Genomic DNA, 54873 nt, shown 5'->3' on the forward strand with positions numbered 1-54873 from the left:
CAACTGAGTTGCCGCGGTTTTCGAGGTTTGCGTGGCCAGCCACGCGACGTGTGAATCGAAGTGGCGGGTGTGGCCGGCCTGGTGCCTGGCCCATGGCACCGCAGCCACGATCACACCGTGCTCCCGGCACGACACCCGCGGGGCATCCGCCTCCAAAAAGACCCGGGTCGAGCCGAAATCCAATCCCCGCCACCGGCGGCGGCCTGCACCTTCGTCGTAGCGCGGGCAGCGCTTCTGGCAGCTCCCGCACCGGTTCCGCATCGACCTGGTCAGTCGCACCGACGCAACAAAAACGCCCGCTACCAGGTCGAGATCAACGTCCTCGACCACTGTCTTGTCGACACCGAGCAAAGTCCGCCATATTGTTAGAGACCGCACGCCGTTTTCCCGCCTATAAAGTTTCTTTCCTTTGACAGTCAGAAACNCGAAATGGCCGGTTTCGGGTTCAAAACCTGGTTCTGGAGCAAAATCTCCGTCGAATTCGCATGGCGAACCGGGCCGACCACGCACCGGCACGGGACGGGGTCAGGCGAGCGCGACGGGGAGGGAGACGCGGAAGCACGTGAAACCGGGGCGGCTCTCGACCTCGATCTCGCCCTGGTGCGCGGCCACGACCGCGTGGGCGATGGCCAGGCCGAGGCCCGTGCTGCCCGTTCCCCGGTAGCGCGTGCTGTCGCCGCGGGCGAAACGCTCGAACAGTGTGGCCCGGAGGTTCTCGGGGATGCCGGGGCCGTCATCCGTCACTGTCACGATGACGCGGTCGTTCTGGCGAGCGAGGGCCACGTCGACCGTGGTCTCGGGGGGCGTGTGGATACGCGCGTTGGCGAGCAGGTTGGCGAACACCTGGTGCAGCCGCGCGGCATCACCGACGATTTCCACCGGCTCGTCGGGCAGCTCCAGGCCCAGCACCCGTCCCGGGCCGGCGGCGTGGGCGTCGCTGACGACGTCCACGATCAGGCTGGTCAGGTCGACCGGTCCGCTGACCAGCTCCCGGCCTTCGTCGAGACGGGCGAGGAGCAGCAGGTCTTCGACCAGGCCGGTCATCCGCACCGATTCCGACTCGATCCGCCCCAGGGAATGCAGCGCGTCCGGCGGCAGTTCCTGGTCGGAGCGGCGGGTGAGTTCGGCGTAGCCGCGGATCGACGCCAGCGGCGTGCGCAGCTCGTGGCTGGCGTCGGCGACGAACTGGCGCACCTTGCGCTCACTGGCCTGACGTGTTTCGAGCGCCACGTCCACGTGGTCGAGCATGCGGTTCAGCGCCGATCCCACCCGGCCGACCTCGGTGCGGGGGTCGGTGTCGGCGGCCGGTACCCGGTCGACGAGCGAGACCTCCCCACGGTCCAGGGGGAGCTCGGACACCCGCGCCGCCGTCTCGGTCACGCGCACCAACGGGCGCAGGGCGAGCCGCACGATCCAGGTGGCCAGAATCACGACGATGAGGATGCCGACCAGGGAGACCACCGCAATGATGATGCCCAGCTGGGTGACCGTGTTCTGCACCCCGGAGAGCGGCAGGCCCACCAGGTAGAGGGTGCCGTTGCGGGTTGTGTCGGCCCTGACCCGGTAGCTGCCGGTGTCTTCGCCGAGGTGCACCGTCACCGCGGTCGATTCCCGCATCTGTTCGGCCAGCAACTGCACCTGCTCACCGGTCAGCTTGGCGATCTCCCCGCTCTCCTCCTCCGTGTAGCCGGCCGTGACGGTCGAGCCGTCGTAGACCAGGGCCAGCGTTCCGGGCTGCTGGGCCGGACCGGACAGAATCATCTGCGCCGTCGGTGTGAAGAATGCCCCGTTGCCGCCCTCGTCGTCCGCATCCCGGCGCACGTCGATCACGGCGCCTGACCGGTCCGACGCGCTTTGCAGCTGCTGGTCGAGGCCGTCGATCAGGGAGGCACGGAGAATGGCGACGCTGACCATCCCGATACCGATGCTGATCAGGGCGAGGAGGCCGACGACGGCGAGCACCAGCCGCCGACGCAGGGTCCACGGCGCGCGTGGCCGGCGAGCGCCCGGCTCGCGGGGAGAATTCGGGGTCACGAAGCGGTCTTCAACATATAGCCGGCGCCGCGCACCGTGTGGATCATCGGCACGCGGCCGGCGTCGACCTTCTTGCGCAGATAGGAGATGTAGATCTCGACGACGGAGGACTTGCCGCCGAAGTCATAGCTCCACACCCGGTCGAGGATCTGGGCCTTGCTGAGCACCCGCCGGGGGTTGCGCATCAGGAAGCGCAACAGTTCGAATTCGGTGGCGGTCAGCTCGATCGCGTCTCCCCCGCGGAACACCTCGTAGCTGTCCTCGTCGAGGGTGAGGTCGCCGACCGAAATGCGGGGATCCAGGGAGTCGGCCATGGTGAGGGTGGACCGGCGGATGAGCCCGCGGAGCCGGGCGACGACCTCTTCAAGGCTGAACGGTTTGGTGACGTAGTCGTCGCCGCCAGCCGTCAGCCCCTTGAGCCGGGCGTCGAGGGAGTCCTTGGCCGTGAGGAAGAGCACGGGCGTCTCGTGGCCGTCCGACCGCACGCGTTGCAACACCTGCAGGCCGTCGATGTCGGGCAGCATGATGTCGAGCACGATCGCATCCGGCCGGAATTCGCGGGCGATCGTGAGCGCCTGACGCCCCCCGCCGGCCGTGCGCACCTCCCAGCCCTCATAGCGCAGCGCCATCTGGAGCAGATCGGTCAGCGTGGGTTCGTCGTCGACCACGAGCACCCGGATGGCGCTGCCGTCCGCCCTGGTCAGGCGCGGTGCGCGGACCGCTCGCTCGTTCTCGCTAGTGCTCATGATTACCAGTATCCGAGTGTTGGCTATGAATCGGCTATGCGCAGTCTTGGTCTCTGCTGTGACGCGAAACCGTCATCCGTCCGCCGTCGCCCCGCAGCCATAGCGCGACGGCTGATGCCGCCCGGCGTGGGCAGGCCCGGCGAACAGGCACAATGGAACAGTGACGAACCAGCTGCTCTCCCTGTTCGATGAGGAGGTGCATCCGTCGCCCGTCGACGCCCGGCCGGTGGCGCCCCTGGTCGCCGCGGCGCACCTCCGGCGCATCGTTGCCGATTCCACCGACCGGGTGACCTGGCTGCGGGCCCGCGCCCAGGGGATCACGGCCACGGATGTCGCCAAGCTCGCCACCCCGAAATCGCTGCAGACCGCCGTCTACGACAAGCTCAACGGCAGCAGCTTCAACGGCAACAGCTTCACGGACCACGGGCGCGCCCGGGAGCCCGAGATCGCGGCCTGGGTGCTCGGCCGCTACGGCATCGAGCCCAGCACGGCCCTGTTCCACGCGGCCCACCACCGGCGGCACCTGGCCACCCCCGACGGCGTCGGCACCGGTTCAGGCCAGGGTGCCGGCGGCCTTGAACTGGCCGAGATCAAGACGACGAGCAAGGCCTGGCGCAGCATCCCGCGCTCGTACCTGCGTCAGGTGTGGTGGCAGCAGTACGTGCTCGGCGCCGAACGCACCCTGCTCGTCTGGGAACAGCACCAGGACTTCGTCCCCGTGAATGCCGAGCCCGAGTGCCGGTGGATCGACCGTGACGAAGACCAGATCGCGATCCTGGTGGGGTACGCCAACAACCTGATCGCCTTGCTCAACCAGCAGACCACCTCGGGTCCACCGCCCGCGCAGGCCTGACCGGTCGTCCACGGGTCGTCCACCGGTGTCGCAGCGCGCGGATGCCCGCGGGAAAGCCGCTTGCCGGGTGACGCAGGCGGCTTTCCCCTCGGCGTCACGCCACTACTGATCGAGCAAGTTCGCGCCGCTTCGGGTGCGGTACGACTTTTTCAGATGAGCCGGGCGGAGTGCTGAGTACTGGCTCGGTGGGGGGATGAACCGAACCCAAGAGAGACCGGATGCGGGAAACCAGGGACTCTTCCACACACCGGGGTCGGTCCCCCTTTATGTGGACAGACTATGCGCCTGGCCCCCCTTCCAGCCAGACCTCGCCGCCACCAGATTCGGCCTCTTGCACCCCCAATTCGAGGCACACCGGGATGTGCCGGTTTGTCCCGGTTGTGCCCCGGCGACGCGCAACCCACGAGAGAATGGGCAGATGGGAAACGCCACGAATCACTCACCGACCATGCGCGCCCTCGTGATCGACCGCCCCGGCCCGGCCGACGAGCTGCACCTGGCCGAGGTGGACGCCCCGATCGCGATTTTCGATGAACTCCTGGTGCGGGTCGTCGCCGCCGGAGTCAACCCGATCGATGCCAAAACCAGGGCCGGCGGCGGCGTCACGAAGGCCATCCCCGCCTACCCGGCCGTGCTCGGACTCGATTTCAGCGGCGTCGTGGTCAGCGCGCCCTACGAGGCGTTCCCGCTGCAGCCCGGCGACGCGGTCTTCGGCATCGCCCGCGTGCCCCGCACCCCCGGCAGCTACGCCGAGCTGGTGACCGTCTCCAGCCTGAACGTCACCCGCAAGCCCGTGCGACTCAGCCACGTCGAGGCGGCCGCCGTACCGGTGGCGGCACTCACCGCGTGGGGCATGGTCGTGGACCTGGCCGCGGCGGCTCCCGGGCAACGGATGCTCATCCACGCCGGCAGCGGTGGGGTCGGCCATTTCGCCGTTCAGTTTGCCAAGGCCTTCGGCGCCCACGTGACCGCGACCGGGTCGACCCGCAATCTTGATTTCCTACGAGAGCTCGGCGCCGACGCCGTCATCGACCACACCCAGACCCGGTTCGACGAGGTGCTCTCCGGGCTGGACGCGGTGATCGACCTGGTCGGTAATGTTCACGACAACACCGGCACTCGGTCGCTCGGCGTGCTGCGCCCCGGCGGAATCCTGGTGAACGCGCCGACCGGAAGCTGGCCGACCATGGCGGAGGAGGCCGCGGCCGCGGGCATCCGTGCCACCGGATTCAAGGTGGCGCCCTCCGGGCACACCCTCGACGTCATCACCGAACTCATCGACGACGGCGCCGTGCGGGTGCACGTGGACCGGGTGTTCCCCCTCGCAGACGGCGCGGCGGCGCACCGCCTGATCGAGGAGGGACACACACGCGGCAAGATCGTGCTGCGGGTGACGGATGACCCGACCGGCTCCTCTGCGGACTCCGCCTCTGCCTCGACCTCGACCTCTGCCTCTGCCTCTGCCTGGACCGCTGCCGGCTCCGACTCTGCCGGGCCTCGCTCGTGAGCGGCGACGGCCCGTCCCTCGTCTGGTTCCGCGACGACCTGCGCCTCGCGGACAACCCGGCCCTGCAGGCCGCGCTCGAACGCGGCAAGCCGATCGTGGCCGTGTACGTGCTGGACGAGGAGTCCCCTGCGGTCCGGCCGCTCGGTGGCGCGGCCCGGTGGTGGCTTCACGGGAGCGTGACAGCGCTGGCCGACTCGCTGGAACGCCTGGGCGGCCGGTTGACGTTGCGCCGGGGGCCGGCCGAGGACATGATCATGGCGCTCGCGGCATCCGTCGGCGCCGACGCCGTATTCTGGAACCGTCGCTACGGCGCCGCCGAGCGCGAGGTGGACACCCGGATCAAGTCGGGCCTCACCGCGGCCGGAACGGAGGCCCGCAGCTTTGCCGGAGCGCTCCTGTTCGAGCCGTGGACGATCCAGACCGGCCAGGGGGGCACCTACTCGGTGTTCACCCCCTTCTGGCGGGCGTGCACGGCCGGCCCACCGCCGCGCGCACCCTACCCCGCACCCGAGTCGATCCCCGGCTTCCCCGGAGAGATCCCCTCCGACGCGCTCGACGACTGGGGCCTCCTGCCGACCCGGCCCGACTGGGCGGCCGGACTGCGGGGCGCCTGGCAGCCCGGCGAGGACTCCGCCCACCGCCTGCTCGAGACCTTCTTGAGCGAGTCCCTCACCCGGTACGGCGACGAGCGCGACGAGCCGGCCCAGGCGGTCACCTCGCGTCTGTCGCCGCACCTGCGCTGGGGCGAGATCAGTCCATTCCAGATCTGGCATGCAACCGAGCGGGCCCGGATCGGCCTCACCGGGCCCGCCCAGGCCAGTGCGACCCGATTCCTCACCGAGATCGGCTGGCGGGAGTTCAGCTACCACGTGCTGTTCACCAACCCCACCCTCGCCACCGTCAACCTGCGGCCCGAATTCGACGCTTTCCCCTGGCCGAAACTTGACCAGCGCGTGCTCGAAGCCTGGCAGCGCGGCCGCACCGGGATCTCGCTCGTCGACGCCGGCATGCGCGAACTCTGGCGCACCGGCAGCATGCACAACCGAGTGCGCATGGTGACGGCATCATTCCTGATCAAGAACCTGCTGATCGACTGGCGGCTCGGAGAGCAGTGGTTCTGGGACACCCTCGTCGACGCCGACGCCGCGAGCAACCCGTTCGGCTGGCAGTGGGTGGCCGGGTCCGGCGCCGACGCCGCCCCCTTCTTCCGGGTCTTCAACCCGGAGCTGCAGGCGAAGAAGTTCGATCCAAACGCGGAGTACATCCGTCAGAACGTGCCGGAATACGGCACGGATGCCTACCCGGCCCCGATCGTCGACCTCGGCGAGACGAGACGGGCGGCCCTCGCCGCCTACGAACAGATCAAGGGGATGAAGGAGCAGTCGATCGCGGCCCGCGCGGCCGGGGCGGAGGGCACCGGTTAGAGCGCCCGCTCCAGCACGAAGTCGTCCTCGTACCGTTCGCCCACCAGGAAGCGCTTCTCGCCGACCGTGACGAACCCGTTCTTCTCGTAGAAGCGAATGGCCCGCGCGTTCTCCTGGTTCACGCCCAGCCAGCTGCCGGCCGCTCCCCGCGCCCGGGCGGCGTCCAGGGTCGCGTTTATCAAGGCCGCCGCCACCCCGCGGCCGTGCGTCTCGGCGCGCAGGTAGCACTTGCTCAGTTCCGCCGTGGGTCGGATCGTGGCCGCCGCCCGCGCATCGTCATCTGCCGGCTCGGCGAATACGAGCATCGTGTAGCCGAGCATGACCCCGGCCTCCCCGGCCACTTCGGCCACCTCGGCCACTTCGGCATCCACGTCCTCCTCGGCCACTTCGGCCACGAGAATCAGCCGGTCCGGGTCGGCCAGGTAGGCGTCGAAGTTGCCCTCCGCGAGCACGTCACGCAGGAACGCGGCGATGGCCTCGGCCGAGGTGTGTGGCGGGCAGGCGAGCGCGAAGGTGGCGACGGCCAGCTCGGCCAGCGCCGCGGCATCCGTCGCCGTCGCCGTGCGAATCTCGATCACTGATCCAGCTTATCGACGCCCCCACCAGCCCACCACTGCACGCGAGAGCGCGCACGATGCCCCATCAGTAGTGCTGAACGGGCTGAGTGCGCGCTTTCGCGGCCAGGGGCTACAGGTAACGGGCGTACGCTCCCACGGTCAGAAACGTCGGGAACTCGGGCTCGAGCGCGCATGCCCGGAACACCTCGAGTGCGTCGTCGAACCGGTCTCCGGGCGTGCGCTCGAGTGCCTCGTACACGTCGACGAGCTGTTCCTCGACCCAGGTTCCGTCGATCCGGATGCCCTCGGCGGTGATCGAGCCCAGGTGGATCCACTGCCAGATCTGTGAGCGGGAGATTTCCGCGGTCGCGGCGTCCTCCATCAGGTTGTCGATGGCCGCCGCGCCGACGCCGCGCAGCCAGGACTCGATGTAGCGCAACCCGATCGTGAGGTTGTCGTGAACGCCGGCCTCGGTGATCTGCCCGCCGACGGACTCCACGTCGAGCAGCTGGGCGGCCGTGACGCTCACCTCGGCGCGGGTGCGGTGCAGCTGGTTCGGCTGGTCGCCGAGCACGCGGTCGAACTCGGCCTGGGCCGTCGGGATGAGGCCCGGGTGCGCCACCCAGGTGCCGTCGAAGCCGTCGGTGGCCTCGCGCTTCTTATCGGCGGCCACCGCCTCGAGGGCACGCCGGGTCACCTCCGGGTCGCGCCGGTTCGGGATGAACGCGCTCATTCCGCCGACGGCATACGCACCGCGCCGGTGGCAGGTCGACACCAGCAGCTCGGTGTAGGCGCGCATGAAGGGCACGGTCATCGTGATCTGCTTGCGGTCGGGGAAGACGAACCGGCTCCCGCGGGTGCGGAACGTCTTGATGATGCTGAAGATGTAGTCCCAACGTCCGGCGTTCAGGCCTGCGCAATGGTCACGCAGCTCGTAGAGGATCTCCTCCATCTCGAAGGCGGCCTGGATCGTCTCGATCAGCACGGTGGCACGGATGGTGCCGTACTCGATGCCGAGGCGGTCCTCCGAGTGACTGAAGATATCGTCCCAGAGACGGGCCTCGACGTGGCTCTCGAGCTTCGGCAGGTAGAAGTACGGTCCGCTGCCGCCCTCGATCAGGTGCTGCGCGTTGTGGAAGAAGTACAGCCCGAAGTCGACGAGGCTGCCGGACGCGTTCGTCCGGCGGTTCGCGCGGTCGACGAACGTCAGGTTCTTCTCCACCAGCTGCCAGCCGCGCGGGCGCATCACGATGGTGGGCGTGGCGCCGGTGGCGTCGCCGGTGACGGCGTATTGCTTGCCCTCCGGGCTGGTGAAGCTCAGCTGACCGCGCACCTGGTCGAACAGGGTCAGCTGGCCCTCGACGACGTTCGCCCAGGTGGGGCTGGTGGCGTCTTCCTGGTCGGCCAGCCAGACCTTCGCGCCCGAGTTCAGCGCGTTGATGGCCATCTTGCGGTCGGTCGGCCCGGTGATCTCCACCCGGCGGTCCACCAGCCCGGGACCCGCGCCGGCAGCCGTCCAGGTGAGGTCACGACGGATGTGCGCGGTCTCGGTGAGGAATCCCGGGTCGCGCCCGTTGGAGGCATCCACGCGCTTGCGCAGTCGAGTCGCCAGCAAGTCCTGCCGCGTACCGGCGAACCGGTCATGCAGCTCGGCCAGGAATACCAGCGCCTCCGGCGTGAGGATCTCCTCGTAGCGCGGACCGAGATCGCCGGTGATCTCGAGGTGCGGTTCGATGGTGGCAAAACTGCCGGTGTTCGTGGTCAGACTGGCGGCCTGGACCTGGTCGGATGTCGCCAGGGGCGGGGTGTTCATGGGCTGAGCTCCTTCGGAAGTTGAACGGGGAGTGCTGCGTGACTGGCGCCGCCTGGGGAGAGCGCCATTGCTTGCCTGATTCCCACTGTGGACCAGGGGACCCGGTCACGCCGTCGCCGGCATAACAGAAGAACAGCATTTCTTCTGGCTACGAGAAGTTATCCCCGGAGTATGTGAGCATGGGGCATGGTCACCGTCGATCCCGCCTTCCGCTCCTCCCTGTCCGCGGCTCCTCCCGAGGAGGCAGGGCTCGATGCGCTCACCCTGGGGCGGCGCATCCGTGAACTGCGCACGAACCGGCGCATGACTCTTGACGCCCTTGCGGCCGCCATCGACCGGGCACCCTCTCAGGTGTCGATGATCGAGAACGGCAAGCGCGAGCCGCGCCTGTCGATGCTGCGCACCATCGCGACCGCGCTCGGCACCACGGTCGACGACCTGTTGAAAACGGATGCCCCGTCCGAGCGGGCGGCGCTGGAAATCGCCGTGGAGCGCGCTCAGCGGGGCCCCGTGTTCACCGCCCTCGGACTGCCGCATATCCGCGTTGGCCGGGGAACGAGCGACGAAACATTGCAGACACTGCTCAGCCTGCACAACGAGATCCTGCGCCTGCACCGGGAGCGGGCGGCGACCCCGGAAGAGGCCCGGCGAGCGAACGTGGAGCTGCGAGCCACCATGCGGGCCCGGGACAATTACTTCCCCGAGCTCGAGGCACAGGCGCAGCGCCTGCTCGCCGCGGTCGGCCACACCGGCGGGCCGGTTTCCCACCAGGTGGTGGCCGACATGGCGACCCATCTCGGCTACTCGCTGCACTACGTGGGCGACCTTCCGAACTCGACCCGCTCGGTGACGGACAAGCGCAACCGGCGCATCTACCTGCCCACCGAGCAGTCGGCGTCCCGCGACTCCCGCTCCCCCATTCTGCAAGCGTTCGCCACCCTGCTCTGCGAACACGAGGAGCCCGGAAACTATGCGGAATTTCTGTCTCAGCGAGTGGAGACCAACTATCTGACCGCGGCCATCCTGCTGCCCGAAAAAGACACCGTGAAACTCCTCACCGAGGCGAAGAACCTGCGACGTATCTCGATGGAGGATCTGCGGGACGCCTTCGCGGTGTCCTATGAGACGGCGGCGCACCGGTTCACGAACCTCGCCACCGCGCGGCTCGACATCCCGGTGCACTTCATGAAGGTGCACGAGTCCGGCACCATGATCAAGGCGTACGAAAACGATTCGGTGCGCTTCCCGAGCGACGCGCTCGGCGCGGTCGAGGGCTCGACGGTCTGCCGCAACTGGACCGCGCGCACCGTCTTCCACGTCGCCGACCGGTTCAGCCCCTGGTACCAGTACACCGACACCCCGAGCGGTACCTTCTGGTGCACCTCGCGCATCGAGAAGGCCAAAGAGGGCGACTACTCCGTCAGTGTGGGCGTGCCGTTCACGCACGTGAAGTGGTTCCGCGGCCGCGAAACCAACAACCGGGCCGTGTCCACCTGTCCCGACGAGTCGTGCTGCCGCCGCGCGCCCGAGGAGCTCTCGGAGCGCTGGTCCGGGCAGTCCTGGCCGGCCGCGCGCACGCCCACCAGCCTGCTCGCGGCCCTGCCCACGGGCACCTTTCCCGGCGTCGACCAGACCGAGGTGTTCCAGTTCCTGGAGTCGCACGCGCCGGTGAGATGAGAGCGGGGCGGGCGCATGGCCGACGGGGACCGCGCCTGAGATGATGAACGAGTAGCAGAGCCGCGCCGAACAAAGGACGATCCGTGGGCACGACCATTTTCGAGCGGGCCAGGCCCGCCGCATCCGTCATCGCGGGCGCCCTCGCCGACACCCGCTCCGCGCCGTTCTGGCTGGACGACGTGTCTCCGCAGACCGGCTACCCGACCCTCACGGCCGACCTCGACTGTGATCTCGCCATCGTCGGCGGCGGCTACCTCGGACTCTGGACCGCCGTGCTCGCTCAGCAGGAGAACCCGGGCGCTCGCGTGGTGCTGCTCGAGGCGCGCACGATCGGCTGGGCTGCGTCGGGCCGCAACGGCGGTTTCTGCGAGGCCAGCCTGACCCACGGCGAGGAGAACGGCCGACGCCGCTGGCGGACGGAGATCGACCGGCTCACCGAACTCGGCCTCAAGAACCTCGACGAGATCGAGCGGGCCGTCACCGAGCTCGGGCTGAACTGCGACTTCGAGCGCACCGGCGCCATCGACCTGGCCGTCGAGGAGCACCAGGTCGACTGGCTGCGCGAGGAACCGACCGGAACCGACAGCGTGTTCCTGGATGCCGCGGCCCTGCGCGCCGAGGTCGGCTCGCCCACGTACCTGGCCGGCATCTGGCACAAGCGAAGCAACGCGCTCGTGCACCCGGGTAAGCTGGCCACCGAGCTCGCCCGGGTCGCCACCGAACTCGGGGTCGAGATCTTCGAACACACCCCGGTGAAGAACCTGGACACGCAGGGACTCACGCCGGCGCAGGGCACCCGGCTCCGCACCGAGTCGGGTGTGGTGCGGGCGACGAAGACCGCGCTGGCGACCAACGTGTTCCCTTCGCTGCTGGCCCGCAACCGCCTGTCCACGGTGCCGGTCTACGATTACGTGCTGATGACCGAGCCGCTGTCGCCCGATCAGCTCACCGCCATCGGCTGGCAGAAGCGGCAGGGGCTGAGCGATCTGGCCAACCAGTTCCACTACTACCGGTTGAGCGCCGACAACCGCATTCTCTTCGGCGGCTACGACGCGATCTACCACTACGGAGCCCGGGTGCGGAGCGGCTACGAGAACCGGCCGGAAAGCTTCCAACGACTGGCCGGCCACTTCTTCACCACATTTCCGCAGCTGGCCGGGCTGCGCTTCAGCCACCAGTGGGCCGGCGCCATCGACACGTCGACCCAGTTCTGCGCGTTCTATGGCACGGCCCGCGGCGGACGGATCAGCTACGCCGCCGGGTTCACCGGCCTGGGCGTGGCCGCGACGCACTTCGCGGCGAAGGTCATGCTCGACCAACTGGCGGAGCGCAGGACCGAGCGAACGCAGCTGGAGATGGTGCGCGGGCGGCCACTCCCGTTCCCACCGGAGCCCCTCGCTTCGATGGGCATCCAGACCACGCGTTGGTCACTCGACCGCGCCGACCACAACCGAGGCCGCCGCAACATCATCCTGAAGACGCTCGACGCGCTGGGCCTCGGCTTCGACTCGTAGGGCTCGATAGCGCTCGGCGCGCTCGGGGCGCTCGGCGGCCCGAACGAATTCGACGGAGATTTTGCTCAAAACGGTTTAAACCACGCTGGGAAAGCGCTCCATCCTCAAAATCTCCGTCGAATTGGTTCGACGGGCGGGGTGGGTGAGCCGCGGCATCCGTGGGCCCGAGGCAACGGATGCCGCGGCGCGGCTCAGGCCTCCCGGGTGATCTCCATCGTGACGAAGAGGTCGTTCCGCCCGCGAGATGAACAAGGCCACCGACCGCGGAAACAGCCAGCCTCGTAGGCCCCCGACGGAGCGCCGGATGGTCGTCCCCGAAAGCCCGCTGGCCTCGGTCAACGACCGGGTTGGCCAGCAACCGTGCGGTCATGTCCCCCTGCTCCAGGCTGCGGCCCAGGTTGCAGAAGTGCCACGCCTCGTCGCGGCTGACGCCGGACTCGACCGTGGGCCGCTCCTCCTGCTCGATCACGCGGGGCACCGCGGCCAACGGGACGGGCCGTGAGCGAGGTGAGCTCGGGGAACACCTCATCCCCGGCGCGGGGCGCGCCCCGTCCAGCGCGTCCAGCTGCTCAGCCCGCAAGACTGTGGTCCGCCATAGCCCTCGACGAGGTCAACCATGCTGGGCTCGTAGCGGCCCGGTGTTGCCGGAATTTTTTCCCCACAAGACACCACGGTTGTATGCAACAGTGCCCCCCGATTCAGGGTTCAACTCAGAGGAATATGGCATACTGAGCACCGGGATCCGAGGAGATTGCATACAGTAAAACCCACTGGATCGAGTTCGGAACGGAGGGATGAGTCGTGAAGACCTTCCTCCCCTCCTGGCAATCCCCCGGCAAACCTCATTGCTCTCCCGCCCCGTCGGCCCCGGCGTCGGCCGACGATGAGCCCGTTCCCTCCGACGGATTCCGCGCCACGGCCCTGCTCGACGCGCGCGGTCTGCAGATTACCGAGAGCACCCAGACGGGTGCCCCGGTGCTGGCCACGGGCATCTCCCTCTCGGTGGCGCGGGGTGAGGTCATCGGACTGGTCGGTGTCACCGGTTCCGGGGCACGCGAGATCGCTCTGGCCATCGCGGGCCGGCTGCCCGAACCGGCGGTGGTCGCGGCCGGCTCCATCCTGATCGACGGCATCGAGCTCGTCGGGGCATCGCGGCGCGCCCTCAACCGGCTGCGCGACACGAAAATCTCTCTCATTTCCCCTGCCGCGCCGACGGGCCTGGCCCCGGACCAGGTCATCGGCCGCCAGCTCGCCCGAACCCTGCGCCGGACAGGGGGTCTGTTCCGAACGGATGCCGCCCGGCGTGCGTTGGAACTCCTCGAGAAGGTCGGGCTGCCGGATCCGCAGGCGACGTCGCTGGTGGTTCCGACCCAGCTCGAACCGACCGCGCTGCTCCAGGTGACGATCGCGGCCGCGCTCTCACAGCACCCGGACATCCTGATCCTGGACGAGCCGACGCGCGCCGTCGAGGCTGCGGGCGAGCCCTCCGCACTGGAGCTCTGCCGCGGGTTCCTCCAGGAGTTCGGACTGTCGATCATCGTGGTCTCCCGGAACCTCGGCCTGGCGGCCGCCACCTGCGACCGAGTGACGGTCGTGGAAGCGGGACGGGTCGTCGAGCAGGCTTCGGCGGCCGAGATCCTCGCTTCACCGCGGCATCCGCACACCCACAGTCTGCTCGAGGCGGCCCGCTCCGCGCGCGGCTGACCGGTTCCGGTTAGGCCGGTTCCGTCCCCGATCCGGACCGACCTGGCGACACCGCGTTGCGCGCTGCGAGGATGTGCGAGCGCATGGCGACCTCGGCCCAGAGTGCGTCTCCCGACCATAGCGCCGTGAGGATGTCGCGGTGGTGGTGGTTGCTGCCGGCCCGGAAGGCGGCGGCGTCGCGGCGGAAGAGCGAGGCCATCATCGGGGCGCGGCCGACGGACGCGGCCAGGGCCATCAGCTGAGTGACGCCCGACGCGGCCACGATGATGCGGTGGAATTCGGCGTTGAGCACGCCCAGCCGGCCGATGCCCTCGGCGTCGGTTGCGCGCACGAACTCCTCCATGGCGTCAATCAGGATGGCCAGCCGGTCGAGGTCGGCCGGCTCGATCCGCGCCGCCGCGAGGCCCGCCGCCCTGCTTTCGAGAGCCGCGCGAAGAAAATACGTCTCGCAGATCTGCTCGGTGGTCCATTCCACGACCGTGGCGCCCCGGTTCGGCACGAACTCCACCAGGCCGGCCTCGTCGAGCCGGCGCAGCGCCTCGCGCACGGGGGTGCGGCTGACGCCGAGTTCCTGGGCCAGCGCCGTCTCCCGCAGCGTGGCCCTGGCGGGCAATTCCCCCGAGAGGATGCGCGCACGCAGGTTCGCGAACACGGTCTGTCCCCCCGTCACCCTCACTGTGCCCCTCCCCCATCGATCGGCCCGACGGCCAATCTGCTTGACACTATGTCACATCGCGGCCTCAGGAGAACGCGTTCAGGCCGGTCAGGGCCCGCCCGAGCACGAGCTGGTGGATTTCGTCGGTGCCCTCATAGGTGCGCACCGATTCCAGGTTCGCCAGGTGGCGCATCACCGGGAATTCGCTGGTAATGCCGTCGCCGCCGAGGATGACGCGGGCCTCGCGGGCGATCTGGATCGCCTCGCGCACGCTGTTGAGCTTGCCGATGCTGATCTGGGTGGGGGTCAGCGTGCCGCGCTCCTTGAGCCGACCGAGGTGCAGGGCCAGCAGCACCCCCTTCTCGTATTCCACGAGCATGTCGGCGAGCTTGGCCTGGATCAACTGGGTGGCCCCGATCGGTTTGCCGAACACCTCACGGGTCTTCGCGCGCAGGATGGCGGCGTCGAGGCAGCTGCGGGCGGCGCCCATGGCCCCCCAGACGATGCCGAAGCGCGCCTCGTTGAGGCAGCCGAACGGCCCGGACAGCCCAGCGGCGCCGGGCAGGATCGCATCGAATGGCACCTGCACGGCGTCCAGGTGCACATCGCACTGGATCGACGCACGCATCGAAAGCTTCTTGCCGATGGGGGTGGCGGTGAAACCGATACTGTCGGTCGGAACCAGGAAGCCGCGCACACCGGCATCCGTTTGGGCCCAGACGATCGCGACGTCGGCGATGCTGGCCAGGCCGATCCAGCGTTTGGCACCCTCGATCACCCAGCCGTCGGCGCCCCGGGTGGCGGTGGTCGCCATCGCGGCCGGGTCGCTGCCGCCGGTCGGTTCGGTCAACGCGAAGCAGCCCACGAGCTGGCCGGCGGCCATGCCCGGCAGCCAGCGCTGCTTCTGCTCCGCAGACCCATACTTGTGGATGGCCGACATCGCCAGCGAGCCCTGCACCGAGACGAAGGTGCGCCAGCCGCTGTCAGCGGCCTCCAGCTCGAGGCAGACCAGCCCGTAGCTCACCGCCCCCGCGCCGGCGCAGCCGTACCCGGTGAGGTGCATGCCGAGGAACCCGGCCGCCCCGAGTTCAGGGATCAGCTCGGCCCGGAAGTGCTTCTCCTCGAAGTCGTCCTCGATGGTCGGCAGGATGCGGTTGGTCGCGAAAGCGCGCGCCGCGCGCGCCCAGACGATCTCCTCCGGCTCGAGCAGGGCATCGAGGTCGAAGACGGTGTCGACCAGCGGGCTGGGCACAAGCGGGGTGGGGCGGCCTGCGGCGGTCACGAGAGTCCTTCGGGGGTCGGCGGAACACGAGCGAGATCTGTGGCTGGTACGGGGGCTCGCCCTGGGGCAGCGGTCGGGGACGGGGCGAGCCAGTCGGCGCCCTCGTGCTCGCCCAGCCGCGGCGGGAACAGGCGGTAGGCGGCCGGGCGGCCGGCGAGGTGGATGGGGTTGGCAACCTGGCGGCTGGTGCGGCCGGCCGCACCCAGTTCCACCACCGGGTCGAGCCCCAGCGCGGCGGCGAAGGCGAACGCCTCGTCGAGGGTGTTGACCTGGCCGGCCGGCACGCCGGCATCCGTCAGAACGCCCACCCAGTGCGCCGCGGGCTCGGGCCGGAGCCGGTCCTCAAGCAACTTTTTCAGGACCGTGCGGTGCCGCACCCGGTCGGCGTTACCGCGGAACCGGTCGTCGTCGGCCAGGGCGGGAGCCCCGAGCAGTCGCACCAGGGTGCGGAACTGGCGGTCGTTGCCCACCGCGATCACCAGCGGCCGGTCGGCGGCGTCGAACAGCTCGTACGGCGCGATGCTCGGGTGCGCATTGCCCATCCGGGTCGGTGACTGCCCGGTCGCGAGGGTGCCCGCGGCCTGGTTGGTCAGCGCGGAGAGCAGGGTGGTCAGCAGATCCACCTCCACCCGGTGGCCGGCGGTCCCGCTCGCGTCGGTCGCGTCACGCGCACGCAGGGCGAGTAGGATTCCGCTGACCGCGTTGAGCCCGGAGAGCACGTCCACGAGGGCCACCCCCACCTTGCTCGGCTCTTCGTCTGGGCGACCGGTGACGCTCATCAGCCCGCCGACAGCCTGTACGAGCAGGTCGTAGCCGGGCAGGCGGGCGCCGGCCCCCGCGCCGAAGCCCGTGATCGAGCAGTAGACCAGGCTCGGATTGACGGCCCGCAGCTGCTCGAAGCCCAGAGCAAACCGGTCCATCACGCCGGGCCGGAAGTTCTCCACCACGACGTCGGCGGTCTCGGCGAGTCGCCGGGCCACGGCCAGTCCCGCATCGGTGCCGAGGTCGCAGATGACGCTGCGCTTGTTGCGGTTCACCGACCCGAAGTAGGTGGAGTCCCCCTGCGCGTCGACCGGCGGCAGCCACTGCCGGGTGTCGTCGCCGGCCGGGCTCTCGATCTTGATCACGTCAGCGCCGAAGTCGGCCAGCATCATGGTGGCGTAGGGGCCGGCCAGTACCCGGGAGAAATCCGCGACCCGAAGGCCCGCCAACGGCTGCCCGGTTGCGTCCTGCGGCACGACCCACCTCTGTCCCCGTCGACTCGGACCACGGGACTCCGCCAGTGGCCGCTCTGACTCCGATCCTACCGGGCCGGTCGTGACCCCGAGGCAGGAACTGCGAACGGGAACTCTCGGTGAAAGTTGGATCCATCGGTTCCGTGCGTTTGCTCGCGCACAGCACTATGGTGAGCACATTCTCGCTCTCCGGCTCGATCGGAAAGGTTCCCATGTCATCACACGCGTCATCCCAGAGGAAAGGGCTCGGCGACGCCGAGCACCTCGAGGCCCTCGGCTACGAAGACACCTTCCATCGTTCGATGTCGCTCTGGGGCAATTTCGCCCTTGGCTTCACCTACCTCTCGCCACTCGTCGGCGTCTACTCGCTGTTCGCCCTGGCCCTGAGCACGGGCGGGCCACCCTCGATCTTCTGGCTGGTGATCGTGGGCACCGGCCAGCTGCTGGTGGCACTGGTCTTCGGCGAGGTGGTGTCCCAGTACCCGATCGCGGGCGGTATCTACCCGTGGACACGTCGTCTCTGGGGCAAGAGGTACGCATGGATGACCGCCTGGGTCTACGTCTGGGCGATGCTCGTCACAATCACCGCCGTCGCGGAATTCGGCAGCGGGTTCCTCGCCAGCCTGATCAACGCGCCCGTCACCAAAGAGGTCACGCTCGGGCTCTCGGTGCTCTTTCTCGTCGTGGCCTTCGCGTTCAACTTCTCCGGCACGAAGATGCTGGCCCGCGCGGCCCGGATCGGACTCGCTGCCGAATTGATCGGCGTGATCGGTCTCGGCCTCTACCTACTCCTTTTCCAGCGCAAGCAGGAGTTCAGCGTCTTCTTCGACACCCTGGGCGTCGAGGGTGACGGCAGTTACGCCGCCGCGTTCCTCGGGGCCGCGCTTGCCGGACTGTTCCTGTTCTACGGCTTCGAAGCCTGCGGCGACGTGGCCGAGGAGGTGCCCGACCCGGCCAGAGGTATCCCCCGGGCCATGATACTCACCATCCTGGTCGGCGGCGTCTCCGCCCTGTTCTCGTTCGGCGGGTACGTCCTGGCCGCACCGGACCTGCAGGCCGTGGTCGACGGGACAGACATCGACCCGATCCCCGCGATCCTGGACGCGACCCTCGGCACGGTCGGTGCCACGCTGTTCCTCATAGTGGCGATCACGGCCTTCCTGTCCTGCGTGCTCAGCCTGCAGGCCGCGGCCAGCCGCCTGATCTTCTCTTTCGCACGAGACGGGATGGTCCCCGGCAAGACCTGGCTGGGCCAGGTGTCCCCGCGCACGGCAGTGCCGGTCAACGCACTGATCGTCGCGTCCACGATCCCGCTGTTGCTCTGCGTTCTGATCTACCTGGGCGGCAGCACGATCCTGACCCAGATCACGGCCTTCGCGGTGCTCGGCATCTATGTCGCGTTCCAGGCCGTGGTTCTGGCCGCGCTCCGCCAGCGGTTCAAGGGGTGGCGTCCGGCCGGGCCGTTCAGCCTGGGACCTCTCGGGTTCATCGTGAACATCTTTGCCCTGGCCTACGGGATCTCCGCCATGATCCTGCTGGCGCGCCCGGGCACGACCGGGGTGTTCCTCGACGACTGGATCGTGCTGATCGGTTTGGCTGTAGTGATGGGCAGCGGCCTGCTCTACCTCTTCATCGCGAAGCCGCACACCACCTCGCACCAGCCGGAGGGCGACGCGATCGCGGTCGCCGCGATGCTTCGCGCGCACCCGCAGAACACCGATCGGGACGACCCCGCACGCAGAGACGCACGCCCCACGATGGCCAGCGAGTGAGCATCCGTTAACGAGGGAAGGGCCCAGTCTTTCGACGGGCCCTTCCTGGTGCAGCCGGGCTGCGGTGGAACTGACTAGATGCTGTTCACATCGAGAGCGATGCCGGGGCCGAACGTGGTCGAAACGGCACCCTTCATGATGTAGCGGCCCTTGGAGGAGCTGGGCTTGAGGCGAACGATCTCCTCGAGAGCGGCGCTGATATTCTCATTCAGCTGCTCGGCGGTGAAGGACACCTTGCCGACGACGAACTGCACGTTGGCGTGCTTGTCGACGCGGAACGCGATCTTTCCGCCCTTGATGTCGGACACGGCGCGCGCGACGTCAGGCGTCACGGTTCCGGTCTTCGGATTCGGCATGAGGCCGCGCGGGCCGAGAACCTTACCGAGACGACCGACCTTGCCCATGAGCTCCGGGGTCGAGACGGCGGAGTCGAACGAGGTGTAGCCGGCGGCCACCTTCTCGATGAGCTCGTCGCCACCGACCTCGTCGGCACCGGCCGCGATTGCCGCTTCGGCCGCGGGGCCCGTTGCGAAGACGATGACGCGGGCGGTGCGACCGGTGCCGTGAGGAAGAATCACGGTACCGCGAACCATCTGGTCAGCCTTGCGAGGGTCGACGCCGAGCTTGAGGGCGACCTCGACGGTCGAGTTGAAGTTCGAGGAGCCGGTCTCCCGGGCCAGGGTGACGGCCTCGGACGGGGTGTAGAGCTTGTCTGCGTCGATCTTCTCGGCCGCGGCCCGGTAGGCCTTTGACTTCTGTGCCATGTTGAATCTCCTGTAAAACGAAATTGAGAGTGTGGTGCGAGCCTGGCTGGCTCTTCCACGTACTGCTTGTGGCGGGATGCCTGGGGGAGGTGTTTAGGCCTCGACCGTGATGCCCATGGAGCGGGCGGTGCCGGCGATGATCTTCGACGCTGCGTCGAGGTCGTTCGCGTTGAGGTCAACCATCTTGGCCTCGGCGATCTCGCGGACCTGGGCCTGGGTGAGCTTCGCAACCTTGACGGTGTGCGGGGTTCCACTGCCCTTGGCGACGCCGGCCGCCTTCTTGATGAGCTCCGCCGCCGGCGGGGTCTTCAGGATGAAAGTGAATGAACGGTCGTCGTAGACGGTGATTTCCACCGGGATGACGTTGCCGCGCTGGGATTCCGTCTGAGCGTTGTACGCCTTGCAGAATTCCATGATGTTGACGCCGTGCTGACCCAGCGCCGGCCCGATGGGCGGTGCGGGGTTGGCGGCGCCGGCCTTGATCTGAAGCTTGATCAGACCGGTTACCTTCTTCTTCGGTGCCATTATTCTTCCTTACTTTGTAATGACGAGCAGCCAGGGGCCGCTCTCCCGGTGGCCCGGACGGGCCCCGGTGAACTTGAATCCGTGGGGAGGGTGTTCAGACCCTTTAGAGCTTGGTGACCTGGTCGAAGCTGAGCTCGACCGGGGTTTCGCGCTCGAAGAGGGAAACCAGCACGATGAGCTTGCCGCTTTCCGCCTTGATCTCGCTGATCGATCCGGGCAGGCCCGCGAACGAGCCTTCCTTGATCGTGATCGTCTCGCCGATCTCGTAGTCGATCTCGGCAGGGAGGGCGCGGGTCGGGACCTTGCCGCCGTGTCCGCCGGTCTTGGCGGTGGGGACGTCCTGGATCTCGACGAGGCTCTTCAGCATGCCGAAGGCTTCCTCAAAGCGAAGCGGCGTGGGGTTGTGCGCGTTGCCGACGAATCCGGTGACGCCGGGCGTGTGACGCACCACGGACCAGCTGTCTTCGTTGAGGTCCATGCGAACGAGCACGTAGCCGGGGATGCGCACGCGGGTGACCATCTTGCGCTGGCCGTTCTTGATCTCGACGACGTCTTCCATCGGAACCTCGACCTGGTAGATGAAATCTTCCATGGCCATCGACTGCTTGCGGTTCTCGATGTTCGACTTCACGCGGCGTTCGAAGCCGGCATAGGAATGAATGACGAACCACTTGCCGGGCTGGAAGCGCAGTTCCTTACGGAATTCTTCGTAGGGGTCTTCGGGGGTCTCGTCCTCGGCGGTCTCGGCATCGACATCCGTTGCCTCTTCAGCCTCGACTGCCACTTCGTCTTCGTCTTCCACGGCCTCGACGGCGGCCTCGGCCTCGACGGCGGAATCGATGTCGAGGGCCTCGTCGACGAGATCGTCGGCGTCGGGGTCAACGGGCTCGGCCAACGCGTCGAGCGCGGCGTCGAGGTTGACTTCGACGCCCATGCTCGGGTCGAACACGTGCACGGCGACCTGCTCGGCAGCCTCTACGGAGTCTTCTTCAGCGGCGAGGGTGTTGCCGTCCTGCGCCTCGTCCTCGGTGGAGGACTGCTCGGCGGCGGTGGCCCAGTCGACATCGTCGTGATTCGTGTCAGTCACTAAATTTCAATCCTTTTCTATTGCATGGGCACGAAACCGTGACCCAAACAGCGTTTGCCCTGAATTCTGCAGTGACTCTTCTTCACTGATGCGTGGCTGCGGCCGCTGGGTGCGGATGCGGCACCGGAAACTGTCTACCCGCCCGGCGTTCCGAACACGTACGTGACGGCGAGCGCGAACACCCAGTCGAAGGCGGAAACGATGGCCATCATGATGACAACGAATACCAGCACCACACCCGTGTAGCTGAGGAGTTCTTTGCGGGTGGGGGTGACGACCTTGCGGAGCTCCGCCATGACCTGCTTGATGAACAGGGACATCCGAGCGAAAGGACCGCGCTTGGAATCGAGCGCGAGTTTCGCGTTTGCGACGATTTCCTCACTGGGTTCGTCGACAACTTTTCGGGCCACCTGATTACACCTTTCATGTGCCGACGGAATGCCACCGACTTGCAGGGCGGACAGGACTCGAACCTGCAACCTGCGGTTTTGGAGACCGCTGCTCTACCAATTGAGCCACCACCCTATGGAACGAAATTCAGACTACCTCGATACACTCGGACCCCGGAATGAACCGACAAGCGGGCGCAAAGAAGCATGGCAGAATTGAATTACCTCATCGAGTCTAGGTCACCCGGGGGCCACTGTAAAGCCGAGACAGCCCCAGCAGAACGAGGCAGCCCCGTATGCTCGAAGCGTGGCCCACGAATCCAAGCGCATCTCTACCCGAATCGGCTCCATTGCGGAGTCCGCGACCCTCAAGGTGGACGGCAAGGCGAAGGCCCTGCAGGCCGCCGGCCGGCCGGTCATCAGTTTCGCCGCGGGCGAGCCTGATTTCCCCACCCCGGAGCACATCGTCGAAGCCGCCCTACTGGCGGTCCGCGACCCGAAGAACCACCGGTACACCCCGGCGGCCGGGCTGCCCGACCTGCGCGAGGCCATTGCGGCCAAAACGCTCCGTGACAGCGGCTTGGCGATTTCGCCCAGCCAGGTGGTCGTCACCAACGGCGGCAAGCAGGCCGTCTACCAGGCTTTCGCCACGCTGCTCGACCCGGGCGATGAGGTGCTCGTGCCCACGCCGTACTGGACCACCTACCCGGAGTCGATCCGGCTGGCCGGCGGCGTGCAGGTCGACGTCTTCGCCGGCAGTGACCAGAGCTACCTCGTCACCGTCGAGCAGCTCGAGGCGGCGCGCACGCCGCGCACCAAGGTGCTGCTGTTCGTGTCGCCGTCCAACCCCACCGGAGCCGTCTACTCCCCCGAGCAGACGAAGGCCATCGGCGAGTGGGCCGAGGAACACGGCCTCTGGATCGTCAGCGACGAGATCTACCAGAACCTCACGTATGACGGCGTGCGTGCGATCTCGATCGTCGAGGCCGTCCCCGCGCTGGCCGACCGCACCATCCTGGTCAACGGCGTCGCCAAGACCTACGCGATGACCGGCTGGCGGCTCGGCTGGATGGTCGGCCCGCAGGACGCGATGAAGGCCGCCGCCAACCTGCAGTCGCACCTGTCGTCGAACGTGTCGAACATCTCCCAGCGCGCCGGCATCGCCGCACTCAACGGCCCTCAGGATGCCGCGATCGCCATGCGGGATGCCTTCGACCGCCGCCGACAGGTCATCGTCGCCGAGCTGAACACGATCCCCGGCATCGTCACGCCGACGCCGCAGGGGGCGTTCTACGTCTACCCCGACGTCACCGGCCTGCTCGGACGCACCTGGGGCGGCGTCACCCCGACCACCTCCCTGGAGTTGGCCGATCTTATCCTGGACCAGGCCGAGGTGGCCGTCGTGCCCGGCGAGGCGTTCGGCCCCAGCGGCTACCTGCGCTTCTCCTACGCGCTCGGCGACGCGGCCCTGCTCGAGGGCGTGCAGCGCCTCCAGCGGCTGTTCGCCTAGCGCAGCGCGCCAAACGGCTCGCCGGTGAACCGACAGCTTTGGGGGGGGGGTCAGAAGCCCTCCTGCCCCCCACTTCCTGTCGGTTCGGCCGGGGCTGTGGACAATCTCCGGCACCCTGTCCACGCTCGAGCGCCGCACCGCCATCCTGCGACGGATGCCACCCGGCGCCTTCCTCAGTCATCACACCGCCGCCCTGATCGTCGGCATTCCGCTGCCGTTCTCGCTCTCCGAGCGGGTGGAGGTGCACATCGGCGTCGAAGGTCCGCGTCATCGTCGTCACGCATGGATTACTTCGCCCCACCAGGAGGGAGCCCTGGCAGGGCGCATAGCCGCGCACCTGGGCCGTCGTGGCTGGACGGGTCAGGTTCGCCACCGAAACGCCGACGCTTCCACCGAGAGGCCGGGCATGGGACTCTTTTCTCATGAAACTTTCTCCCTCGGCCGTGTGCGTGAGCGACCTGCACAAGTCCTACGGAGGCTTTGAGGCGATTCGTGGGATCAGCTTCAATATCGAGGCCGGTGAGACCTTCGCCCTCCTCGGCCCGAACGGGGCCGGGAAAAGCACCGCGATCGAGATCCACGAGGGCTACCGCGACCGCACCGCGGGCGAGGTGAGCGCGCTCGGCGTCGACCCGCAGCGCGGCGGCCTCGCCTGGAAGTCGCGCCTCGGCATCGTGCTGCAGTCCACCGGGGAAAGCGGCAACGTCACCGTCACCGAGCAGCTCACCCACTTCGCCGGCCTCTACCCGCAGCCGCGCCGCGTCGACGTGGCACTGGGCATCATCGGCCGGCCGGAACTCCTGTTCCTGGACGAGCCCACCACGGGCTTCGACCCCGAGGCACGGCACCAATTCTGGGACCTCGTGCGCCGGCTCAAGGCCGACGGCACGACCATCCTGCTCACCACCCACTACCCCGACGAGGCCGCGCAACTGGGCGACCGGGCCGGCGTGATCAACGACGGGCTCCTGATCGACATCGGCGCCATCAACGAGATCGGCGGGGCGGATGCGTGGGTGCCGCTCGTGCGCTGGCGGGAACCGTCCGGGGTGCTCCGGGAAAAAACGCACACCGGAACCGGCGCGCCTCGTGGCCGAGCTCGTGGCGGCATCCGGTGCCGAGCCGGCCGAGCTTGAGTTGATCCGGCCCAGCCTGGAGGACATTTACCTCGGCCTGGTGCGCGGCAACCGGGCGCCGAGCGACGACGCCGACGCCGACGCGAAGTCGGTGGACCTCCTCGATGACGACACGGAGTTGCTCGCATGAGCACCGTCGACACCGGCACCGGCACCGGCACAACGACGACCGCCACGGCTTCAGCGCCGCGACCGAGCATCGGGCTGGTCACGGTGCTGCGGGTGGGCTTCTCCCGGGCCGGCTCCGAGACCCGGATGTATTTCCGTACCACGGACAGCGTGTTCTTCACCTTCCTGTTCCCGCTCATCATGCTGGCCATCTTCACGGCCGCGTTCGGCTCCTCCGGCAAAATCGGCACTGCGCCGGACGGCACCGGCGGCATCAGCGTCGGCGCCTACTACCTGCCCGGAATGCTCGCCGCGGGCATGCTGCTCTCGGGGGTGCAGAACCTCGCCGTGGACATCGCCGGGGAGAAGGGCGACGGTACGCTCAAACGGCTCGGGGGCACCCCGCTCTCGCCACTCGGTTACTTCATCGGCAAGACCGGGCAGGTGTTGGTTACCGGCATCTTCCAGGCGGCGCTGCTGATCCTGGTGGCCCGCGTCCTGCTCGGCATCGACCTGCCATCCGACCCCGCGAAATTGCTGACCTTCGGCTGGGTGTTCCTGCTCGGGATCATCACGAGCGCCTTCCTCGGCATCGCGCTTTCCGCCCTGCCGCGCTCCGGCAAGAGCGCCACCGCGGTGGTCATCCCCATCGTGCTGATCCTGCAGTTCATCTCCGGCGTCTACCTGCAGTTCTACCTGCTGCCCGACTGGATGCAGAACGCGGCCAGCGTATTCCCACTGAAGTGGATGGCGCAGGGCATGCGCGGAGTGTTCCTGCCCGACAGCTTCGCGAACCTTGAGCAGAGCGGTTCCTGGGACTTTCCGCTGATCGCGCTGAGCCTGCTCATCTGGCTGGTGGTGGGGCTCGTGCTCAGCCGGGTCACGTTTCGCTGGATCCGCAAGGACACCTAGGAGCGTGAGTCCTGAACGGCTTGTTGTGTCGCTCCCGGAAGGTCAGAGCTGACCGCACCGCGTGGACACTGTTCATCACAGGATGAGCACCGGGCCCGGCGTCGAACCAATTCGACGGAGATTTTGGGCCAAACACCCGTTTTTGAGCCCAAACGCGCTGTTCAGAGTGAAATCTCCGTCGAATTCGTTCGGGACGAGTTGCGGCAGGACCCAGACTCGACCGACATGGCGTTTGCAGCGCACGTCCATCCCGCGTCGCGGTCCACTGCGCGCCTGCGTCGGCCTCCAGAACAACCTCCTCGGAACCCCGAGCCGCGAACCCCCATCGCCCGCAGCCATCAGGGCTCACTCACCGAACGACACCCGGCATTGTCGGCTCGGGCCACCGCGAGCACACTGGCAACATGACCGACGCACCCGAGAGCCAGACGACGCCGTCGGCCGCGGGGCCCGGCACTCCCCCCACCCCCTCCGACGGGAGCAACGACTTCTTCGCCGCAATCCGTTCCACGGGGATCGTGCGCGGGAGCGACCGCTGGCTGGCCGGCGTCTGCGGCGGAGTCGCACTGCGAGCTGGGCTGAACCCCACGCTGGTGCGAGTTGTGACCATTGCGCTGGGCGTCCTCGGCGGTCCGGTTCTGTTCACGTACGCGGTCGGCTGGGCTCTCCTGCCCGATCCGACCGGTCACATCCATGCCGAACAGGCCGTTCGCGGCATCTTCCCGCCCGTCATGATCGGGATCATCGCGCTGGTGGGCATCAGCTTCGCCTCGTACACGCGCAGCCTGTGGTGGCAGAGCCCGGCGGCCGTGCTGCCCGACTGGCTGGAGACCACACTCGCGGTGGGCTGGAGCGTCGGGGTGACGATCGGGCTCATCTGGCTGGTGTTCTTCCTGGCCCGACGCACCACGGCGCCGGCCGGCGGGTACCCGCACAGCACCGCCGCGGAAGCCATCGGGGCCGGTGTCGCTTTTGGGGCGATGCAGCCCGCCGAAGCAGCGGGCAGCTCCGGGACAGCCGGCACAGCCGGCGGCGCCGTCACCGTCGGCGGCCCTGCCGCGCCACCACCCGGACGCGGCTCCTGGCGCGACCTTCGCCCCGGAGCCGGCTTCAGCGCGATCGTTCTCGGGTCGGCATTGCTCTGCGGCGCGGTCGCCGCCGGTGTGTGGTCGGGCGGCAACTGGTCGGATGCCGCGCTGGTGCTGGGCCTGGCCGTCACGCTGGGGGTGCTGGCCGTTGGCATCATCGTGTCGGGCATTCGCGGAAAGCAGAGCGGCGCCCTGGGTGGGTTCGCCTTCCTCGCGGCGGTGGCCCTGGTGCTGCTGGGCCTATTCCCGAGCGGCACCGCGTTCTTCCTGGTCGGCATCCCGGTCTGGACGGTCAGCGCCGATGCCGACGCTGCTCCCCCGGGGTATGCCGTGCTCTCCGGCCGGGCCACCATCGATCTCACCGCCCTCAACGCGGCGAGCGTGGAGGACCGCACGATCGATATCTGGATGGGCGTGGGCGTCACCGAGCTGATCCTGCCCCGCGGCCGGGCCGTGCTGGTGGAGACGAATGCGCTGGCCGGCGGGATCGACTACGTCGGCGGCTCGGTCGCCGTGCAGCAGGGCGGCGCCTTCTACTCTGACTCGCGTACCTTCAACGACGACGGCACCGGCACCGTGGCCCGCGTCCGCGTCTGGACGGTGCTCGGCCAGGTCACCGTCGTCGGCCCCTCGCGTCTGGAACCCTGATGACCACGACCCCCGACCCGAACCAGCTGCCGAACGAGCCGCCGAACCCGCCGTTCGCCCGGCCGCTCGACGATCAGCCCACGGATGCCGTCACGTCCGTGACGGCATCACCTGGCCCCGCGCCCGCCGAGCCCGAGGGCCATGGGGAGAGCGGTCACGAGGTGGAGGTTGAGACCACCCGTGCAGCCCCGGCTCACACGGTCGCCTATCCGAGCCCCATCCCCGACTACGCGATGGAGCCCTCCGTCGAGCCGCCAGCGACGGCACCGGCGTTTCTCGCCTCGGACCCGCCGTTTCCGGTCGCGCCGGTGCCGACGGCCCGCGCCGCGGCCCCGACCGCCGCCGCCGCCGAACCGGCGTACCCCGAGGCATCCGTGCGACCCCTCCGCCGCCCCCTGTTCAGCACGATCGTCTGGGGAGTGATCCTGCTCGCCCTGGCCGGCTACGTGCTGCTCGGGGTGCTGGTGCCTGCTCCCGCCGATCCCACGCTCTGGCTGCTCGGCGGCGTGATCGTGATCGGACTCCTGCTCATCGTGGTCGGCATCATCGCCGCGCTCCGCCGCGCCGGCTGATGCCCCCGCCCGCGCTCACACCCCGGTTTGACGGCTTCAGGCCCGCGAGAGCGGCGCGGGCCGCGCTAGGCGTCGAGGCCGACGAGCACGGGCTCGGGCTGCAGGATCACGCCGAACTCGGACTGCACGCGAGCCTCCACCAGCCGGGCGAGCTGCGCGATCTCGTCGGCGGTGGCCCCGCCAGTGTTGGTCAGCGCAAGGGTGTGCTTGCTGGAGATCGCGGCGCGGGAGCCCGGCAGCCGGAAGCCGCGCGAGATCCCGGAGTGCTCGATCAGCCAGGCGGCGCTCAGCTTCACGAGCGGCACGGACCGCTCCCCGGGGATCGGTCCGACGCCGGCATACTCGTCGAGCGGGATCACCCGGTCGGGCAGTTCCTGCTCGCCGAGCGGCCAGCGGGGCACGGCGTCCGGCAATGTGCGCGAAAACGCCAGCGACACGATCGGATTGGTGAAGAAGGAGCCGGCGCTGCGGGTGTCGGCGTCATTCGGGTCGAGCACCATGCCCTTCCCGGCGCGCAGGGCCAGGACGGCGCCCCGCAGCTGCGCGAGCGGCACCCGGTCGCCCAGCTGCACGCCGAGTGCGCTCGCGAGCTGCGGGTAGGACACCGGCCGGCTGAGCGCGCCGCCGAGAACGGATGCCTCGCTCTGCGTGTCGTGCAGGTTCAATTCGACCGCGATCACCAGACCGCGGAGCCCCTGTTTCAGAGCCGAGGTGCGGTAGCCCAGTTCGAGCTCGCCAGCCTCCATCCGTCGCCGTTCGCCACTGTCGTAGTCGAGGAAGTCGATGGCAGCCAGGCTGTTGCCGAGTTCCTGGCCGTAGGCGCCGATGTTCTGAACCGGGGAGGCCCCGGTCGAACCGGGGATGCCGGAGAGTGCCTCGATACCGGACCAGCCCTGCGCCACGGTGTAGGCCACCAGCTCGTCCCAGGGCTCGCCGGCCTGCACTCGCAGCACCAGCCGGTCCGGGTGATCAGACGGCGAAGGGGACGCGGGAGAGGAAGCCGAGACAACGTCCACCCCGCGGGTCAGCACCCGGATCACCGTACCGTCGAAGCCCTCGTCGGCCACGATCGTGTTCGATCCGCCGCCGAGCAGCAGCCACTCATCGCCCGAGGCCCACACGATCAGGGTCTGGTCGACAAGGTCCTGCTCGGTGGCGGGCGACACCATCCGGGCGGCAGGGCCGCCGACGCCCATGGTGGTCAGGTCGGCAAAGGTCGGCGCGGAGGCAGCGGGGCTCGTCATCGGGAACGACCACTCAGACCAGGCGCACGCGTGCCTGCGCCTTGCCCAGCACAGTCACCTCGCCCGACGACACGATGAGGTCGATGCGGGCGACGCCGGCATCCGTGTCGATGGCGCCGACCTTGGCGACCACGGTCACGACCGCCGCGCCGTCGGCCGGCACGAGCACGGGGCGGGTGAACCGCACCTGATAGTCCACGATGCGGCCGGGGTCGCCGACCCAGGCGACGACCGGCTGAACGGCGAAGCCCATGGTGAGCATGCCGTGCGCGAGCACGCCGGGCAGTCCCACGGACACGGCCACGTCGTCGCGGTAGTGGATGGGGTTGAAGTCTCCGGATGCCCCGGCGTAGTGCACGAGGGAGTCGCGCGTGAGCGGGAACGTGCCTTCGGCGACGACGTCTCCGACGGTCAGGTCGGCGAGGCGGGGCGTAGCGATGATGGTCATTCGTCTCCCCTGACGACGAGGGTGGAGGTCGCGGTCACGACGTGCGCGCCGGCGGCGTCGACGATGGTTGACACGGCCGTCACCATGGAGTGGCCGCCGAGGCTCTTTACGCCGCCCACGTGGAGCGTGGCGGTGAGTTCGTCACCGGCCACGATCGGGCGGCTGAACGTGAACCGCTGGTCTCCGTGCACGACGCGGGTGAAGTCGATGCCGGCATCCGGGACGGCCAGAAGCTGCGCCAGGGTGGCCTCCTGAACGACCACGGCGAACGTGGGCGGGGCGACGACGTCGGCGTAGCCCGCAGCGCGCGCGGGTTCCGGGTCGAGGTTGATCGGACTCGTGGCAAAGACCGCGCGGGAGAACTCGCGCACCTTCTCCCGGCCGACGAGATAGGGGGCGACGGGCGGGAAGACCCGGCCCTGCAGTTCGGGGTTGACAGACACAGGCCGAGTTTACCGGCCTCGGCCGGGGACGGCGCCATCGGGCAGACTGGCTGGTGTGAAGATCAAGCGCGTGCGTCTGGGTGACCCTGAGGTGGTCCCGCTCCTGGCCGACCTGGCGCGGGAGTATGACGAGCGGTACGGCGACGGCGACTCGGTGCACGACGTGCCGGCGGATGCCTTCGCCCCGCCGAGCGGCACCTTCCTCGTGCTGCTCGATGGGGGCATGACGGTGGCGGGTGGCGGCATCCGTCGCCTGAGCGAGACGACCGGCGAGGTGAAACGGATGTGGACCAACCCGGCCTACCGCCGGCAGGGCCACGCCGTGGCCCTGCTCGCCGCCCTCGAGGAGGTGGCGCAGCAATTCGGCTACCGGCACCTGCGCCTGGAGACTGGCCACGCGCAGCCGGAGGCGCTCGCGCTGTACCGGCGCCTCGGCTACCGGGAGATCGGCAATTACGGGATCTACGAGAACGCGACCGGGTTCGAGCGCACGTTTGCCTCCCCGGAACGCCCCGCCTGACAGTCCGGCATTGGCCTGCGACACGCCCGCTTGCTAGCGTAGACACGTCATGCCTAACAAATTAGAGCCACACCCCGACCTTCCCATCGACCTGCCCACGGCCGAACGCATCCATGCGGCCGTCGCGCATTATGGCGAACAGGCCGTCATCGACAATTCCGTCGCGCTACTCCGCGCCAAGAACGCCGGCAAGGACTTCCTGCTCTACGCCGGCGGACGCCACGCCCTGGGCATCCTCGAAGGTGCCCCCGCCCTCTACTGGCCCGAGCTGTGGGGTGCCCGTGCGCTGCTCTACGTCTGGGGCGAAACGGCGGCACCGTACATCGTCGTCGGCATGAACAACCAGGCTTGGCGGGTGCGCGAGATGTGCGCCAAGGTCGTCCTGCTGCGCGGCCTCGAGGTGGCGCCCAAGCTGGTGCGCCTGACCACCGACGAGGTTCCGCGCGTGCGCGCCGCGGCCCTGCACGCGCTGGCCGCCCAGGGCACCGCCGACCACCTCGCCACCATCGTGCAGCGTCTGCGCGACCCCGACAAAGAGGTGCGCCGCGCGGCCCAGCAGGCCCGCGACGTGCTCAACGCACGGTGGAACCTTACGGTCGAGCAGGGCCAGGGCACCGAGCAGACCCACGGAACCCGGCACACCCACCCGAGCGAGTAGCCGAGCCCGGAACCGGGACACACACACAGTACCGAGACGGGGGGTCCGGATGTTCCATCGCTTTGTGGCCATGGGCGACAGTTTCACCGAAGGCGTCGGCGACGACCTGCCGGGCGGCCAGGTGCGCGGCTGGGCCGACCTGGTCGCGCTCGGGCTCGCCGCGGCATCCGCCCACCCCGTCTCCTACGCCAACCTCGCCGTGCGCGGTCGGCTGCTCGGCCCGATCGTGGCGGAGCAGCTGGAGTCCGCGCTCGCGCTCGGCCCCGACCTGCTCAGCATCTGCGGCGGCGGCAACGACGTGATGCGGCCGCGGGTCGAGATCCCCTATGTGGTCGACCTGATGCGGCAGGTCGTCGACCGGGCCGAGGCGCAGGGCGTGCACGTGCTGGTGCTCAGTGGCGGCAATCCCTCGCACCACCTGCCGCTCGGCTACCTGATGCGCCGGCGCGGCGATCAGCTGGCGGATGCCGCGCGCGCCGCCTTCGACCGGCCGGGCGTCACGCTCGTCGACAATTGGGCCGACTCCGAGCTGGAGCACAAGCGGTTCTGGTCGGTCGACAAGCTGCACCTCAACGCGCTCGGGCACACCCGGGTGGCCACAAACGTGCTGGCCGAGCTGGGGGTGCCGGTTCCGGTGGAGTGGCTGGATGCGCCCGCCGCGGCCGACGAGCAGGTGCAGAGCACGACCGCGTATTACCGCGAGTTCGTGCTGCCGTGGATCGGACGCCGGCTCACCGGACGCTCCTCCGGAGACGGCCGCCCGCCCAAGCGGCCCACCCTGGAGCTGGTCGATGTAGCCTGATTCAAGTGAGCCAGCTTGGATTGACGGCGATCGATTTTCGGCGGTAGATTGCATCGATAGTCATCAATGTATGTAGGTCTCAGTCGAGGGAGAACGCCATGAGCGAGAACAGTAACCCGGTGCGCGAAGAGGTGCGGTCCCGCTACGCGAGCGTGGCCGTCTCGGTTACGAATGAGGGGCGTCGGTCGCTGCTCACCGAGACGCCTGCCGGCGGCTGCTGCGAACCGGCCGCCATCGACGAGAACCTGGTCTTCGGCTCCGCGCTCTACGACGACGCGTCGACCGCTGACCTCCCGGGCGCGGCCCTGCTGGCGAGCCTCGGCTGCGGCAACCCCACGGCGGTCGCAGACCTGCAGGCCGGCGAAACCGTGCTCGACCTCGGCTCGGGCGGAGGCATCGACGTGCTCCTCTCCGCCCGCCGGGTCGGCCCCACCGGGTTCGCCTACGGCCTCGACATGACCGACGAGATGCTCGACCTGGCCCGGCACAATGCGGCCGCAGCCCAGGCGCAGAACGTCCAGTTCCTGAAAGGCACGATCGAGGAGATCCCACTGGGCTCCGGCAGCGTCGACGTCGTCATCTCCAACTGCGTGATCAACCTGTCGACGGACAAACCCGCCGTGATCGGCGAGATGTTTCGCGTGCTGCGGCCCGGCGGCCGCGTCGGAGTGTCCGACGTTGTGGCCGAGAACCACCTCGCGCCCGCCCATCGGGCCGAGCGCGGCTCCCACGTGGGCTGCATCGCCGGCGCGCTCTCGATCACGGAGTACGAGTCCCTGCTCGCCGCCGCGGGCTTCGAGCAGGTGAGCGTCACCCTGACCCACGAGGTGACCGACGGGATGCACGGCGCCATCGTGCGGGCGGTCAAGCCGGCCGGCGCCGCCTAGACCGCGGTGGGTACGCGCAGTAGGGCACCCTCCCGGCGGCAGGTGGCGGCCGCGATCAGCATGGCGTCGGCCAGCAGGGCCTGCCAGCCCGCGGCATCCGTGGGCACGCCCCTCGTCAGCATGGTCTGCACGGCCCCGGCGAGGGTGGCGTCGCCCGCGCCCATGGTGTCGACGACGGCGCCGGGAAGCACGGCGATCGGCTCACTGACCCGCAGATCGGCACCGCAGGTAACGGATGCCCCCGCGCGCCCGGCCGTGGCCAGCACCGTCTGCGTGCCGGCAGCCAGCAGCCGCTCCCGCAACTCCTCGAGGGTGCTGCGGTAGAGCAGCTCGGCGTCCTCGTCCCCCACCTTCGTGAGGAGGCTCCGGGCAGCGATTCGTTCGAAGTTCGCCACGAACAGGCCGCCGTCGGCGAGCATGCCCGAACGCGGGTTCGGGTCGATCACGAGGCGGCGTTCCGGCTCCGCGACCGCGGCGATGAAGGCATCCGTCTGGGCCGTGTCGTCGAAAGGGAAGCAGCTCACGACCACGAGGCGGGCGTTGTCCAGGGCCGCGCGCTCGGCCGGGCCGAACTCGATGCGGCGCTTCCGCGCGGCCTCGTTGAAGGCGTAGGTGGGCTCGCCGTCGGTGCGGTCGGAGGTGGCGCGGGAGCTGCCAAACGGCCCGGGTGTGGCGACCAAAGTCACGTCGTGCGCGGCGAGGAACTCGCGCAGCCGGGCACCGTCGGCGTCGTCGCCGACCATGGCGATCAGGGTGGTCGGCACACCGAGCACGGCCAGGCCGACGGCCACGTTGAGGGCGGCGCCGCCGGGGAACTCCAGGCGGGACCCCGGGCTCAGCATCTCGTCGATGAGTGCGTCGCCGACCACGACCACCCGGTTCTGCTCAGTCAGGTTCTGCTCAGTCAGGTTCTGCTCAGTCAGGTTCTGCTCAGTCAGGTTCTGCTCAGTCAGGTTCTGCTCAGTCAGGTTCTGCTCAGTCATTCGGTCTCTCCCTCGCCCCTGCCAACAACCCTGTCGCACCAAGCCTAGGTGAGTGAGTCCTCATCGATATTGAACCAATTCGACGGAGATTCTCGTGCAGAACTGCTTTTTAGGCGTGGGGTGACCCGTGGTTTCCGGACTGGGTCCGTAGTTTCATTATGCGGCCAGGGTCAACTCTGCCAGTCGCTCGTGTGGTGTGGCATAGTTCAGGGTTTGGTGCAGGCGGGCCGTGTTGAAGTGGTGGATGTAGCTGATCACTTCGGCTCTCGCGGCTCTGCGGGTTGTGAAGGTGCGCCAGTTGAGTCGTTCGCTCTTGAGTTTTGAGAAGAACGTTTCGGCGGCAGCGTTGTCCCAGCACTGCATCCGGGCGCCCATGGAGCGGAGGATGCCGTGCGTGCCGCAGTACTTCGTGAACCGTTTCGAGCGGTATTGAACGCCGTGATCGGAGTGGAAGACGGCGCCGGGCTTCACATGCCCGGTCTCGATGGCCATGTTCATCGCCCGGGTGATCAGCTGGGTCGTCATCCGGGTTCCCGTCGCGTGGCCGAGGACGGCCCGTGAGGCAAGGTCGATGACGGTGGCAACGTAGAGCCAGCCCTGCTGGGTGTGAACGTAGGTGATGTCGCCGACCATGATCGCCCCGGGCGTCAGGGAACTGAAGTCGCGCAAGAGCAGATCGGCGGGGTCGGAGACGCGCTGGGACCGGCGGTTGGCGACCTTGAAAGCGCGTGCTGCGGCGGGTGAGATCAGCCCGAGGCCCCGCATAATGCCGGCCACGGTCTTCCGGTCCACGATCATGTTCTGGCGGGCCAACGCGGCGGTTACCTTCCGGTATCCGGCCGCGCCCGCGGAGACGGCGAACGCGGTGATCACGTGCTCGGTCACCACGTCATGCCGACGCTGAGCCGGAGACAGCTCCCGGTTCACCCACTCATAAAAACCGGACGTGGACACGGCCAGCTTCCAGCAGAGATACGAAACGGGCAGGTCGGCCTTCAACCGGGCGATCAATTCGAACCGTTCTCGCGTTGATCGAGCTCCCTGAAGAAGGCCTGCGCTTTTTTCTGGAAGTCCAGATCCCGCCGCAGACTCACGTTCTCCTTCTCCAGATCCCGGATCCGTTTCCGGGCCTCCGGTGTGAGCTTCCCGCCCGGATCGATTCGCTCGAGCTTGGCATCGTTGACCCACTTCCACAGGGTCCGGTGATCGACGCCGATTTCCTCAGCGACTTTCACAATCGATTTCCCACTCACCTCCACACGGGCAAGGGCCTCCGCCCGGAGCTCGGGCGTGTACCGCCCATATTTTCGCTGTGCCATAAGTCCATCCAATCTCAACTTCTCAGAAAGACTGTCCGGAAACCACGGGTCACCCCAGCGCGTTGAGGGGCAATTCTGCCAGAATCTCCGTCGAATTCGTTCGGGGCGCTAGCCCGAGCCGGCCTGTGTCAGCCCGAGCCGGCCCGCGTCACCCCGCGTCAGCCCGCGAAACCAAATGCGGCCGCGTTTGTCCAGACCCTTCCGCCGGGCGCGGCATCGTCGTACGCTCGAACACAGGCAGGGTGGCTCCCCGAACACCGGTCCTTAGTCCCTGATTGCAGGGTCCGTATGAGACCGGAGCGAAGCACCCCTCGTCGGGGGCAGGACATCATCGGGGTGACCTGCCCCCACACTCCGACACGTACAGTCGGAGCATGGCTCCCGATGCACCCACCCCGTGGATCTCCGCCGACGAGATCTTCGCCCGCGTCGGCGTCGGGGCCGCGGCGCAAGCCCTGCAGGTCGCCGTGCGGGCTGGGCTCGACCCAGCGCTTGATTTCAGCCGCAGCATCCTGCCCCTCGACCGGGGCCAGCTGCTGCTCATGCCGTCGCAGTCCGCCGAGTTCGTGGGCGTCAAGATCGCCACCGTCGCGCCGGGCAACCCGCAGCTCGGCCGGTCACGCATCCAGGGCGTCTACCTGCTGATGGATGCTGCCACGCTCAGCCCGGTCGCCCTGCTCGACGGCATCGCACTGACGACTCTGCGCACCCCGGCGGTGTCGGCGGCCGTCGCCGACCTGCTCGCGCCCGCCGAGGTGGAGCACCTCGTGGTGTTCGGCTCGGGACCCCAGGCGCGCGGGCATGTCGAGGCGATGCGCGCCATCCGCCGGGTCGGTCGGGTCACCGTGGTCGGCCGGCACCCGGGCCGCGCCGAGGCACTGGCCGAGCAGGTGCGGGCGGGCGGGCTGCCCGCGCAGACCGGCACCCCCGGCGCCGTGGCCGACGCTCAGCTCATCGTCTGCGCCACCACCGCCCGCACCCCGCTGTTCGACGGGTCCCTGGTGCCGCGGAACTCCTGCACGGTGGCGGTCGGGTCGCACGAGCCCGACGCCCGCGAGGTTTCCAGCGAGCTGATCGGACGCGCGCAGGTCGTCGTCGAAGACAGCCAGGTCGCGCTGCGGGAGGGCGGCGACGTGCTGATCCCGCTCCGGGAGGGCATGATCCAGGCCGATTCCCTGGTGCCGATGCGGGACATCCTGACCGGCACGGTCGCCGTCGACCAGTCGCGCCCCCGCGTCTTCACGAGCTCCGGCATGTCCTGGCAGGACCTGGTGGTCGCCCAGGCCGTCTTCCGCCCGTAATCCCACCGCGCGTGTACGCCGTTCATCACGGAGCGCCGTGTGTAGCGTCGAACCAATTCGACGGAGATTTTCTCATCAAGGCGCTGTTTCAGAGGGTTTGAGACCGTTTCAGGCAAAATCTCCGTCGAATTCGTTCGGGCTGGATTTAATGCAGGCGAGCGCGATCGCGCGCGCTCGCTGAGCTGCAGCCGAACCCGGCTTCAGCCGATGGCCGCGGGCGACGGATGTGACGGGGCCGGCACCGCGAGCACGTCGGCCGCCGCCCGTAGTCGGTGCCCCTGCTCCACCCGCTGTCCCCACGAGGTGCCCGCGATGATCAGGCCTGCCCCGAGCACCGCCACCAGGCCGAGGTTCTCACTGCCGAGGCTCACCCCCACGACCACCGCCCAGACCGGTTCGGTGCCCATCAGCAGGCTGGCCCGAGCGGCCGAGGTGTGCCGGATCGCCCAGGTCTGGGCCAGGAACGCGAACACGCTGCAGGCCAGACCGAGGTAGAGCACCCCGAGCCAGGCGGCCGGACCGAAGGCGCCGATCGCCCGAAGTGTTCCCGGCGCATCCGCTGCGGTGAACACCAGGGCACCCACGGCGGCCTGCACCAGCGTGATCGTGAGCGTCCCGGGCCGGCGGCCGGCGCCGTCGGCGCGGGTCACCCGGCCGACCATGGTGACGTGCAGGGCGCGCACGAGCGCTGCGGCGAGCATGAGCAGGTCGCCAGGGTTCGGGGCGCGAAAACCGTTGCCGGAAACGAGCAGCGCTACCCCGACGACCGCGAGCACCGCAGCCACGAAGAACGAACGCGGTAGCCAGTTGCGCGCCGCGACCGACTCGAGGATCGGGGTGAGAATGATCGTCAGGCTGATGATCAGGCCCGCGTTGGTGGCCGAGGTCACGGCCACGCCGGCCGTCTCCAACCAGAGAATCGCCGCCTGAGTGAGCCCGAGCAGCGCGCCCCCGGCCAGCTCGGCGCGGGTCGGCCGCCGAGGCCGGCTCAACGCCCAGATCAGCAGCAGCGCCAGCGCAGCCACCAGAAAGCGCAGCGCGAGCACGGCGCCCACGCTCGCCTGCTCGGTCAGCACCTTGGCGGCGAGGTAGCTGCCACCCCAGACCAGCGCGACAAGCAGCAGGACGGCGTCGATGCGGTAACGTCCGAGCCGCGGGAGGAAGGTCATGGGCCAATGCTGCCGGGCGGCATCTGTTAAGTCCAGATCACCAATTCTGAACTAACACTTTAGTGTTTGCTTATGGATCTGCATCAGCTCTTCATCCTGCGGGAACTCGGCGAGCGCGGCAGCGTCGCCGCGGTGGCCCGCGCGCTGTTCGTCTCGTCGTCGGCGGTGTCGCAGCAGCTGTCCGCGCTGCAGCGCAGCACGGGCGTGGCGCTGACCGAACGACGCGGGCGCAGGCTTGTGCTGACACCCGCCGGCACGGCTCTCGCTACCGCCGCCGCCAGCGTGTCCACGGCGATGGCCGCCGCCGAGCAGTCGGTGGCACGTTTCCACGAAGAGCCGGCCGCGCCGGTGAGCCTGTCGGCGTTCCACAGCGCCGGGCTGGCCTGGTTCGGGCCTCTGATCTCGCGACTGGCCAGTCCGGCCGGACCCACCGGGACGCCAATCCGGTGCGGCGACGAGGATGTCGCACGGCAGGATTTCCCGGCACTGGTCGCCGACTACGACCTCGTCATCGCCCACCGGCTGCCGCACGATCCCCTCTGGCCGCAACGGGTCACGGTCACCCCGCTGCTCTACGAACCGCTGGATGTGGCGCTGCATGTCGGACATCCTCTGGCCGGTCGGTCGTCGGTGTCGGTCGCCGACATCGCCGACGAGCCCTGGATCGCCGGGCACCCGGGCTTCCCGCTCGCGGAGGCGGTGAATGTCGTCGCGGCGAGCGCCGGGCACCCCCTACGGATCGAGCACCGCATCAACGAGTTCTTCGTGGCGGCCTCCGTGGTCGCTTCGGGGTCCGCGATCGCACTGCTGCCCCGGTACACGATGGCCCCGGCGCCAGGGTCCGGCCTGGTGCTGCTGCCGATCGACGACCTGCGGGTCGGCCGCCAGATCGACGTTCTCAGCCGCCCCGAGACGCTGCTACGGGCGTCGGTGCGCCGGGTGCTGGGCGAGCTGCGAGCGGTGGCCGGCTCCCGCACGGAATGACCGCTGCGTTGAGAGGATGTCCGACTCACCGGCATGGTCAATGTCGCCGAGGTCTTCCAGCGGACACTCTACCCCGCGAGAGCGGGGACGGGCGACGGTTGCGCCGCCTCACCAGTCGACGGCATACCGAAGACGGCGACGAACCCTGCGGGCGGAACTGTGATCACGGTATCGGCCCCCCTCAGAGCCGTTGGGCGGGAGGAAATGACTACCGTCCATTGATGCTCCGGGCGCGCGGATACGCAACGGCGCCGACCGTGGAAACAGCAGAGAAAGAACTTACCCGCGATCCCGGGCCGCGATCCCGGGCCGCGATCCGTTCGAGCTCGTCGCCGATGCCGATGTCGGCCACGACGATCCGTCCGGCCAGGCTCGCCGCGGGTTCCCGCAGCAGACCTGGTTTGCAGCCTCCGAACGTCACCGTCAGGTGCGCGGGCAGCACGGTGGGGTCCGGCACGGCGCCGTCGTCGACGCCGATCCCGCTGGGCAGGTCCACCGCCACCACGAGGGGCGCACCGGGGTCGTGCAGCGAGGGAAGGATGGCCGCCACCACCTCACGAGCCCGCCCGCGGAGCGCCGGGCTGGTGCTCGTGCCGGTGCCGAGGATGCCGTCGAGGATCACGGCGGATGCCCGCGCCACCCGGGCGAGAGCGGCATCCGTTTCAGCCAGGGGCAGCAGCGCCGCCCCGGCCGCCAGGGCGGCGCTGAGGCCGCCGTCGTGGAGCTGTGCCGACGTGGGCACGATGGTCACCAGGGCACCCTGCGCGGCCAGCAGCGCGGCCGCGTGCAGGGCGTCGCCGCCGTTGTTCCCCGCACCGGCCAGCACCAGCACCCGCGCGTCCGGCACTCCTCCGCTTTCCGTGAGCAGCTCCTCGAGCAGGGCCGCCGTCTCCGCGGCGAGCGCGGCCGATGCCCGCTCCATCAGCGGCACGCCCTCGGCCAGGAAGGGAGTCTCGGCCTCGCGCATCTGGGCGGCGGTGTAGGTTTTCACGTCGCCAGAGTACTCCCGCGGCGGTGCGGCTCACGGCACCGAGGGCGACCGGCCGAGCCCTGCCGAGATCTGTCCGTGCCCCCCGTGCCACCCGGTTCGCACCCGTCTCCCATCCTGACCGGGCATGCTGAAGTCCTGATCGCCCGCCACTCCGGCCGGCGCGCGACAAGAGAGCTGAAACAGTGGCCGGCGCACGCGGCATCACCCTTCCGAAACTGACTCTGGCCACCGAGCGGAGCCGCCCGGCTCCCCCGCGGCCCTTCCTGCAGCGCGGCCGCCGCTTCGCCGAACTCGTGCGCATCGCCCGGAAGAATGGACTGCTGCCGGTGCGGCGGCTCGACTTCACGACCAACCCGAGCGGGGCAGCCGTTCGCGCCGTGCAGGCCGAGGGTCTGCGGGCCGCGCTGGAGGAGGCCGGTGGAGCCTTCGTCAAGATGGGCCAGCTGCTCTCCACCCGATCCGACTTCCTGCCCCCGGAATTCGCCCGGGCCCTCGCGACGCTGCAGCAGAGCGTGAAGCCCGCCCCCTGGGACGAGGTCGAACGGATGCTGGAGGAGGAGTTCGGCGGACCCCTCGCCGGCGTCTTCGCCAGCTTCGATCCCGACCCCATCGCCGCGGCCTCCATCGGCCAGGTGCACCGGGCGACCCTGATGAACGGCACTGTGGTGGCCGTCAAGGTGCAGCGGCCCGGGATCGTGCCGGAGCTGCGGCGCGACGTCGCCATCGCCGTGCGGGTGACGAACCTGATGAGCCTGGCGTCTCCGCAGGCCAGAACTCTGGGCATCAAGGCGGTCGCCGAGGACTATGCGGCCGACCTCGTGCGCCAACTGGACTTCCGGCTGGAGGCGCTGAACCTCTCGGCCATGCGCGCCCTCCAGCTGCGCGGCCCGCGGGCCGGCGACCTGCGTTTCCCCGAGCTGTTCGAGTCTCTGTCCAGCGATCGCGTGCTGGTGATGGAGTACCTGTTCGGCGACACGTTCAGCGACCTGAACGAGACGTCCGACGCGCCACGGGCCGAGCTCGGCGCCGCCATGCGCACCGTGCTCAGCGCCTTCGTGCGCCAGATCGTCTTCGACGGCGTCTTCCACGCCGACCTGCACCCCGGCAACATCATGCTGCTGGCCGACGGCACCCCCGCGCTAGTCGACTTCGGATCGGTGGGCCGGCTCGACCTGCAGCTGCGGGAGACGATCCAGGAGCTGCTGATCGCTTTTCTCCAGTCCGACACCCAGCTCATCGCCGACGGGCTCCTCAAACTCGCCCCGCTGCGGGACGGTGCGGACGAGAAGTCGTTCCGCCGCGAGCTGAGCGCGTTCATCACGTTCGAGTTGGGGCCCGGCGCGCGGGTCAGTGTGCTGACCGTGGATGTCCTGGTGGCTATCCTCACCCGGTACGGCGTGGGAATCCCCGCCGAATTCGTGGCGGCTGCGCGGGCGTTCGCGGTGCTCGAGGGCACCCTGCGCTCCAGCATGCCGGAGTTCGACCTGCTCGAGGAGTCCCGCAGGCTGGCGAGCGTGCAGATCCGCGACCAGATGGCGCCGGCCAACGTGCGCGAACTCCTGACCACCGAGCTTCTGGCCCTGCTGCCCAGCGTGCGCCGGCTCCCCCGGCGTTTCGACCAGATCGGGCTGGCCCTCGAGATGGGCAACCTCAACGTCAATGTGCGGCTGCTCGCGGACCAGAGCGACCGGCGGCTGCTCACCGGGCTGGTGCGGCAGAGCCTCCTGGCCCTGGTCGGCGGGGCCGCCGGGGTGATGTCCCTGGTCTACTTCACGACACCCGCACCGGCGGACCCGGGGGTCATCAGCACGGTGACGGCCGGGTTCAGCCTGGGTGCCGGCTCCGTGGTGCTGCTGATTTCGGCGTTCGTGGATTCGCTCGTGACCCGCAGCCGCGCTTGACCCGTGCGACTGAATCGAGCGACTGCCACGTGCATCGGGAAACGACGAAGGCCCCGTCTGAGGCAGGGCCTTCGTCATACGTTCTGGTAGCGGGAGCGGGAATTGAACCCGCGCCACCACGTTTATAGTCGTTCCGATTCAATCAATCGACCCCACGCTACGAATCCTCGCCAAAGTTAAATCTGACTAGGTGTTCCCTGTAAGAAGTGCGCTCAGACTATCTCACCACCTCGATCCGCCTAGGAGCCTGCTGATTTATCCGACAGATTAAGGCGCGCCTTTGTCGGTTTCGGCCGAAGTGTTTAGGACTTGGTTCATGCAGGGTCGTGATGATGGTCAGCGTCAGTTGTTGGATGTCTGTGCGTTCGCCGGGCACATGCTGCCGGTTGGGTCGGTGTTCGTTTTCCTCGCTGAGCACCGGCAGGAGTTATTCCCCGATGACGCGTTCGCGGACTTATTCCCGTCGGGTCGGGGCCGGCCCTCGATCTCCGCGGACGTGATCGCGTCCGTGCTGGTGCTGCTGACCCTGCACTCGTTATCAGACCGGGAAACAGCGGAAGCTGTCACGTTCGACCTGCGCTGGAAAGCGGCGTGCGGGTTCGGGTTGACGGAAACCTCGTTCCATCCGACGGTGTTGACGTATTGGCGCCGCCGTTTGGCGGCGAGCACGCACCCGCACCGTATTTTCGAGGCAGTGTCTGAGGTTATTGCGCAGTCGGGGGCGCTGTCGGGCCGGAGGCGCCGGGCGTTGGACTCCACGATTCTCGATGACGCGGTCGCCCGCCAGGACACGGTCACGCAGTTGGTGGCGCAGATCCTCCGGGTCGGGCGGGAGGTCCCGGGCGCGGCCGCCGTCGCGGCCGGCCTGCCCGGACATGACTACGCGAAGCCGGGCAAACCGGACATCGCTTGGGACGATAAAGGGGCCAGGGACGAGCTCGTTGCTCGCCCTCGTCGCGGGCCAGGACGTTGAGCCGGCCGAGGGCCCGGACGGCACGGATGGGCGGTCGCGGATCGCCCGGAAAGTCGCACCGGACCGGGTGATCTCGACTGTTGACCCTGATGCCCGCCATGCACACAAGAGCCGGGAGAAGAAGCAAGACGGCTTCAAAGCCCCCATCGCGATCGAGCCCGACACCGGCTTGGTGACCGCGGCCGCGTTAACGAAAGCGTCCGGGGCGGAGAATAGTGACGCTGCCCGCGGCGCCGGGCTGGTCGCCGCCGACACGAGTATCGGGTCCGAACCAGTTGAGGTCCTCGGCGATTCTGCTTATGGCAGCGGCGACCTATTCGCCCAGGTCACCGCCGCGGGACACACACCGATCATCAAACCGATGCCGCTTAGCCGGGCGGTCCCGGGCGGGTTCACGATCGATGACTTCATCATTGACGAGGCCCACCGGACGGTGACTTGTCCGGCGGGGAATACCCGGCCGATCACCTTGAAACGCAACGTGACATTCGGCGCCGTTTGCGCGGGCTGCCCGCCCAGGGCTCAGTGCACGACCGCCGTCGACGGCCGCAAAATGGTGTTGCATCCGCAGCAACAGATCCAACGTGAGCACCGGGCACGCGCCCTGAACCCAGACTTTCAAACCGTTTACCGGCAGCACCGGCCCATGGTTGAACGCTCGATCGCATGGATGACTCGCGGCGCGAGACGAGTCCCTTACCGCGGCGTGGTGAAGAACCACGCCTGGTGGAACACCCGCGCCGCCGCAATCAACCTGAAACGACTCCTGGGCCTCGGACTCACCACTCAGAACGGGGTTTGGGCCCTTGGCTGAAGATTCCGGGCAAGGCAGAGACCCCCGCACTCGCGTCGACAGAGACGACCTCGCCGGCCAGGCCAAACCCGCAACACCGAATCGTTCCCACGAGCAGCCCAAATACACCCACACGCGGCTCAAAAAACGGCCTACCCGACTCGCCGGGCCCACTGCAGCCATCTAAATCAGCAGGCTCCTAGCCGATGCCGCCGCCCTCGTTGAGATCGGCGAAGCGGGCCTCGTGGCTATCGGCAATTCCCTTCCGTGCCGGCTGACCTGTCAACGCTCCTGCTGGCACCCGGTGCGTGGGGCGATCGCGCCACCATTCAGGACCGGTCGGTCAGCTCTGCGTAGTGTTCGCACTTGTTTCCTGAGATGGCGGTGACGGCGTCTCTCCTCGCGGGACGACGAGCAGTTCCGAAATGCGCCGGCGATCCATCGCCGTGACTTGCAGACTGATGTCGTTGAGTTGGACGACATCACCCATCCGCGCGAGACGTCCGAGCCGTTCGATCACGAAACCGGCGATGGTATCGGATGCGCTTACGGGCAACCGCACGCCAGTCGCCTCTTCAAAGTCCTGGAAGTTGAGTCGGCCGTCAAGTGACCCTCTCCCTGACTGGAGGTCATGAGCGAGCGAGTCTATGTCGTATTCGTCGAAGATTTCACCGACAACTTCCTCCACGAGGTCCTCGAGGGTGACGATGCCGTCGGTTCCGCCGTATTCATCGACGATGACGGCGATCTGATGTTTTTCTGCTCTCATTATCGTGAGAGTCGGGAGCACCCGCGCGGTCGCTGGGAAGTACAAGATGGGACGCATGATTTCGCGAACCTGCTTGTCGGGATTCTTTGCGATCATCTCGTAGAGGTCCCGCACGTGGACAAAGCCGATGATGTCGTCGATGGTGCGATCGATGACCGGGTATCGCGAGTACGGCAGGTCATGCACTTCGGTAAATACTTCGCGAACGGATACCGTGCCGTCCAGGGCTGCGACTTCGGGACGGGGCCGCATAATCTCGCTGAGCTGGCGGTGCCGCAAAGAGAACACGTCGTCGAGGATCCGCCGTTCGTCTTCGGGTAGCCCCTCATGGCTCGAAACGATGTCTCGCAGTTCCTCTTCGGTCATCTCCTCGCTGGTTTTGTGCGGGTCTCCGCCGAGTAGACGAACGATCACGTTCGTCGACCTCGACAGCAGCCAGATAACCGGGCGCATCGCGACAGCAAACCCATTGAGTGCGGGCGCGACTGCGTAGGCGAATGCTGAGTTGCGCTGGATCGCGAGACGTTTGGGGGCGAGCTCACCGAGTACCAGAGACAGATACGCGATCACGAGGGTGAGCGCGATCGTGGCAACCGTGGCAGCAAGCGCTACGTTGAGGCCCAGGGCGACGAATAACGGCGCTACCGATGGAGCGATTGAGGCGGCCCCGTAAGCGGCGGACGCAAACCCGGCTACGGTAACGCCGATCTGTACGGCTGCGAGAAACCGATTGGGGTTGCGCGCCAGAGCCGCGACCTTCTCGCCGCGCCGCCCGCGGGCCGCGATCGCATTGAGTTGGCTATCACGGAGCGTGACGAGCGCCATCTCCGTGGCTGCGAAAACCCCGCCGATCAGGACGAAGATGAGGACGAGGGTGATGTTTAGTACGAGATCGCCGTTCAAAATGTCTCGACCGTCGACATGAGGGGAGGGGTCGAGACGCAGGGTCTATGACCGTCGGGAGATGGCTCGTGAGGAGTCCTATGCACCCATAGAGGATACCAAACGTCTCCGGCGGAAAGCTGGATTTAAGATTGCCCGATTGCGTGTTCCTTTCTGGAACGACCATGAGACAACTGAGGACCGGCATTGGAACGTCTCGTAACTCTAGGGTTGCGAGACGGGCGAGGTTAGCCATGAGAGTGGTTGCCTGGAAGACGAGCTATCGGTGGCGCTCTTCGCGGGGTGGCTGGTAAGTGGATCCGCAGTCATGTCCTTCGCAGAGGGGCGACGCCGTTTGTTCGATCGGAGCGGTGTAGGTCTCGGGCGAATCGAGCCAGAATGACTGGCTTCTCGGTAATCAGACCGTGTGTCGATCGCGGGACCACAGCTAGCTCTGCGTTTGGAAGCGCGTCGTACATCACGAGCAAGTGACTGAACTGCACCTCGTCGTCATCGCCGACGATGATGAGAACTGGGGCCTTCACGTTGCTAAGCCGAGCCAGGCTGAGATCCGGTTCTAGGAGTCCCCCATGATCTGCGGCGGGTCCTCCTCACTGAGAACGCCGTCCAACCACCCGTCATGGTGGAAAGCCGCTCCGCCAAATACCAGCGTTGAGACCAGGTCCGGACGGCGAAGCGCCAGGTAAAGCCCGACTATTGCCCCATCGCTCCACCCGAAAACATGAGCATTGGCGACGTCGCGGTCGTCGAGAACCTCAGCCATCGCATCGGCCATCTGCGCGAAGGACCACGGCCGTGATGAAGACCGAGCCCCACGCCAGTTGGCGCGGGAAGAGATCCGTGACTTGGGCCAGGTGCACCGAGAGCTGGCCAGGGTCATCCAGTGTATGTCCAGGACGTCAGCGGAGAACGCCCGCGCATGGTGGTCGAAGATTGCCACACTGCCTGACCGGGTTGCCCAACCGCGCCCTTTACGGGGAACGCCTCGCGGGGGCGGTGGCGAGACTTGAGCGCAACGGCGGAATGGTGTGCGTGATGTACCTCGACATCGACGACCATCAACGACACTCTCGGGCACGGCGGGGGCGACGATATCCTTATCGAGTTTGGGAAGAGACTGGCCAGCGTGTTGCGCCCCACCGATACGGTGGCGCGCTTCGGTGGGGATGAGTTCGTGATCCTCTGCGAGAACTTCGGTGGCGTGGGCGATGCCGAACAATTGGCGGCTCGGGTCGTGGCCGTGACCGCCGCGCCATGGGATGCCCAGGGCTGGTTCATGCCCGTTCACGTGAGCATTGGTTTCGCCGTGGCGGATTCTGCCACAACAGAGCCATCGGCATTGCTTCGTGACGCCGACACCGCTATGTACTCGGCTAAGAATGTTCCTGGTTCCATGTCGGTACAGGCACCCAGTCGGCGGGCAGAGCCGCAATAGCCTCATCATGGAGCCGTCTCAGCCAGTAGGTCATGACGGTGCGGGCTGAGGAGGCGCGCCGCCCGCAGACCGCCAAGCCGCCGTGGGCGGCTCTTGCTCCCTCGATTACCACGGTGCCCGAGAGGTCAATCCGGCAAATCACAGGTGGCGGGGTGGCAATATCTGCCTCCGCGCCGACAGTGCCGGCCACAGATATGACTCAGCCATGGCTTGCCGCATGATCGCAGCGCGCTGCTGTCGCAGTGCACGCTTGCCGAGTGATGTGCGTTTCCGCTTTATGCGGATCTGATGCATCCGATTCAGTACCCAAGATGGGGTCGCCAAAGTTACTGGGGTCTAATACACACTGGCTGAGCGCCTAGCCTTTGCGTGTGAATTGCAGCGCTATATGGCGGTGAATTCGCTTCGCTCAATGGCGTGAATGAACGTTGCGCGCTAATGGCGAGCTTGGGTGATGACGTGGCAGACACTGCCCGCTTCGCAGTCGCCTGGGTTGACATGCTGGCTCGCGTCGATGATGTGTTGCAGTTCTGTTTCAAGAAGTACAAGTTCTTGTTGGCGGCGGTGCACATCCGCAAGTTTTTTTGCGAGAAGGTTGGAGACGTGTTCGCACGGCACCTCACCAGCTTCTCTAACAGTGATGATGCTGCCAATTTCGGCCAATGTCAGACCAGCCGTCTGGGCAGACCGTATGAATCGCAGGCGCGATAGGGCCGCTTCGTTGTACCGGCGGTAACCGTTCCCCCCACGTTCGGCGGGATCCAACAGGCTGCGCCGCTCGTAAAACCGAATGGTCTGTGCGGTTACGCCGCTCGCGATGGCCAGGTCTTTAATCTGCATACTTCCATTCCAGCATTTGACCTTGCACTGCGGTGCAACGTTTACGGTAAAGGCATGGATATTGCGTTGCAGTACTTCGATGGGTGCCCGAACTGGAAAATCGCTGCTGAGCGGCTGGCGTTGATCGCGGCTGCATGCCCCGGCATCATCGTGACCCGGCAGTTGGTCGAGAATCTGGAAGACGCAGAGACAATCGGTTTTCGAGGTTCTCCGAGCATACTGGCGGGCGGAACAGACCTCTTTCCCGACCTATCGGCTTCGGTGGGGCTGGCCTGCCGCATCTACACAACCCCCACGGGATTGGCCGGTGCCCCAACGCTGGAGCAACTGCGCGATGCGATCGCCTCAGCACGAGTGGCATGAGTGGCATGAGTGAGGAATTGTCAATGCCTGGTGAATACTGACCCCGTGGCGTCGTTTGAATTCTGACCCCTCCGTGGTTTACGAGTACCGAGGTGGGGAGGTCTACTCGTCGTGTGCGTAGATCCTTCATCAGGCGGTTCACGCGAGTGACGCTAACTTCTCGTTGGTAGGCGGTCTTGGTCCGGGCGTCACGCCGAGGAATGACGTAGCGGTCGACGAGTGCGCCAGCTGAGATGACACCGATTGCTAGGGCTGTCCGGTTAGCGTCTTGCTGAATACGACTGGCGAATCATAATTTTCAATCACGTTTGATCCATATCGATCTGGAGCCGATGGCTTCGATGACCCCGGCAATATCCATTCCCAGGACCTGAGGTCGCGGCCAGAATAAGCCGACGCCGACGACGGCGAGCAACCCCAGCCCCTTTGGCACGTCCCGGCTACGGGCTCGGCGGTCGGCGGCGCTCACCGTACTTGCCTCGACTCTGACGAGCACCTCGTTCCGACGGGGCGACGGCCTTGCAACATTCTCGACGTGAACAATGTCCGGTCCGCCGAACCGGCGATACACAGCTGCCGACATAGACGTGTCAGCGGATGTCGGCCGGCCTGAATCAGGGGAGGCGCCATTCCTGCAGATTCGATATATCGTTACGGCGGTCATGAGCGGGATCATGGCGGAGTGGCTGAGAGACATCATGGTCTCCGTCGTGATCAGTCCATAAAGGTATGGGCCGAGGAGGATGACGGCAGGAATGAACATTGCTGTCGACATCTCCCCGATCACTCGCCGGCGGTGACGTTTAAGGATCATGTAGGTGACCATCGGTATGGTCATGTTGGAAGCCATGACGAAGTTCGACAAGATCGGTAGCTGGCTCCACGGATCGCTCGCTCCAGCGGCGTGCATGATGAGGTCGTACACCGGGTCGAGGGTGAACATTCCTACGTACATCAAAACGATCATCAGGCCGAGATGCGCTGCGTGATGAAGATATTGACGCCAGGTTCGTCCGCGAGCCGACGTTGCGTGCAAAGGGGTCGATGTTCGCGCGTGATGATTGCGTCCTGGGTTGTATTGCATGAGTTATCTCGATTTCGTAGGTGTTGGAAACACAATTCGGCCACAGCGCGCCTCCGAGTCAAGGCGCTGACTGTTCTCAGGCGCGGAGGCGGCGGCGTTCGCGCGTCTTCCGGATCAATCGGGCTACGGATCCGACAGCGACCGCGAGCAGGATGCTGAGAAGCAGGAATATCGTCGGGCGCAGCTGAGCCTTCGTCGGCGCGCCTTGAATCGCGACGCGGTCGAGGGGATACTCGAGCATCTTGCCGACCGAGTCCACGACGGCGCCGCTTGTCGTCCTCCCTAGCTGTTGGAAGGCGCCATCAAGCCCACCGGGCGTGCCTTGTCCGAGTTGCCCGGCCACTAGAATCTCGCCCTTGGCGTCTTCGAGCAGTGCGGTACGGACGACCAAGCCATGCTTGGTGGCGACGGTTCCCGTTTGGGAGCGTGCGGTCGCTGAGGCCGTTTGGGAGTACAGATACACCTCGAGAAGGGCACCGGCATCGATTTCTCCGACTCCATCGCGAAGCTCCACGCCGACTGCCGGTCGGGCCCACGGATAAGCGGAGTTCATCAGGACGCCAACATCCTCGATGCCGAACGCTTGTTCTGGCATGCTCACCGGTCCATCAAGGGACCAGCCTGGGAAATCGATTATCTCGCCAACGCGGTTTGCCTCCTCGCCAACAACGCCCGGATCATCAACCTCGGCCAGATCGACATGCGCCGGCACCGCAACGACCAAGCACGCGCCCACGAGACCTACTGGGAGTAAAACCGGAGGCGGCCCGGGCACAAAGCCCGGGCCGCTACCACCTCGTCAGTACTCCGCTACCAGGTGCCTGGACTAGCGCTACCAACTCGGGCTACTCGCCAGGTGCCGCCGCTTCCGCCAGCCGCTCGGAAGAATTTCTACAATTATGGCGCCCAGCTCACCGGAAGAAAGCTCCGGCCTAAACAAGCCGGTGCTCCTGGACCCAGGCGAGCACGTCCCGAACGTCATACCGCACATGCCGGTTCTTGTTGCCTAGTTTGTCGGCTTCACCGCCTGGTCTAGGCGCCATCGATCTTCTCTCCTGCTCGTCCGAAGAGGGCTAGAGGTGAGAGTTTAGGAGCGGTAGTGGGCACCGGCCAGGGTGGGGATCTGATCGGCGGGGTCTTCCGCCCCCGCCGGGGTCTCGTCGGCGGGCACCAATCCTGCGTCGATAGTGTCGTCGGTGTTCAGGCGTACCAGCTGGTCGCGGGTGAACCCGAAGAACCAGGTGGCGAAGAATCCCACGGTGTAGGCGACGATCAGGCCGCAAGCGGAGCCGAGTGCGGCGGCGCCCCAGCCCTGGCTGCCCTGGAGCAGTGGGAACAGCGAGACGTCACTGGCGCCGATGGCGATCGCGCCGACGGTGTAGCCGAGCTGATCGAATAGGCCGATTACTGCGCCGCCGAATGCGCCGCCGATGCAGGCGGTGATGAAGGGACGGCCCAGCGGCAGGGTGACGCCGTAGATGAGTGGCTCGCCAACGCCGAGGAATCCTGCGGGCAGTGCACTCTTGATGGTACGTCCGATGCTGGTGTTGCGGCGGAGCCTGAAGAACACGGCGATGGCGGCACCGATTTGGCCGGCGCCGCCCATGGCCAGGACCGGCAGCAGGGTGGTGTAACCGACCTGTTCGATCAGGGTGGTGTGGATTGGGGTGAGTGTTTGGTGCAACCCGGTCATCACCAACGGCAGGAACAGCCCGCCGAGGACGAAGCCAGCGAAGACACCCGCAGTGCTCAGCAGCCAGGTGGCGCCGATACCGATCTGGATAGACACCCAGCCGGCGGCCGGCATCAGGAGGAACAGGGCGGCGAGGCCGGCGATCAGCACGGTCAACGTGGGCACGATGAACAAGGCGAGCACGTCGGGCGCCCATCTGCGGGCCCACCGCTCGACGTACGCGCCCAGGATGGCGGCGGCCATGGCGCCGAGAACCCCTCCCTGGCCGGGGGCCAGTTGCTGACCCCAGACGACGATGTTTGCAACTCCAGGAGCCACGATGATTCCCCCGATGACGCCGCCGATGATGGGTGTGCCGCCGAACTCTTTGGCAGCGTTCATCGCAACGAACACGGCGAGTAGGGCGAAGAACCCGCTGGCCATGACGCTGAAGATCGGAGACAGGGTGGCCAACCACGGAACCTGGCCGCTTGTGGCCAGGTTGGTCAGGATTCCGTTGATGCCGGCGATGAGTCCGCAGGCGATCAGTGCGGGGATCAGTGGGACGAAGATGTTGGAGATGCGCCTCAGAGCGTTCTTGACCGGGGTGTTGTTGCGCTGCTTGTTCTGTTGCCGGATGGCCGCACCTTTGTCGGCCAGCTGAGCGGCCGAGGAGGCAGCCGACCCTTCCGCGCGGGCGGCGCTGAGGGCCGACTCCACGTCGATGGCCACCCGGTCGACCAGACCCGGGCCCAGCACGATCTGGCAGTTATCGCCGGGCAGCGCGGCGAGCACCCCGGCGATCGCACGCAGTGCGGCGACATCGACTCGATCCTGGTCACGGACGCCGACACGCAATCGGGTCATACATTTCTCGACGTCGATGATGTTCTCGGCGCCGCCCAGACCAATGAGCAACTGGTCTGCGATGACTCGTGAGTCGGCCATGACTGATGTCCTTTCGAGCAAAGTGCGGGGTTGCAAGGGGCTCCTAGCGGGATGGAGAACCCGGGCTACAAAATTATGTCGTGATATGAAAATAGCTTTCACAGACTTAGGAGTCAAGAGGTAATTACTTTCACCTCTTATCTGCGTTGTTGACGGCATGTTTCGACAATCCCCAGGCTGAAATCTCTGCTGCGCTGCTGCGCACTGGTTACCGGGGAGATCAGGTGTGGCTCTGATGCACTCAAACGAGTGGACCACTTTGCAGCTGATGTAGTTATTTTGAAACCGTAAGTTGTAGTCCCTCGGTAACGGAGCCAGGCAGGCCACGACCCTGTCGGAACCACACGGGTGCGCCGTATGTGGCGGGTAACGCCTGTGCGACCGTACCTATCGTGAGGACGGCGGTGGCCGAAGTGTTCGGAGCGACAATAGCTGGCCGGAGCCGACCCACGGAAGAGTCAGGAGCCTCAAAAAAACTGCGTAATCCCGTGTTCGCTGAATCAATCTCGCTGACGTGGCTATCCGCACAATTGCCGCGATCCTCGGCAGAAGCAGGAATACGGCTGGGCTCTTTCGTAGAATTGCGTGTAACGCGTGCGCCACAGGGTCCGAGTTTTCGCTCGACTCTTAGAAGCTGCTGCCGCCCGTTATGGGCACTACGGCGCCTGAAATGTAGAACGCTTCGGGTGAGGCTAGGAAAACGTAGGCGGCGGCAAGTTCGGCTGTTTGTCCTGCCTGGCCCAGTGGGGTTTCCCGACCGAAAGTGGACAGCTTGTCTGGCCATGAAGCTGCGGGGATAAGCGGCGTCCAGATTGGCCCGTGCGCGACTGTGTTGACCCGTGCGCGACTGTGTTGACCCGTGCGCGACTGCGTTGACCCGAACCCCGGCTGGGCCTAATTCTTGGGCGAGCGCCTGTGTGAACGCTACGAGTGCGGCTTTGGTCATGGCATAGTCGATCAACGCCTGTGCGGGGCTCGATGCCGGGATTGATGACGTGGAGATGATCGATGCTCCCGGCCAGAGGTGCGGGATGGCGGTGCGCGCGATCCACAGAGTCGCATAAAGATTGGTTTTGAAGACCCGGTCGAATTCTGTCGTGGACAGGTTTTCTGGACCGTTCCGGTTTTTTTGGTAGGCGGCGTTGAGCACCAGGATATCCAAGCCGCCGAGGGTTGCCACGGTATCCTTTACGAGATTGACGCAGCGGGTTTCCTCGCGGATGTCGCCCGGGATGAGCAGGACGGTGCGGCCGGCGGCCCGGATCTGCTCTTCCGTGAATTCGGCATCCGTCTGTTCGTCAGGCAGGTTGGAGATCGCAATATCGGCACCATCTTTGGCGTAGGCGATGGCCACGGCCCGGCCGATGCCGGAGTCGCCGCCTGTGATGAGTGCCCGCCTCCCGACGAGTTTTCCGGCGCCGTGATAGGTGTCTTCGCCACGATCCGGGCGGGGCTTAGTCGCCTCGGTCAGGCCGGGTTGACTCTGTTCCTGTTTTGGGTTGCCGCCGGTGATGTATTTCGTCCTCGGGTCGTCGTTTTGGTTCGTCATGATGTGACTCTCTATCGAAAAGCAGCGGGTGTTGCCGGTTGAGGCGGCACGGCTGACCGCCGCCTGCTGATTTCTTTGAGCCGGTGAGTTATCAGCGGAGACGGGCGGCCTTGGTCGTTCGCGCGCGGAAGCCTCCGCTGATCTGCACGAGGGCAGGGAGCTGTAAGCCGAGGAGATTATCAAAAGAAAAGAGCACCTCGTCGACAATCCGGCTGGCTTCCCGAGGTGAGACTCCTCGGCGGCAGGTGATGGCGATCTTCAGCGCTGACTGGTTCTTGACGCGATAGGTGGAGACGTGGGAGGCAACGAGTTCCGGTCGGTTCGTAAGAGCATCCTGGATGGCGTGCTCGGCCACTTTCGACTCAATGGCAACCGCGCCACTGCTGGTTCTTCCGTTCAGCGTGACGAGTCGGCCGGTGTGGCCGTGGCCTTGACGCAGGCTGAAGGTGACCAGCACCGCGATGAGCAGCGCTCCAGCGGCGAGGACGATGAGCCATAACCAGCTGCCGTTGACCGGGACCAGGGATTCGGGCAATGGGGTGGCCTGCAGCCACCGGTTTGCCTTATCGATGCCGACACGAGTTGCGTTCGTCCAGCTGTCGCGGACGAGCGGAACAAGTGCCACCAGGACCAGGGTCGCGCCACCGATCAAGACGAGGATTCCGACCAGGAAAACAAAGACGCGGTTGAGGATGCGATTGGTGGAGTTCATCCCCCCACCCTCCCCGTGGAGACAACAATGACTTTCGCGTGAAGGGAACGCAGCAATCTAAAAGCCTCAATCTGCTCGCGCACGGCCGTGAGCACCGCCTGCTGATCGATCGCAGTTCCAGAAGTAGGAGTGAGGTGCACGGTTGCGCTACGGGGGGTCACGGTGACCCGCGCGTTATCTGGGGTCAACCCAGCAACGCGGGCCGCTTCACGAGCCAACGCGGATGCGATCACCTCGTTGTCGACGATGGTCGCGGCCCGGTCGGTCTCGAGCAGATGGCGAGATCGCCGGCCAGGAGTGACGGCCACGACAAGGAGAAGCAGCCCGATGAGGGCGCCGGTGAGGCCCAGCCCGCCCACGAGCACGGGCGGTGCAGAGGAGGCGCCCGCGACCGCGCCCGCCATACCCGCGGGGGCCGTGAGGAGCCCCGGCCGGCCGAGCAGGTTCAGCACGATCTCGATCATGAGCCAGAGGCAGGCGGCGATGGCCAGGATGGCGAGAGTGATCGCTGCGACCGAACGCGGCGAGTAAAGCTCGCGACGGCTGATCCGTTGGTAGGTGGAACGATACTTGGTCATTGCACGCGGTCCTCTGGTCGAATGTCGGCATCGGTGAGCCGCACGGTCACCCGGGACAGGGTAGAACCGGTCAACTCGCCCACCTGATAATGAATGTGCTGCCTGGCGTGCTCGGCCCGCTCCAGAATCGTGCCCCCGGTGCGAGTCACGATGGAGGGATCCCGGTGCACACGGGTGAGCGCAACGACCCGGATGGGGGCGCTGACCGTGAGGGCGAGGTTGCCCTGATCATCGGTGAGCTCGGCACCGACCGCCGAGGGGTCAACGCCCAGAGCGTCCGCCGCGACCGCACACACTAGCCGATTCAAAGCTCGGGTCGAGACGGTGGTCCAGCCGTTTTTGAGCGTCGTCGGCGAGAGCGTATGACGGGCCGCTGTTTCGGAACTTAGGGTTGTCATGACGACGAACGCTTGCCCCGGAATGCGTCAACCAGGTTCGCAACGCTCAGCTTTCCGTCCATAATCCGCCCGACGATCGCGCCGACCGCCATGGCCGCGGCCACGAACACGAATGGCCAAAAGCCAAGGACCAGCCACGTCAGAGCAAGCACGGCTCCGAACACGGCCCCCGTTTTCGCCAAAGTGCTCACTGAACCCGAGCCTCGGACTTCTCGTCCTTGTCGTCGGCCGGCAGATACACGTCGTTGATGTTCACGTTCACCTCGGTGACCTCCATTCCAACCAGGTCTTCGATCACACGGATCACGGCAGACCGCACCCGCTCGGCCACATCCTGCAGGGCCACGGGGTACTCCGCGACAATGGTTACGTCGGCCGCGACCTGAGTTTCTCCGACCTCCACGTTGATGCCCTGGCTCACGTCCGAGGTGTTCAGGGCATCGCGGATGGCACCGAGCGCCCGGGCGGCTCCGCCGCCAAGGGCGTGCACACCGCTGACCTCACGGGCTGCAATGCCGGCGATCTTTGCCACCACAGCGTCGTTGATCACGGTCTTGCCGCGGCCGGGGGTCGTCGAGGCGGAGTTCGGTGCGGTGGAAAGAGTAGGTCTGGTGAGATCTGCCATGGGAGGCTCCTTGTTCGTGGCCCCTGAACGGGGCGTATTTGCACTAGTTATTATGTAGACGCATGCCAC

General features: G+C 67.2%; 56 protein-coding genes, 1 tRNA gene and 2 pseudogenes. 24 read left to right on the top strand and 35 right to left on the bottom strand.

The annotated features are described in order from the left end of the window. The 3 genes from CXY81_RS08120 to CXY81_RS08130 form a co-directional block, all read right to left on the bottom strand. Positions 1-378, bottom strand: a 378-nt coding sequence (locus CXY81_RS08120; protein WP_233194074.1) for a transposase family protein, incomplete at its 3' end; no start/stop codon positions are given. 147 nt (positions 379-525) lie between these two features. Next, positions 526-2034 (bottom strand): cell wall metabolism sensor histidine kinase WalK, encoded by a 1509-nt coding sequence (locus tag CXY81_RS08125; protein WP_104194555.1) that lies wholly within the window; start codon positions 2032-2034, stop codon positions 526-528. Then, entirely contained in the window at positions 2031-2780 is a 750-nt protein-coding gene (locus CXY81_RS08130; RefSeq protein WP_104194556.1) for a response regulator transcription factor, read from the bottom strand. The genes CXY81_RS08125 and CXY81_RS08130 overlap by 4 nt, the downstream gene beginning before the upstream one ends. A gap of 196 nt (positions 2781-2976) precedes the next feature. On the opposite strand from CXY81_RS08130, the gene CXY81_RS08135 reads away from it, so the two are divergent. The 3 genes from CXY81_RS08135 (at position 2977) to CXY81_RS08145 (ending at position 6564) form a co-directional block, all read left to right on the top strand. Continuing rightward, positions 2977-3633: a YqaJ viral recombinase family protein gene (locus CXY81_RS08135; protein WP_369827964.1), complete on the top strand. Its 657-nt coding sequence runs from the start codon at positions 2977-2979 to the stop codon at positions 3631-3633. 418 nt (positions 3634-4051) lie between these two features. Then, positions 4052-5140 (top strand): NADP-dependent oxidoreductase, encoded by a 1089-nt coding sequence (locus CXY81_RS08140; protein WP_233194066.1) that lies wholly within the window; start codon positions 4052-4054, stop codon positions 5138-5140. Next, a complete protein-coding gene (locus CXY81_RS08145) occupies positions 5137-6564 on the top strand; it encodes a deoxyribodipyrimidine photo-lyase (RefSeq protein WP_104170394.1) in 1428 nt (475 codons plus the stop codon). The genes CXY81_RS08140 and CXY81_RS08145 overlap by 4 nt, the downstream gene beginning before the upstream one ends. On the opposite strand, the gene CXY81_RS08150 is transcribed toward CXY81_RS08145, so the two are convergent. Further along, positions 6561-7142 carry an N-acetyltransferase gene (locus CXY81_RS08150; RefSeq protein ID WP_104194557.1) on the bottom strand — a complete coding sequence of 194 codons (582 nt, stop codon included), beginning with the start codon at positions 7140-7142 and terminating at the stop codon, positions 6561-6563. The two genes, CXY81_RS08145 and CXY81_RS08150, sit on opposite strands and share 4 nt — an antisense overlap. 109 nt (positions 7143-7251) lie before the next feature. Continuing rightward, the gene (aceB, locus tag CXY81_RS08155; RefSeq protein WP_104194558.1) at positions 7252-8934 is read right to left on the bottom strand and encodes a malate synthase A; all 1683 of its coding nucleotides are present in this window, start codon (positions 8932-8934) and stop codon (positions 7252-7254) included. 186 nt (positions 8935-9120) lie between these two features. Between aceB and CXY81_RS08160 the strand changes: the two genes are divergently transcribed. Beyond that, positions 9121-10611 carry a helix-turn-helix transcriptional regulator gene (locus tag CXY81_RS08160; RefSeq protein ID WP_104170391.1) on the top strand — a complete coding sequence of 497 codons (1491 nt, stop codon included), beginning with the start codon at positions 9121-9123 and terminating at the stop codon, positions 10609-10611. A gap of 83 nt (positions 10612-10694) precedes the next feature. Then, positions 10695-12125, top strand: a complete 1431-nt coding sequence (locus CXY81_RS08165; protein WP_104194559.1) for an FAD-binding oxidoreductase — start codon at positions 10695-10697, stop codon at positions 12123-12125. Here the strand turns inward: CXY81_RS08165 and CXY81_RS17475 are convergent. Beyond that, on the bottom strand, positions 12079-12522 hold the full coding sequence (locus CXY81_RS17475) for a hypothetical protein (RefSeq protein WP_369828364.1): 444 nt from the start codon (positions 12520-12522) through the stop codon (positions 12079-12081). The genes CXY81_RS08165 and CXY81_RS17475 overlap by 47 nt on opposite strands. Here CXY81_RS17475 and CXY81_RS16975 point away from each other — a divergent pair. Both CXY81_RS16975 and CXY81_RS08170 read left to right on the top strand, forming a co-directional pair. After that, the gene (locus CXY81_RS16975) at positions 12430-12627 is read left to right on the top strand and encodes a hypothetical protein (protein ID WP_233194067.1); all 198 of its coding nucleotides are present in this window, start codon (positions 12430-12432) and stop codon (positions 12625-12627) included. The genes CXY81_RS17475 and CXY81_RS16975 overlap by 93 nt on opposite strands. A gap of 299 nt (positions 12628-12926) precedes the next feature. Beyond that, entirely contained in the window at positions 12927-13829 is a 903-nt protein-coding gene (locus CXY81_RS08170) for an ATP-binding cassette domain-containing protein (protein WP_104194560.1), read from the top strand. Between the two features lie 10 nt (positions 13830-13839). Here CXY81_RS08170 and CXY81_RS08175 read toward each other — a convergent pair whose 3' ends face one another. The 3 genes from CXY81_RS08175 to CXY81_RS08185 all read right to left on the bottom strand — a co-directional run bounded on the left by CXY81_RS08175 (position 13840) and on the right by CXY81_RS08185 (position 17004). Beyond that, positions 13840-14499, bottom strand: a complete 660-nt coding sequence (locus tag CXY81_RS08175) for a GntR family transcriptional regulator (RefSeq protein WP_134542935.1) — start codon at positions 14497-14499, stop codon at positions 13840-13842. 70 nt (positions 14500-14569) lie between these two features. After that, on the bottom strand, positions 14570-15724 hold the full coding sequence (locus CXY81_RS08180) for an acyl-CoA dehydrogenase family protein (protein WP_104194614.1): 1155 nt from the start codon (positions 15722-15724) through the stop codon (positions 14570-14572). A gap of 38 nt (positions 15725-15762) precedes the next feature. Beyond that, on the bottom strand, positions 15763-17004 hold the full coding sequence (locus CXY81_RS08185; protein WP_199183024.1) for a CaiB/BaiF CoA-transferase family protein: 1242 nt from the start codon (positions 17002-17004) through the stop codon (positions 15763-15765). Positions 17005-17213: 209 nt separating this feature from the next. On the opposite strand from CXY81_RS08185, the gene CXY81_RS08190 reads away from it, so the two are divergent. Further along, on the top strand, positions 17214-18773 hold the full coding sequence (locus CXY81_RS08190; protein ID WP_104170424.1) for an APC family permease: 1560 nt from the start codon (positions 17214-17216) through the stop codon (positions 18771-18773). 74 nt (positions 18774-18847) lie between these two features. On the opposite strand, the gene rplA is transcribed toward CXY81_RS08190, so the two are convergent. The 5 genes from rplA to CXY81_RS08215 form a co-directional block, all read right to left on the bottom strand. Then, positions 18848-19537, bottom strand: a complete 690-nt coding sequence (gene rplA / locus CXY81_RS08195; RefSeq protein WP_104170387.1) for a 50S ribosomal protein L1 — start codon at positions 19535-19537, stop codon at positions 18848-18850. A 93-nt stretch (positions 19538-19630) separates the two neighbouring features. Further along, positions 19631-20062 (bottom strand): 50S ribosomal protein L11, encoded by a 432-nt coding sequence (gene rplK, locus CXY81_RS08200; protein ID WP_104100758.1) that lies wholly within the window; start codon positions 20060-20062, stop codon positions 19631-19633. Positions 20063-20165: 103 nt separating this feature from the next. Next, the gene (nusG, locus tag CXY81_RS08205; RefSeq protein ID WP_104170386.1) at positions 20166-21149 is read right to left on the bottom strand and encodes a transcription termination/antitermination protein NusG; all 984 of its coding nucleotides are present in this window, start codon (positions 21147-21149) and stop codon (positions 20166-20168) included. Between the two features lie 134 nt (positions 21150-21283). Next, positions 21284-21559, bottom strand: coding sequence for a preprotein translocase subunit SecE (secE, locus tag CXY81_RS08210; RefSeq protein ID WP_104170385.1), 276 nt, complete (start codon positions 21557-21559; stop codon positions 21284-21286). 42 nt (positions 21560-21601) lie between these two features. Continuing rightward, a tRNA-Trp gene (locus CXY81_RS08215) sits at positions 21602-21674 on the bottom strand. Positions 21675-21845: 171 nt separating this feature from the next. On the opposite strand from CXY81_RS08215, the gene CXY81_RS08220 reads away from it, so the two are divergent. The 6 genes from CXY81_RS08220 (at position 21846) to CXY81_RS08240 (ending at position 27512) form a co-directional block, all read left to right on the top strand. Further along, positions 21846-23048 (top strand): pyridoxal phosphate-dependent aminotransferase, encoded by a 1203-nt coding sequence (locus tag CXY81_RS08220; RefSeq protein ID WP_104170384.1) that lies wholly within the window; start codon positions 21846-21848, stop codon positions 23046-23048. A 422-nt stretch (positions 23049-23470) separates the two neighbouring features. Then, complete coding sequence (locus CXY81_RS08225) at positions 23471-24184, top strand: ABC transporter ATP-binding protein (protein WP_369828359.1); 714 nt, start codon at positions 23471-23473, stop codon at positions 24182-24184. Next, positions 24138-24314, top strand: coding sequence for a hypothetical protein (locus tag CXY81_RS17480; protein WP_369828360.1), 177 nt, complete (start codon positions 24138-24140; stop codon positions 24312-24314). The genes CXY81_RS08225 and CXY81_RS17480 overlap by 47 nt, the downstream gene beginning before the upstream one ends. Further along, complete coding sequence (locus CXY81_RS08230) at positions 24311-25204, top strand: ABC transporter permease (protein WP_104194562.1); 894 nt, start codon at positions 24311-24313, stop codon at positions 25202-25204. The genes CXY81_RS17480 and CXY81_RS08230 overlap by 4 nt, the downstream gene beginning before the upstream one ends. Before the next feature lie 404 nt (positions 25205-25608). Then, complete coding sequence (locus CXY81_RS08235; RefSeq protein WP_104194563.1) at positions 25609-26940, top strand: PspC domain-containing protein; 1332 nt, start codon at positions 25609-25611, stop codon at positions 26938-26940. Then, the gene (locus tag CXY81_RS08240) at positions 26940-27512 is read left to right on the top strand and encodes a tetraspanin family protein (RefSeq protein ID WP_104194564.1); all 573 of its coding nucleotides are present in this window, start codon (positions 26940-26942) and stop codon (positions 27510-27512) included. The genes CXY81_RS08235 and CXY81_RS08240 overlap by 1 nt, the downstream gene beginning before the upstream one ends. Before the next feature lie 65 nt (positions 27513-27577). Here CXY81_RS08240 and CXY81_RS08245 read toward each other — a convergent pair whose 3' ends face one another. The 3 genes from CXY81_RS08245 to CXY81_RS08255 are packed head-to-tail and all read right to left on the bottom strand — an operon-like array spanning position 27578 to position 29647. After that, complete coding sequence (locus CXY81_RS08245; RefSeq protein ID WP_104194565.1) at positions 27578-28756, bottom strand: UDP-N-acetylmuramate dehydrogenase; 1179 nt, start codon at positions 28754-28756, stop codon at positions 27578-27580. Between the two features lie 13 nt (positions 28757-28769). Further along, positions 28770-29204, bottom strand: a complete 435-nt coding sequence (locus CXY81_RS08250) for a MaoC/PaaZ C-terminal domain-containing protein (RefSeq protein WP_104100750.1) — start codon at positions 29202-29204, stop codon at positions 28770-28772. Further along, the gene (locus tag CXY81_RS08255) at positions 29201-29647 is read right to left on the bottom strand and encodes a MaoC family dehydratase N-terminal domain-containing protein (protein WP_104194566.1); all 447 of its coding nucleotides are present in this window, start codon (positions 29645-29647) and stop codon (positions 29201-29203) included. The genes CXY81_RS08250 and CXY81_RS08255 overlap by 4 nt, the downstream gene beginning before the upstream one ends. A 55-nt stretch (positions 29648-29702) precedes the next feature. Between CXY81_RS08255 and CXY81_RS08260 the strand changes: the two genes are divergently transcribed. The 4 genes from CXY81_RS08260 (at position 29703) to arsM (ending at position 32514) form a co-directional block, all read left to right on the top strand. Continuing rightward, positions 29703-30167 carry a GNAT family N-acetyltransferase gene (locus tag CXY81_RS08260; protein ID WP_158252033.1) on the top strand — a complete coding sequence of 155 codons (465 nt, stop codon included), beginning with the start codon at positions 29703-29705 and terminating at the stop codon, positions 30165-30167. Between the two features lie 49 nt (positions 30168-30216). After that, positions 30217-30825 carry a HEAT repeat domain-containing protein gene (locus CXY81_RS08265; RefSeq protein WP_104170378.1) on the top strand — a complete coding sequence of 203 codons (609 nt, stop codon included), beginning with the start codon at positions 30217-30219 and terminating at the stop codon, positions 30823-30825. A gap of 49 nt (positions 30826-30874) precedes the next feature. Beyond that, on the top strand, positions 30875-31627 hold the full coding sequence (locus tag CXY81_RS08270; RefSeq protein ID WP_104194567.1) for an SGNH/GDSL hydrolase family protein: 753 nt from the start codon (positions 30875-30877) through the stop codon (positions 31625-31627). A 98-nt stretch (positions 31628-31725) separates the two neighbouring features. After that, the gene (gene arsM / locus CXY81_RS08275) at positions 31726-32514 is read left to right on the top strand and encodes an arsenite methyltransferase (RefSeq protein WP_104194568.1); all 789 of its coding nucleotides are present in this window, start codon (positions 31726-31728) and stop codon (positions 32512-32514) included. Here arsM and CXY81_RS08280 read toward each other — a convergent pair. The 3 genes from CXY81_RS08280 to CXY81_RS08290 all read right to left on the bottom strand — a co-directional run bounded on the left by CXY81_RS08280 (position 32511) and on the right by CXY81_RS08290 (position 34816). Then, positions 32511-33497 carry a carbohydrate kinase family protein gene (locus tag CXY81_RS08280; RefSeq protein WP_104194569.1) on the bottom strand — a complete coding sequence of 329 codons (987 nt, stop codon included), beginning with the start codon at positions 33495-33497 and terminating at the stop codon, positions 32511-32513. The two genes, arsM and CXY81_RS08280, sit on opposite strands and share 4 nt — an antisense overlap. Before the next feature lie 156 nt (positions 33498-33653). Further along, positions 33654-34508 (bottom strand): IS3 family transposase, encoded by an 855-nt coding sequence (locus CXY81_RS08285; protein WP_199183037.1) that lies wholly within the window; start codon positions 34506-34508, stop codon positions 33654-33656. Further along, positions 34505-34816: a transposase gene (locus CXY81_RS08290; RefSeq protein ID WP_104194571.1), complete on the bottom strand. Its 312-nt coding sequence runs from the start codon at positions 34814-34816 to the stop codon at positions 34505-34507. Before CXY81_RS08290 ends, CXY81_RS08285 begins: the two co-directional genes overlap by 4 nt. Positions 34817-35190: 374 nt before the next feature. On the opposite strand from CXY81_RS08290, the gene CXY81_RS08295 reads away from it, so the two are divergent. Further along, positions 35191-36117 carry an ornithine cyclodeaminase family protein gene (locus CXY81_RS08295; protein ID WP_104194572.1) on the top strand — a complete coding sequence of 309 codons (927 nt, stop codon included), beginning with the start codon at positions 35191-35193 and terminating at the stop codon, positions 36115-36117. 200 nt (positions 36118-36317) lie between these two features. Here CXY81_RS08295 and CXY81_RS08300 read toward each other — a convergent pair whose 3' ends face one another. Continuing rightward, entirely contained in the window at positions 36318-37286 is a 969-nt protein-coding gene (locus tag CXY81_RS08300; protein WP_104194573.1) for a DMT family transporter, read from the bottom strand. A 72-nt stretch (positions 37287-37358) separates the two neighbouring features. On the opposite strand from CXY81_RS08300, the gene CXY81_RS08305 reads away from it, so the two are divergent. Continuing rightward, the gene (locus CXY81_RS08305; protein ID WP_104170372.1) at positions 37359-38270 is read left to right on the top strand and encodes a LysR family transcriptional regulator; all 912 of its coding nucleotides are present in this window, start codon (positions 37359-37361) and stop codon (positions 38268-38270) included. Positions 38271-38478: 208 nt separating this feature from the next. Here the strand turns inward: CXY81_RS08305 and CXY81_RS08310 are convergent, their stop codons facing one another. Next, positions 38479-39261, bottom strand: coding sequence for an NAD(P)H-hydrate epimerase (locus tag CXY81_RS08310; RefSeq protein WP_233194069.1), 783 nt, complete (start codon positions 39259-39261; stop codon positions 38479-38481). Between the two features lie 182 nt (positions 39262-39443). Here CXY81_RS08310 and CXY81_RS08315 point away from each other — a divergent pair, with 182 nt between their 5' ends. After that, a complete protein-coding gene (locus tag CXY81_RS08315; protein ID WP_104194574.1) occupies positions 39444-41162 on the top strand; it encodes an AarF/ABC1/UbiB kinase family protein in 1719 nt (572 codons plus the stop codon). 316 nt (positions 41163-41478) lie between these two features. After that, a pseudogene (locus CXY81_RS08320) lies at positions 41479-42949 on the top strand (IS1182 family transposase). A gap of 322 nt (positions 42950-43271) precedes the next feature. Here the strand turns inward: CXY81_RS08320 and CXY81_RS08325 are convergent. Both CXY81_RS08325 and CXY81_RS17485 read right to left on the bottom strand, forming a co-directional pair. Then, positions 43272-44600, bottom strand: a complete 1329-nt coding sequence (locus CXY81_RS08325; RefSeq protein ID WP_104170428.1) for a hemolysin family protein — start codon at positions 44598-44600, stop codon at positions 43272-43274. 556 nt (positions 44601-45156) lie between these two features. Beyond that, positions 45157-45480 carry an alpha/beta fold hydrolase gene (locus CXY81_RS17485; protein ID WP_369828365.1) on the bottom strand — a complete coding sequence of 108 codons (324 nt, stop codon included), beginning with the start codon at positions 45478-45480 and terminating at the stop codon, positions 45157-45159. Between the two features lie 177 nt (positions 45481-45657). On the opposite strand from CXY81_RS17485, the gene CXY81_RS08335 reads away from it, so the two are divergent. Beyond that, positions 45658-46035 (top strand): diguanylate cyclase domain-containing protein, encoded by a 378-nt coding sequence (locus CXY81_RS08335; RefSeq protein WP_104194576.1) that lies wholly within the window; start codon positions 45658-45660, stop codon positions 46033-46035. Between the two features lie 435 nt (positions 46036-46470). On the opposite strand, the gene CXY81_RS08340 is transcribed toward CXY81_RS08335, so the two are convergent. Next, positions 46471-46875, bottom strand: coding sequence for a heavy metal-responsive transcriptional regulator (locus CXY81_RS08340; RefSeq protein ID WP_104170431.1), 405 nt, complete (start codon positions 46873-46875; stop codon positions 46471-46473). A 54-nt stretch (positions 46876-46929) separates the two neighbouring features. Between CXY81_RS08340 and CXY81_RS08345 the strand changes: the two genes are divergently transcribed. Continuing rightward, entirely contained in the window at positions 46930-47238 is a 309-nt protein-coding gene (locus tag CXY81_RS08345) for a thioredoxin family protein (RefSeq protein ID WP_104170432.1), read from the top strand. Between the two features lie 298 nt (positions 47239-47536). Here CXY81_RS08345 and CXY81_RS08350 read toward each other — a convergent pair whose 3' ends face one another. From CXY81_RS08350 to CXY81_RS08395, 10 genes and pseudogenes are all read right to left on the bottom strand, one after another. Then, a complete protein-coding gene (locus tag CXY81_RS08350) occupies positions 47537-48181 on the bottom strand; it encodes a hypothetical protein (protein WP_134544081.1) in 645 nt (214 codons plus the stop codon). A gap of 217 nt (positions 48182-48398) precedes the next feature. Further along, positions 48399-49046 (bottom strand): hypothetical protein, encoded by a 648-nt coding sequence (locus tag CXY81_RS16080; RefSeq protein ID WP_199183025.1) that lies wholly within the window; start codon positions 49044-49046, stop codon positions 48399-48401. 363 nt (positions 49047-49409) lie between these two features. After that, positions 49410-50942 carry a PTS transporter subunit EIIC gene (locus CXY81_RS08365; protein ID WP_104194579.1) on the bottom strand — a complete coding sequence of 511 codons (1533 nt, stop codon included), beginning with the start codon at positions 50940-50942 and terminating at the stop codon, positions 49410-49412. A gap of 627 nt (positions 50943-51569) precedes the next feature. After that, entirely contained in the window at positions 51570-51755 is a 186-nt protein-coding gene (locus CXY81_RS17490; RefSeq protein WP_369828366.1) for an SDR family oxidoreductase, read from the bottom strand. Positions 51756-51777: 22 nt separating this feature from the next. Further along, a pseudogene (locus tag CXY81_RS08370) lies at positions 51778-52491 on the bottom strand (SDR family NAD(P)-dependent oxidoreductase); the annotation flags it as partial. 91 nt (positions 52492-52582) lie between these two features. Beyond that, positions 52583-53203: a hypothetical protein gene (locus CXY81_RS08375; RefSeq protein ID WP_104194580.1), complete on the bottom strand. Its 621-nt coding sequence runs from the start codon at positions 53201-53203 to the stop codon at positions 52583-52585. After that, complete coding sequence (locus CXY81_RS08380) at positions 53200-53781, bottom strand: DUF6286 domain-containing protein (protein WP_104194581.1); 582 nt, start codon at positions 53779-53781, stop codon at positions 53200-53202. The genes CXY81_RS08375 and CXY81_RS08380 overlap by 4 nt, the downstream gene beginning before the upstream one ends. After that, the gene (locus CXY81_RS08385) at positions 53778-54179 is read right to left on the bottom strand and encodes a hypothetical protein (RefSeq protein ID WP_134544092.1); all 402 of its coding nucleotides are present in this window, start codon (positions 54177-54179) and stop codon (positions 53778-53780) included. The genes CXY81_RS08380 and CXY81_RS08385 overlap by 4 nt, the downstream gene beginning before the upstream one ends. Further along, positions 54176-54343 carry a DUF2273 domain-containing protein gene (locus tag CXY81_RS08390; protein WP_233194070.1) on the bottom strand — a complete coding sequence of 56 codons (168 nt, stop codon included), beginning with the start codon at positions 54341-54343 and terminating at the stop codon, positions 54176-54178. Before CXY81_RS08390 ends, CXY81_RS08385 begins: the two co-directional genes overlap by 4 nt. 23 nt (positions 54344-54366) lie before the next feature. Next, positions 54367-54804 carry an Asp23/Gls24 family envelope stress response protein gene (locus tag CXY81_RS08395; RefSeq protein ID WP_104170440.1) on the bottom strand — a complete coding sequence of 146 codons (438 nt, stop codon included), beginning with the start codon at positions 54802-54804 and terminating at the stop codon, positions 54367-54369. Positions 54805-54873 lie beyond the last annotated feature (69 nt).

The organism is Cryobacterium sp. M25, assembly GCF_002929635.1.
Lineage (GTDB): Bacteria > Actinomycetota > Actinomycetes > Actinomycetales > Microbacteriaceae > Cryobacterium > Cryobacterium sandaracinum.

What these genes read in the sequence shown, in the direction of transcription:
- CXY81_RS17485 (WP_369828365.1), bottom strand. Translation starts at nt 45,480, where the DNA reads ATGACCCTGGCCAGCTCTCGGTGCACCTGGCCCAAGTCACGGATCTCT.
- CXY81_RS08345 (WP_104170432.1), top strand. Translation starts at nt 46,930, where the DNA reads ATGGATATTGCGTTGCAGTACTTCGATGGGTGCCCGAACTGGAAAATC.
- rplA (WP_104170387.1), bottom strand. Translation starts at nt 19,537, where the DNA reads ATGGCACAGAAGTCAAAGGCCTACCGGGCCGCGGCCGAGAAGATCGAC.
- CXY81_RS08245 (WP_104194565.1), bottom strand. Translation starts at nt 28,756, where the DNA reads ATGACGAGCCCCGCTGCCTCCGCGCCGACCTTTGCCGACCTGACCACC.
- CXY81_RS08225 (WP_369828359.1), top strand. Translation starts at nt 23,471, where the DNA reads ATGAAACTTTCTCCCTCGGCCGTGTGCGTGAGCGACCTGCACAAGTCC.
- CXY81_RS08190 (WP_104170424.1), top strand. Translation starts at nt 17,214, where the DNA reads ATGTCATCACACGCGTCATCCCAGAGGAAAGGGCTCGGCGACGCCGAG.
- CXY81_RS08375 (WP_104194580.1), bottom strand. Translation starts at nt 53,203, where the DNA reads ATGAACTCCACCAATCGCATCCTCAACCGCGTCTTTGTTTTCCTGGTC.
- CXY81_RS08295 (WP_104194572.1), top strand. Translation starts at nt 35,191, where the DNA reads ATGGCTCCCGATGCACCCACCCCGTGGATCTCCGCCGACGAGATCTTC.
- CXY81_RS08395 (WP_104170440.1), bottom strand. Translation starts at nt 54,804, where the DNA reads ATGGCAGATCTCACCAGACCTACTCTTTCCACCGCACCGAACTCCGCC.
- CXY81_RS08265 (WP_104170378.1), top strand. Translation starts at nt 30,217, where the DNA reads ATGCCTAACAAATTAGAGCCACACCCCGACCTTCCCATCGACCTGCCC.
- arsM (WP_104194568.1), top strand. Translation starts at nt 31,726, where the DNA reads ATGAGCGAGAACAGTAACCCGGTGCGCGAAGAGGTGCGGTCCCGCTAC.
- CXY81_RS08305 (WP_104170372.1), top strand. Translation starts at nt 37,359, where the DNA reads ATGGATCTGCATCAGCTCTTCATCCTGCGGGAACTCGGCGAGCGCGGC.
- CXY81_RS16975 (WP_233194067.1), top strand. Translation starts at nt 12,430, where the DNA reads ATGGTCGTCCCCGAAAGCCCGCTGGCCTCGGTCAACGACCGGGTTGGC.
- CXY81_RS08365 (WP_104194579.1), bottom strand. Translation starts at nt 50,942, where the DNA reads ATGGCCGACTCACGAGTCATCGCAGACCAGTTGCTCATTGGTCTGGGC.
- CXY81_RS08350 (WP_134544081.1), bottom strand. Translation starts at nt 48,181, where the DNA reads ATGTTCACCCTCGACCCGGTGTACGACCTCATCATGCACGCCGCTGGA.
- CXY81_RS08250 (WP_104100750.1), bottom strand. Translation starts at nt 29,204, where the DNA reads ATGACCATCATCGCTACGCCCCGCCTCGCCGACCTGACCGTCGGAGAC.
- CXY81_RS08130 (WP_104194556.1), bottom strand. Translation starts at nt 2,780, where the DNA reads ATGAGCACTAGCGAGAACGAGCGAGCGGTCCGCGCACCGCGCCTGACC.
- CXY81_RS08270 (WP_104194567.1), top strand. Translation starts at nt 30,875, where the DNA reads ATGTTCCATCGCTTTGTGGCCATGGGCGACAGTTTCACCGAAGGCGTC.
- CXY81_RS08240 (WP_104194564.1), top strand. Translation starts at nt 26,940, where the DNA reads ATGACCACGACCCCCGACCCGAACCAGCTGCCGAACGAGCCGCCGAAC.
- CXY81_RS08340 (WP_104170431.1), bottom strand. Translation starts at nt 46,875, where the DNA reads ATGCAGATTAAAGACCTGGCCATCGCGAGCGGCGTAACCGCACAGACC.
- CXY81_RS08280 (WP_104194569.1), bottom strand. Translation starts at nt 33,497, where the DNA reads ATGACTGAGCAGAACCTGACTGAGCAGAACCTGACTGAGCAGAACCTG.
- CXY81_RS08160 (WP_104170391.1), top strand. Translation starts at nt 9,121, where the DNA reads ATGGTCACCGTCGATCCCGCCTTCCGCTCCTCCCTGTCCGCGGCTCCT.
- CXY81_RS08235 (WP_104194563.1), top strand. Translation starts at nt 25,609, where the DNA reads ATGACCGACGCACCCGAGAGCCAGACGACGCCGTCGGCCGCGGGGCCC.
- CXY81_RS08290 (WP_104194571.1), bottom strand. Translation starts at nt 34,816, where the DNA reads ATGGCACAGCGAAAATATGGGCGGTACACGCCCGAGCTCCGGGCGGAG.
- CXY81_RS08140 (WP_233194066.1), top strand. Translation starts at nt 4,052, where the DNA reads ATGGGAAACGCCACGAATCACTCACCGACCATGCGCGCCCTCGTGATC.
- CXY81_RS08300 (WP_104194573.1), bottom strand. Translation starts at nt 37,286, where the DNA reads ATGACCTTCCTCCCGCGGCTCGGACGTTACCGCATCGACGCCGTCCTG.
- CXY81_RS08385 (WP_134544092.1), bottom strand. Translation starts at nt 54,179, where the DNA reads ATGACAACCCTAAGTTCCGAAACAGCGGCCCGTCATACGCTCTCGCCG.
- CXY81_RS08380 (WP_104194581.1), bottom strand. Translation starts at nt 53,781, where the DNA reads ATGACCAAGTATCGTTCCACCTACCAACGGATCAGCCGTCGCGAGCTT.
- aceB (WP_104194558.1), bottom strand. Translation starts at nt 8,934, where the DNA reads ATGAACACCCCGCCCCTGGCGACATCCGACCAGGTCCAGGCCGCCAGT.
- CXY81_RS08230 (WP_104194562.1), top strand. Translation starts at nt 24,311, where the DNA reads ATGAGCACCGTCGACACCGGCACCGGCACCGGCACAACGACGACCGCC.
- rplK (WP_104100758.1), bottom strand. Translation starts at nt 20,062, where the DNA reads ATGGCACCGAAGAAGAAGGTAACCGGTCTGATCAAGCTTCAGATCAAG.